This is a genomic window from Kitasatospora sp. NPDC096077 (genome assembly GCF_040303245.1).
Lineage (GTDB): Bacteria > Actinomycetota > Actinomycetes > Streptomycetales > Streptomycetaceae > Kitasatospora.
Genome location: NZ_JBEOSV010000006.1, coordinates 172,572 through 227,282 on the forward strand (window position 1 = coordinate 172,572; position 54,711 = coordinate 227,282).

The following is a 54,711-nucleotide window of genomic DNA, read 5'->3' on the forward strand; positions in this document are numbered from 1 at the left end:
TCTCCTGCTCGGCCAGCGAGACGCGGTCCCAGAACTCGATCAGCATCCGGATGATCCGGATCACCTGGTAGCTGCCGCCGGTGGCCCAGGCGGGCTCGCCCATCCCGTCCGTGACCCAGATCAGCCGGTCCATCTCCCGGGAGGAGGAGGTGTCCGGGTTGACGATGCCGTCCTTGAAGCCCAGCAGGTTGCGCTGGGCGCCGTCCGGGCGGGACGGGTTCTGGAAGCCGTCGATCCGCCAGAGGATCTGCATCCCGCCGCGGGTGTGCCGGGTGATGTCGCGCAGCGCGTGCAGCACGGTGTCCTGCTGCTCGGCGCAGATCTGCAGCGAGAGGTCGCCGTGCAGCTCGCCGGGCTGCAGGTTGTCGTTGGGGAAGGTCTTCATCGGCGTCAGCTTGACCGGCTTGGCCTTCGCGAGGCCGTAGCGGTCGTCGAACAGCGAGGCGCCGACCCCGACCGTGACGGTCAGGTTGTCGGTGGCCACCGTCGGGCCGAGCATGCCGCTGTCCGAGGGCGGCGCGCCGACGCCGAGGTCGGCCGGGGCGCCGCCGGCGGTGAGGAAGCGGACCCGCTCGGTCAGGGTCTTGAACAGGTCCTCCAGGCCCTTGCGGTCCTGGGCGATCACCTGGCAGGAGACGAAGGCCGCGTAGCCCTGCTGGGGGGTGCCGACGCCGGACTGGTGGGCGCCGTGGAACGGGACGGCGCCGGTCTTGGACTGGTGGCTGTCCCCGGCGACGGCCTGACCGGCCCCCAGGGTGAAGCCCCCGCCGGCCAGCACGGCGGCCCCGGCACCCGCGCCGAGCGCGGCCCGCACGAAGCTGCGCCGGGCCGGTCCGGCCGGGCAGCCGCCCTCCGCCGGGGCCGGAACGGCCGCCGCGGCGTGCGGGAACGGGCAGGTGCCTCCGGTGGCTGCGGTGTGGTCGGTCATCAGGCGGCCTTCCGGATCTCAAGCAGGGTGGGGATGAGCGAGAGGTTTTCGAGCAGCTGGCCGGTGGCGCCGTTCAGCTGACGGCGGGAGTCGGCGGTGAGCTTGTCCACCGGGGTCCAGCCCGCGGGCTGGTGGGCGGCGGCGACCAGGTCTCCGACCTGCTTCATGCCGGCGTTCACCCGGACCAGCACCTGCGGGTCGCGGTCGTCGAGCAGCGGCTGCAGGACGGTCAGCAGCTCCTGGGTGCCCGCCAGGTTGGCCTGGGCGGTGGCCAGGTTGGTGCCGCTGCCCATGTCGGTGTCACCGGTCAGCTCGAACTGGAGGGTGTTCTCCAGGATCTCGTGGGCGCGCAGCGGGAGGTCGCCCGGGTCGAAGTCCTGGGTGGGGAAGTCGTGCGCCAGCTTGGCCGCGTTCTGGGCGAGCTCGTCGGCGACCGGCGTCAGCTCGTCCACGGACTGGCCGTGCCAGAGGCCGTACTCCAGGCGCAGGAAGCCGGTGAAGCCCGGGTCCGCGGTCCCGCCCGGGAGGCCGTCGGCGCGTCCGTCGATCTTCTTGTCGAGGTCGGCGAAGGTGCCGTAGGCGGCGCCGAGCGAGGCGTACTGCAGGTGCGCGGTGAGCCAGTCGGCCTTGGCGGTCGCGAGGTCGCCGGAGTGGACGTCGGTCTGCAGCTTCTGGGTCTGGGTCATCAGGGTCGCCAGGCCCTTGTTGACGTAGTCCTTGTAGCTGTCCAGCGGGGCCTTGAGGTCGTCCTCGTTGACCGGCTTGACGGCCTTGACCTCGGCGCCGCCGGTGACGTGCACGGAGGCGGAGGTGACGGACTTCCCGCCGGTGGGCACGCAGCGCCAGGCGTAGTCGCCGGAGCCGATGGTGGCGGTGAGCGCGCGGGTGGTGCCGGGGGCCAGGCCCTCGATCTCGCCGTAGACCGAGCCGGTGCCCGGGTTGACCAGGTAGACCTCGGAGGTCTTGTCGCCGGTGTTGTGCATCTGGAACACCTGCTGGCCCGGCTGCGGGCTGCCGAAGCCCTTGCCGCACTCCTGCTCGGAGACCGCGACGGTGGCGGAGCTGTCCTTCTTGCCGTCGCTGACCGCGATCACGGCGCCGGCCACCACGACCGGGACGGCGATCGCCGCGACCGGCAGCACCCAGCGCGGACGGCCCGGGCGCACCGGCTCGGCCTGCCCCTCGGAGGTCTGCCCCTCGGAGGCCTTCTCGCCGGCCTGCCCTGCGGCGGCCTTCTCCCCCTCCGCCGGCTTGGTGGCGGCCGGAGCGGTCCTGCCGCCGCGCACGCCCTCGATGAAGAGGGTCATCACGATGCCCAGGTAGGCGATGTAGCCGACGACCTGGAGGACCGTCATGGTGACGGTCAGGTTGAGGGTGCCCTGGAGCAGCGTCGCGTACCAGGAGGAGGCGTCCAGGTGCCCGCTCAGGTCGAAGGCGTAGCTGCTGCCGCCGCCGACCAGCCCGGACTCCTGGAGGTCGCGCAGCCCGTAGCCGAGCACGCCCGCGGCGACCACGATCAGCCCGGCGCCGGTGATGGTGAAGAACTTGGTGAGGTTCATCTTCAGGGCCCGGCGGTACAGGCCCCAGCACAGCGCGACGGAGAGCAGCAGGCCGACGGCCGCGCCGATGATCGGCCCGGTGGACTCACCGGCGGTGCGGGCGTTGGTCCACAGGAAGAGCGAGGTCTCCAGGCCCTCCCGGCCGACGGCGAGGAAGCTGGTGAGCACCAGCGCACCCGCGCCCATCGCCAGCGAGGCCTGGACCTTCTCCCTGATGTCGGCGGAGAGGGTGCGCGCGGAGCGGCGCATCCAGAACACCATCACGGTGACGAAGCCGACCGCGATCAGGCTCAGCACCCCGCCGAACGCCTCCTGGGCGTGGCCGGAGAGGTTGGCGGCGGTGAAGGTGAGCACCGCGCCGAAGCTGAGGCTGAGCGCGACGGCCGCCGCGACACCGGTCCAGACCTGTGGCAGTCGGCCCTTCTGGTCCGCCCGGACCAGAGTGGCGACCAGGATCGACACGATCAGGCCGGCTTCCAACCCTTCGCGCAGCCCGATCAGAAAGCTGGGAAACGCCTCATCCCACATACAGCGGGCTCCTCCCCCGGGCCGCCCCGGGTTGTACCTGTCCTCGACGCTCCACCGGCGGTGGCGGCGGAACGGCACGGCGAACGCCCCGGACCCGAGGGTCCAGGGCGCTCCGCTTAGCTTAGGCAAACCTTAGAGCCGCGCCGGTCAACCGCACCCCCGCTTCAGGTAAGGGTTCGGTATGGGAACACCCATGCGATGACCAACTCTGCGCACGCCACCCCCGGAAAGAGACCTGCGTCACCCCCACCACTGCTCGGGCGCCGCCCCGGGATCCGGCTCCGGGGGGACCGTCACCGGTTCGGCGCAGCGCACCAGCAGTTCCCCCTCCTCCGTCTCGGTGACCAGGAGGCCCCGCTCCCGCAGGACCAGCGCGGCCGCCCCGCTCACCGCCGCCCGGGCCGGACCGGACGGCGGCCCGGCCGCCTCCGCGCCCGGGCTCCAGCCGACCACCACGCCCTCGGGGTGACGGTCGATCGACAGCGGCGAGGCGCCCGGCGCGGTGCGGAACCCGGCGTGGGCCAGGGCCTCGGTGACGTCCTCGAAGAGTTCACGGTGATCCACCATTGGCGCAGCGTAGGCCTGGGCCCGTACGGCGCCCGGACGCGGCGCGCGCCGAAACGCTTCAGCTGCACCCGAGCGCAGCATCGCCCCCGCCCCACCCCGACCGGCGGCCAGCCGATCGGGCGTCAGCGACCCCCATCCGGCCCGACACGCACGGCCGGACGGCCCGATGGACGTGCACAGTCGGCCCCCTGCCGACAGCATGACAGAGTAAGCGCTCCATCACCCTGAGCAACGGGTCCAGTGAACCGCCCAGGTCCGCGCGCCGGTCCGCCCGGCGGGCCCGTATCGAGAGGTCCCATGATCACAACACTTCGCCGGCCGGCGTTCCCGCCGGCGGGCCTCCGCCCCGGCACGCCTGGAAAGCCGGGGAGCCCGTCGTGAGAACCGACCAGCAGTCGCAGCCGGGACCGGTGACCAGCACCCGCGCCAAACCGGCCAACCAGGCCGAAGCCCTCGCCGACTGGGCCGACGGCCGGCTCGGCATCTACTCCCTCGCCAAGGCCAACCTGCGCAAGATCTTCCCGGACCACTGGTCCTTCATGCTGGGCGAGATCGCGCTCTACACCTTCGTCATCATCATCCTGACCGGCGTCTGGCTGACCCTCTTCTTCAACCCGAGCATGGGCGAGGTCGTCTACGACGGCCAGTTCGTCCCGCTCAAGGGCATCCGGATGTCCGAGGCCTACGCCTCGACCATCAACATCAGCTTCGAGGTCCGCGGCGGCCTGCTGATGCGCCAGATCCACCACTGGGCGGCCGTGGTCTTCATCGCCTCGATGCTGACCCACATGCTGCGGGTGTTCTTCACCGGCGCGTTCCGCAAGCCCCGCGAGATCAACTGGGTCTTCGGCGCGCTGCTGCTGTTCCTCGGCATGTTCGACGGCTTCATGGGCTACTCGCTGCCGGACGACCTGCTCTCCGGCACCGGCATCCGCTTCATGCAGGGCGCGATCCTGTCCATCCCGATCGTCGGCACGTACCTGCAGTTCTTCATCTTCGGCGGCGAGTTCCCGGGCACCGACATCATCCCGCGGCTGTTCACCGTCCACATCCTGCTGATCCCGGGCATCATGGTGGGCCTGCTCGCGGCGCACCTGATCCTGGTCTTCTACCACAAGCACACCCAGTTCGCCGGGCCCGGCCGCACCAACGACAACGTGGTCGGCATGCCGCTGATGCCGGTCTACATGGGCAAGGCCGGCGGCTTCTTCTTCCTCGTCTTCGGCATCGTCTCGGTCATGTCGGCGATCGCCACCATCAACCCGATCTGGGCGTACGGTCCGTACCGGCCGGACCAGGTGTCCACGGACGCCCAACCCGACTGGTACATGGGCTTCTCCGAGGGCCTGGTCCGGGTGATGCCCGGCTGGGAGATCAGCGTCTGGGGCGGCCACACCCTGAACCTCGGGGTGTTCATCCCGCTGGTGGTCTTCCCGAGCGTGCTGCTGGCCATCTGGTGCTGGCCGTTCCTGGAGGCCTGGGTCACCGGGGACCGCGGCGAGCACCACATCGCCGACCGTCCGCGCAACCACCCGGTCCGCACCGCGTTCGGCGCGGCCTGGATGGGCCTCTACCTGATCCTGCTGGCCGGCGGCGGCAACGACCTGCTGGCGACCCACTTCCACCTGTCGATCAACGCGATCACCTACGCGGTGCGGGCCGGGTTCTTCGCCGTCCCGGTGGTGGTCTTCGTGATCACCAAGCGCTGGTGCCTGGGCCTGCAGCGCCGGGACAAGGAGAAGGTGCTGCACGGCCGGGAGACCGGCGTCATCAACCGGCTGCAGCACGGCGAGTTCGTCGAGGTGCACGCGCCGCTGCCGCAGGGCCGGCTGTACACCCTCACCGCGCACGAGCAGCCCGAGCCGGTCGAGCTGGAGCCCGAGGTGGACGAGAACGGCGTGGCCCGCAGGGCCGGGCTGTGGACCCGCACCCGGGCCAAGCTGTCCCGCGGCTTCTACGGCGAGGGCAGCCAGATCGCCAAGCCCACCGTCGAGGAGCACGAGGAGATCACCAGCGGCCACGGCCACCACTGATCCCCCGGTACGAGGAGGGCCCGCTGCGCCGGCGACGGCACAGCGGGCCCTCCTCGTGCGCGGTCAGCCCCGCAGGGCCGCCGGGACGACGGCGAACAGCGCCGCCGCCACGGTGACGGAGAGGCAGAGCGCCGCCCAGCGGGTGCAGATCCGACGGCATTCGGCGCGGTAGCGGGCGGCCAGCCGGCGGCAGCGCTCGACGGCGCGGTCCACGACCTCCTCGGCGTAGCGCAACCGGTCGGCGGCGTAGGCCTGTTCGAGGCTCTCCCGCTCCGCCTCCGGCAGCCACGGGAACTGCGCGGCGAAGGCCCGGGCGTCCCGGCCGGCCGCCGCGACCTCCGCCTCCCAGGCCAGGAAGCCCTCGATCCGGGCGATCTCCACCCGGGGGTTCACCCGGCCGTTCCGGCGCGGGGTCCGCGCCCGCGGCGGACGCTGTCTGCCACCCATGACCGCTCCTCAGTTCCTGTCGGGCCGTCCCGCCGGAATTCCTGCGGGAACGGGCTCCCGCGGCGCTTCGCTCCGCGAGCACGCAACTACTACCAGCGACGAACCGCAGGTGGGGGGCGGCTCGCCCAGCCCCGGAAGCCCCGGGGAAACTTGCGTGCCACGCACTATTGCGTGGCACGCACCTTTCCTGAAGAGTGGTGCCATGACGAACGGGCAGCCCGGGCTGCGGGAACGGAAGAAGGCCGAGACCCGGGAGGCGCTCAGCTGGGCGGCACTGCGGCTCGCCGTGGAACGGGGCCTGGAGAACGTCCGGGTGGAGGACATCGCGGCCGCGGCCGGGGTGTCCCCGCGCACCTACAACAACTACTTCTCCAGCAAGGCCGAGGCGATCGTCTTCCGACACCGCCACCGGATCCTCCGGGCCGCCGAGGCCCTGCGGGCCCGGCCCGCGGAGGAACCGCTCTGGGAGGCACTGACCCAGTCGCTGGTCGAGCCCTTCGACGGCGCCGACCAGGCACCCGATCCGCACTGGGTCGCCGCCGTACGGCTGCTGCTCCGCGAACCCTCGCTCCAGGCCGAACTGGTGCGGGGCAGCGCGGACACCCGCACCGAGCTCATCGCGGCGGTGGCCGCCCGGACCGGCACCGACCCGGACCGGGACCTCTACCCGCGACTGGTCGCCGCCACCGCGCTCTCCGCACTGCAGGTCGCCAACGAGCACTACCTGGGCGCCGATCCCGTACTGCCCTTCAAGGCGGTGTTCGCCGAGGCACTGCGCCAAGTGGCCGCCGGGCTGCCCGACCCGTCGCGCTGATCCACCAACCGTCTCAGAGGGGGATTTCGAGATGACCAACGACGTCGTCGTCGCCGGCGCCGGCCCGGTCGGCCTGTTCCTGGCCTGCGAACTGGCACTGGCCGGGGTGCGGCCGGTGGTGCTGGACCGACTGCCCGCGCGCTCGGGCGAGCAGAAGGCCAACGGGCTGGTCGGCCAGGTGGTCCGACTGCTCGACCACCGCGGCCTGCACCAGCCGCTCGGCGGCACCCCGGGCGCGCCGCAGCCCATACCCCGCTTCGCGTTCGCCGCCTTCCCGCTGGAACTGCACCGGCTCGACGCCAACCCGCTGCACGCCCTGCCGGTGCCCCAGCACCGGATCGAGGAGGTGCTGGAGGAGCGCGCCCGCGAACTGGGCGTCACCGTACGCCGCGGCCACGAACTCACCGGCTTCACCCAGGACGGGACCGGGGTGACCGTCGACCTCCACGGCCCCGACGGCGCCGAGCGGCTGCGCACCCGCTACCTGGTCGGCGCGGACGGCGGCCGCAGCACCGTCCGCAAGCTCGCCGGGATCGGCTTCCCCGGCGTCACCTCGACCGACCCGGTCTCCCGGGTCGCCCACGTGCTGCCGCCCGAGGGGATCCGCGGCACGGAGAACGGGGCCTACCTGCTGCCCGGCTGCCCCACCCCGTTCCACCCGTACACCCACACCCGCACCGACCACGGCGTCTTCGTCCTCGCGCCGCTCGGCCCGGACACCGTCATGATCGCCACCATGGAGTGGGGCGGACCGCCGGTGGACCCGCAGTCCCCGCTCACCCTGGACGAGCTGCGCGCCAGCATCCACCGGGTCACCGGCGCCGACGTCGAACTCGCCCCGGCCGCCACCCCGGGCCGGTACACCCCGCGACGCACCGTCGGCCACAACACCCGGCTCGCCGAGCGCTACCGCGACGGCCGCGTCCTGCTGGTCGGCGACGCCGCCCACGTGCACTCCGCCACCGGCGGCCCCGGCCTCAACCTCGGCCTCCAGGACGCCGTCAACCTCGGCTGGAAGCTCGCCGCCGAGGTCCGCGGCTGGGCTCCGCCCGGACTGCTGGACAGCTACCAGCAGGAACGCCGCCCGGTCGGCGAGCGGGTGTTCATGCACTCCCAGGCGCAGACCGCCCTGATGTCCCCCGGCCCGGCCGTCACCGCGCTGCGCGCCCTGGTCGGCGAACTGCTCGCCCACGACGACAACCTGGCCCGGATCGGCGCCCTGATGGCGGGCAGCGACGTCCGCCACGACACCGGCTGCCCCCACCCGCTCGCCGGGGGCTTCGCCCCGGAGCTCGACCTCGGCGGCTCCCGGCTGGCCGAACTCGCCCGCACCGGGCGGCCGTTGCTGCTCGACCTGACCGGCGGCGGTCTCGGCCTCGCGGACCTGGCGGAGCCATGGAAGGACCGGATCGACGCGGTCACCGCCGAGCCGGCGGGACCGGCGGGACCGGCCGGAGCGCTGCTGCTGCGCCCGGACGGGTACGTGGCCTGGGCCTGCACCCCCGACCGGGCCGACCGGGAGGGACTGGACCGGGCGCTGCGCACCTGGTTCGGCGAGCCCCTCGGCTGAGCGTCCGCGCCCGGCCGCGGACGCCCGGGAGCCGTGGGGGACAATGGACGGCATGTCCCGACGTCGTTCCGAGCCCCGCCCCGCCGCTCCCCGGCTGCTGCCGTCCTCCCCGTGCCCGTGCGGCCTGCCCGCCGGTTACGGCGACTGCTGCGGCCGACTGCACCGCGGCCAGGCGCAGGCCACCACCGCCGAGTCGCTGATGCGCTCCCGGTTCAGCGCCTTCGCCGCCCAGGACGAGGCCTACCTGCTGCGCACCTGGCACCCGGACACCCGGCCGGCCGAGGTCGACTTCGACCCGGCGCTGCGCTGGACCGCGCTGGAGGTGGTCTCCACCAGCGAGGGCGGCGCCTTCCACGCCGAGGGCACCGTGGCCTTCCGGGCGCACTGGACCGAGGGCGCCGAGCAGGGCGTGCTCAGCGAGCACAGCCGGTTCGTCCGGCACGAGGGCGCCTGGGTGTACCTGGACGCCCTCTCGCTCGGCTGAGCCCCCCCCCCTGAGCTCCCCCGAGCTCCCCGGCTACAGGTAGTCGTCCAGGCGGCCGAGCGAGAAGCCGGCCGCGGTGACGTCGTTGACCACCTTGCGCAGCAGGTCCGGCATGGTGGCCTTCCAGTCGGAGACGCCCCGGAAGTGGGTGAGGATGATGTCGCCCGGGTGCAGCTTCCGGTCGTCGTAGCGCCACTCCATGTGGTCCGGGAAGGCCTCCTCGTTCCACAGCGGCACCGCCTGCACCCCGCAGGAGGCGGCCGCGCGCAGGGTGTCGTCGTTGTACTCGCCGTACGGGGGCCGGAAGAGCCGGGGGCGGACGCCGATCTGCTGCTCCAGCTGGTCCTGCTGGTTGCAGATCTCCTGGCGCTGGGTCTCGTAGTCGAGGACCTTGAGGTTGCGGTGGTTGATCGTGTGGTTGTTGATCTCCACGCCCTGCTTGTGCAGGTCCCGGTAGTAGCCGTAGTTGTCGCGGACGAGGTAGTCGGAGAGGAAGGCGCTGAGCGGGATCCCCAGCTCGGCGGCCATCTTGGAGAACTCCGGGTCCTTCTCGTAGCCGTCGTCGACGGTCAGGAAGACCACCTTGTCCTCGGTCGGCACCCGGAACACCACGGGCGGGCGGCCGTCCTTCAGCTTGACGCCCTGCACCGGGGTGAGGGCGGCCCGGGTGGCCGGGCGGGGCGGGGCTTTCAGCGGCGGGCGGTCCAGGCCCCAGTGCTGCGCGGCCGCCAGGGCGGCGCCGGCCGCGTCGGCCTGGCGGGCCTCCGCTGCGTTGCCGCCCTCCTCCTCCTGGCGGGCCAGCCCGGGGAGCAGCAGCGGAGCGGCCTCGGGTGCCGCGCCGACCTTGCCGGCGGCTCCCGCGGCGGGGGCGGGCTTCGGTTGGGCGGCGGGTCCGGCGCAGCCGGCGAGCACCGCGGTGAGACAGACGGTGGCCAGCAGGCCGGTGCGGGCGCCGCGCCGCTGCTGACTTCCACTCAAACCATGGCTAGTGCGACAAACTGATGGTCCGTTCATAGCTGCTACTGCTCCCCCGCCGGGGACCCCCGTCAATCCCCCCGTCACCCACCCGGGGCAACGGCACGCCGCCCGCCTTGCCGTTCCTTTGCCGAACCCGCCGCGCACGGCCGCCCCCACGGGTCGCGCCCCGGCGCTCGGCCCGAAAACCCTTTGCGGCCACGGCCACCGGAAAAGGATCATGCGCGCATGACCGACCCCTGGACCATCACCACGGCCGACGTGACCTCCGCCGAGGCCTTGGAGCTGCTGCGTGAGTACTACTACGACGTGGCCAACCGCTACTACCGCCTCCACCTGGGCCGGGAGGGCACCCCGGAGGAGTTGGAGTCCGGCCTCGCCGAGTCCCGCAGCGACGACCTGGCCGCCCCCACCGGCCTCTTCCTGCTCGGCCGGTACGAGGGCGCCGCCCAGTCCTGCGCCGGTCTGCGCCGCTACGACGCCACCACCGTCGAACTCACCCGGGTCTTCGTCCGCCCCGGCCTGCGCGGCACCGGCGGCGGCGCCCGACTGCTCGCCGCCGTCGACCTGGCCGCCCGGTCCCTGGGCGCCGAGCGGATCGTCCTCGACACCCGGCTCGACCTGGTCGAGGCCCGTGCCCTCTACCTGCGTCACGGCTACCGGGAGATCCCGGCCTACGGCGACACCGGGCCCTACTCCGAGGTCTGGTACGGCAAGGACCTCACCGAGGTTCCCCAGCAGGCGAGTTGAGGCCCTGGCGACTTGAGGCCCTAGGAAGCCGCCGCCCGGCGCTCGACGGCCTCGGCCAGTTCGGCGGCCGAGGGCGGAGCGGCGCCGGGGCGGGAGACGGTCAGCGCGGCGGCGGTCACGGCCCGGGTGAGGCCCTCGGCGAGCCCGGCGCCGCGGCTCCGGGCGTCCAGCAGGGCGGCCATGAAGGAGTCCCCGGCGCCGACTGTGTCCGCGACCTGGACCGGGACGGCCGCCACCCGCTCCCGACGGCCGTCCGCGGTGAGCGCGAGGGCGCCCGCCGCACCGAGGGTGACGGCGACCGTGCTCGGGCCGAGGGTGAGCCAGCGCTCGGCGACCGCCTCGACGGGCTCGCCCGGGTAGAGCCAGTCCAGGTCCTCGTCGCTCGCCTTGACCAGGTCGCTCAGCGCCACGCAGCGCTCGACCCGGCGGACGGCCGCCGCCCGCTCGCCCATCAGCGCGGGACGCACATTGGGGTCGTAGCTGACCCGAGCCCGCCCGCGCCAGCGCTCCACCAGGGCGAGCACCGCGGCGGCCCCCGGTTCGGTGACCGCGCCGATCGAGCCGAGGTGGATCGCGGCGGGGGCGGCCGACAGGTCGGTCGGCGGCAGGGTCCAGCCGATGTCGAAGGTGTACTCGGCCCGCCCCTGCCCGTCCAACCGCACCAGCGCCGAGGGCGTCCGCGCCACGGCGGCGGCCCGCACCTCCACCCCGGCGGACTCCAGGTGGTCGCGGATCAGCCGTCCGTTGGCGTCCGGCCCCAGCTCGGTGAGCAGCACCGCCGGCCGGCCCAGCCGGGCCAGGCCGTACGCGACGTTGGCCGGACTGCCGCCGGGGTGGACCCGGTCGGGGGCGCCGTCGGTGCGGACGATGTCGGCGACGCACTCGCCGATCACCAGAAGGGGTGCGGCGGGGCTGGTCACGGCGGGCTCCTGGCATCCGGTTCGCGGGCGTCGTCCGGTCAGCCTACGCGGCGGCGCCCGCGAACCGTCAGGGCGCATGAGTACGGCCGCCGGACCTGGCCAGGTTCTCCGACGGCCGTGGCCCCGTCCGTCAGGGGGCGGAGCACTTCGAACGTTAGCCCCGGCCCGGGGGCGCCGCCAGCACCGTGGGCCGTCCGGGGGACGTCCGCGTGTCGGCACGGTCCGAGCCGTTCGCCGGTGGCGGGAGCTGACGGTCCACTAGCATCCGTGCCCGGTGCGTCGCCCACGCACCGCCTCCCGCCCTCCCGGGATTCCGGGTCCCGGCCCCTGGAAGTGGTGATCACCCTTGTCGAGGCCCCGCACCGCCCTCGTCCCGGCGCTCGTGCTCAGCGCGGCGCTGCTGTCCGCCAGTGCTCCGCAGGCCACCGCCTCCGACGGGCTGGGCGATCCGGTCTTCCCCACGCTCGGCAACACCGGGTACCGCGCCCTCGCCTACGACCTGTCCTTCGACTACCGGGCCGACACCCGGACCGTGGACGCCACCGCGGTGATCACCGCCCGGCCCACCCGGAACCTCGCCGAGCTGTCGCTGGACGCGCTCGGGCTGAACGTCCGCTCCGTCCGGGTCGACGGGCGCCCGGCCCGGTTCGCCACCCACGACGAGAAGCTGACCGTCACCCCGGCGCGGCCGCTGCACCGGGGCGCCACCGCGCGGCTGACCGTCGAGTACTCCGCCGACCCGCGCGCCGCGCTGCCGCACACCGGCTGGGTGCCGACCCCGGACGGCTTCGCGGTGGCCGGCCAGCCCGCGAGCGCCCACACCGTCTTCCCCTGCAACGACCACCCGGGCGACAAGGCCCGCTTCACCGTCGCGGTGACCGCGCCGGACGCCCTGCGGGGCGTCGCCAACGGCGAGTTGACGGCGACCGAGCCGCTCGGCGACGGCCGCACCACCCGGCGGTACGTCTCCCGCGAGCCGATGGCCACCGAGCTCGTCCAGGTCTCGGTCGGCGACTACACCGTGCGCGAGCGCCCCGGCCCGCACGGGCTGCCGCTGCGCGACGTCGTCCCGACCGCCCGGGTCGCCGACCTCGCCCCGGCCCTCGACCTCACCGCCGGCCAGATCGAGTGGGCCGAGCGGCACTTGGGGCCGTTCCCGTTCGAGTCCTACGGCATCCTGCCGGCCGACACCGACGACCCGGCGGCCTTCGGGTTCACCGGGCTGGAGACCCAGACCCTCACCCTCTACAAGCCGAACTTCCTGCGCCAGGCCGAGCCGAAGATCGGCTCGCACATGATGCACGAGCTGGTGCACTCCTGGTTCGGCGACAGCGTCACCCCCGCCACCTGGGCCGACCTCTGGCTGAACGAGGGCCACGCGGACTTCTACGGCCTCACCTACCGCTACGAACGCGGCTGGCCGGACGCCTGGGGCGACACCACCCTGGTCGCCCGGATGCGCCGGATCTACGGCCTCGGCGACCAGTGGCGGCACGACTCCGGCCCGGTCGCCTCCCCCACCGCCGCCACCCTGTTCGACGACCAGCGCTACACCGGCGGCGCCCTGGTGCTCTACGCGCTGCGGGAGAAGGTCGGCGCGGCCGCCTTCGACCGGATCGAGCGCACCTTCCTGCGCGAGCACCGGCACGGCAACGCGACCACCCGGGACTACGTGCGCACCGCCTCCGAGGTGTCCGGGCAGGACCTCGGCGGCTTCCTGGACGACTGGCTGTACGGGCGGAGCACCCCGCCGATGCCGGGGCACCCGGACTGGACGGTGACGCCGGTGCCGACCACTCCGCCGACCACTCCGCCGACCACTCCGCCGGCCGCTCCGGCCGCTCCGGTCGACGGGGCGCGGGCGGTGGGGCGCGGGGCGTCGGAGGGCACCGGGACGATCTGAGCGCGTTCGCGCGCTCCGGTCGGTTTTCGGACGGTCTGCCGCCGTTCGCCCACCGGAGCGCGCCACCTCACGCGTCCGGGCGCCCCCGTGCGCCCCTGGCCCTCCGGGAGTGCACGGGCCATGGTGGTCCCCACGGCCCGCCTGCCGCCCGGCCTAGCCCCGGCCGGCACGCGGGCCGTCCAGGCTCTCCCCGGGCCGTCGCGGATCCCCCGGCGGCCCGTAACCCTTGTGGCGCACGGTCGTTGGACCGGCCATGAAGAAGCGCAGCTTTCTCGCCGTCGCCTCGCTCGCCGTGGGTGTGGTGGCCTCGCTCACCGCGCCGAGTGCGCACGCCAGTGCCGTCGGCGGCCAGGACGGGACGCCCGGTCCGCTGACCACCGCGCCGGGCGCGGTGCCCGGGCAGGTCGGGGACGCGGGCGGCGTGGTCGGGCAGGCCACCGGGTACGTCACGGGCTCGGCGGACGGTCTGGCCCCGGTCACACCGGCGTAGCGCCTCGGCAGCGCCCCGGGGTTCGGGGAGGGCTCGCGGTGCCCCTCCCCGAACCCCGGTCGGCTCAGGTGCGGACCAGGTACCAGCCGCCCAAACCGCTGCACCCGGCGGCGTTGAAGTTGCCGAGGCGGTAGCCCGGCGGCACCGCGTACCCCCCGCAGACCAGCGTTCCGGGCCTGGCCACCACCTGGTACCAGGCACCGACGCCCCCGCAGCCGTTGATGTTCCGGCCGGTGTTCACGTAGCCGGTCGGGATCGGCGAACCGCCGCAGGTCCACAGGCCGTCCTTGGCCAGCTGCATGAACCAGGCGTCGATGTTCTGACAGCCCATGCCGTTGTTCAGGTGGCCGGTGATGACGTAGCCGGGCGGGATCGGCGAGGTGCCGCAGGTCCACAGCCCGTCCACGGGCAACCGCATGTACCAGGAGTCGTAGCCGTCACAGGCGGTGGGGCGGTGGCCGGAGAGCACGTAGCCGGCCGGGATCGGCGAGGTGGCGCAGGTCCAGATGCCGTTCTGCACGGGCTGCTGGAACCACATGCCGGCGCCGTTGCAGCCGTTGTTCGTGTGGTTGGTGAGGACGTAGCCCGGGGGCACGTTCGTGTTGCTGCAGACCCAACCGGTCCCGGCCGCGGCGGGTGCGGCGGAGGCGGTGCCGGCGGCGGCGCCGGTGAGGACGGCCGCGATCAGTGCGACCACCCCCAGCGCGGCGACGAGTCGACCCCGGAGGGTCGCCCAGGGCGAACGGTCCGGCAGTCGGTGATCCAGTTCGTTCACTTCACACCATTCCCATCAACAGGTCCTTCGCGTCCGCACGGTGATCGTGTGAACGCCCGGTGGTGGAACTGGTGCGACCTTAGCAATAATTGGAACGATCCAAAGTGCCCAGCATGGGCATGACAGAAGATGGCCGGAAACGCGCGCCGGGCCCGGTCGCGGAAGCGGACCGGGCCCGACTGACGAATCGTCAGGGTGCCTGAGACGGAAGGGACTACGGGGACGGTCAGGGCATCGGGGCGCCGAGGTCCTGGGTCCAGAGGGGGCCGGCCGGGCTGCCGGCCACGCCGACGCCGATGTCCTTGAAGCCGCAGTCGAGCATGTTGGACTGGTGGATGCCGCCGTCCATCCAGCGGGCGAAGACGCCCGCCGCCGTGGTCGGACCCCGGTCGAGGTTCTCGCCCCACTGCGACCAGCGGTAGCCGGCCGCTGTGATCCGGGCGTCGGGGCGCAGGCCGTCGGGGTTGACGTGGTCGAAGAAGCCGCGGGCCGCCATGTCGTCGGCGTGCTTCTGGGCCGTGCCGTGCAGCCGGGGGTCGATCCGTAGCGGGGCACAACCCGCCTTGGCGCGTTCGGCGTTGACCAGGTCCACCAACTGCCGCTCCTGGTTGGGCAGCGGCGCGGCGGCGGTCGACCGGGCGGCGGTGGGCGAGGGCGTCGGGGTCGGGGTCGCGCTGGGGGTCGGCGTCGGAGTGGGCGTGGCGCTGGGGGTGGCCGACGGGGTCGCGGGGGCGGCCGCCGCGGTCTCCAGGGCCGCGGCCGGGACGGTGGGTTCGGGCACCGCGGTGCTCGGCGGCTCGCTCTGCTGGGGCCAGACCAGGGCGAGGGTGGTGACGGCCACCGCGGCGGCCGCGCCGCTCGCCAGGACGGCCTTGCGGGCGGCGGTGCCGGCCCAACCGCCGTGCGCGCCGGAGCCGGTGGCCGCGCCGGTACCCGTGCCCGCACCTGCCCCTGCCCCTGCGCCGCTCCCGGCGGCCGTCGCATGCCCGGCGGTCGCGGCGGTGGCCGCCGTGTGGTGGAGGTGCAGCAGGGTGGGCGAGGCCGCCGGGAGCGGCACCATGGCGAGGCCCGCCAGCAGGCCCTCGGCGGGGAAGAGGTCGCGGCCCAGGCCGTCGCAGTCGGCGCAGCCACGGATGTGCCGGGCGATCCGCTTGCGCCAGACCGAGTTCGGGGTGCCGTCGAACCCGGCGGTGACCTCGACGAGTTGGGGGCAGCGCGGATAGGCGCCGAGGGCGCGGACCACGACCCGGCCGGCCTCCAGCTGCTTCTTCATCCGCTGGACCCGGACGGCGGCGTGCGCCTGGGTCAGGTCGAGGGCCTCGGCGAGCTCGGCGCGGCTGAGCTCGCCGCTCGCCTCCAGCCACCACAGGGCGAGCAGTTCGCGGTCGTCCGGATCCAGCCAGCGGGTCGCCTCGGCGACTTCCCGGCGCTGGCCGGACAGGCCCAGCCGCAGGATGGTCAGATCGGTGAAGTCGGCCCGGGGGTCGGGGACTTCCCAGGTCTCGTCCAGACCGCCGACGGTGGGCTGCTGCTGTCCGGCGGCATGACGGCGACGGACCTGGTTCATGGTGATGGCGACCAGCCAGGACCGGAAGGACTCCGGGTCGCGGAGCCCGTCCAGGCCGTCCAGGGCACGGATCATGGTCTCCTGGGCGACGTCGTCCACATCGGCGTGGCCGCCCAGGGCGCGGCCGGCCACGTTGTAGACGAGCGGCAGCCAGGCGGCGACCAGGGCCTCCTGGGCCTGCCGGTCACCTGCCTGTGCCGCGCGTACCAGGGTCGTCCCGGTCCTGTTCTGCACATCAGCGTTCATGGTCCGCACTCCGTCTTGCCGTCTGTCCGTCCGCCGCTGCCTCCTCGGAGACCTGCGGGGAGTGATCAGATAACAACAATGTGCGCGGAATCGGAAAATCGGACTGCCCGGGGGTCGCATCGCGCCCGCCCGGAGCGACCGGATCAGGCCGGGACAGGCCGGATCACGCCGGATCAGGCCGGGGCGGCGAACACCTGGGTCCACCACGGGCCGTCGGTGCCGGTCCGCACGCCCACCCCGAGCTGCTTGAACGCGCAGTTCAGGATGTTGGCGCGGTGGCCCGGGCTGTTCATCCAGGCGTCCATCACCGCCGCCGGGTCCTTCTGGCCCCGGGCGATGTTCTCGCCCCAGGTGCTCCAGCGGTAGCCGGTGGCCTCGATCCGGTGGTCCGCGTGGTAGCCCTCCGGGCTGGCGTGGTCGAAGTAGTTGCGGTCGGCCATGTCGTCGCTGTGCGACTGGGCCGCGCTGGCCAGTCGGGGCTCGGCGCTGACCGGGCCGCACCCGGCCTTGGCGCGTTCGACGTTGACCAGGTCGACGACCTGCTGCGCGTACCCCGGGGCGGCGCCACCGCCGGCCGGCGCGGCGGCGGGTGCGGCGACGGCCCGCTGGGCGGCCACCGAAGTGCCGTTCGCGGCCGGGCGGGTGGCCGTCGGGCTCGCCTTGGCGGTGGCGGTGGGACGGGCCGTCGCGGTCGCCGTCGGGGTGGGCTGGACCGTCGGCGAGGCCGTGGCGGTCGCGGTGGCCGTCGGGCTCGGGGTGGCCGACGGGTCGGTCGCGGTCGGGCTGCCCGAGGGCGGTTCGGCGCCCGCCGGGCCCGCTCCCCCGGCGCCCGGCACCTGGATGCCGTCGTGCGTCCCGACCTCGGCGGCGATCAGCGAGTCGGCCGCGGCCGCCTGCCCGGCGAGGTCCCGGTCCGCCTGCCCGCCGCCGAACGCCGCGTACCCCGCCCCGGCCAGCGCGGCGATCAGGCCCGTCCCGGCCACGGCGGCGACGACCGCGGTCACCGGCACGAACCCGCCGCGCCCACGCCTCCGACGGCCGTGGCCGCGGTCGGCATGACGCTGGGCGGCCCGCCGCGCGGCCCGGCCACCCGGGCGGCCGTGACCGCCGCTCCCGCCGCCGGTCACCGGGATGATGGTCGTCCTGTCGTCGCTGTTCACGTGGCCACTGCTTTCTGTCCAGGCCGGCTGATCGGGTGCCGACACCTGGGAGACCCTCCGGCGGAGCGTCGATAACAGAAAGTCCGTACGAAGATCCGAACGAGGATCCGGCGGCCCGGTCACGGGTTCACTCGACGCCGTTCCCCGGGGCCATGTCGTAGGTGACGAACATCGTCCGGGTGGCGACCTGGTCGTACTTACTGCGCGCCCGGTGGTTGTCGTCCGCCGTGATCCAGCGCACGGTGTTCCAGCCGCGCTCGGCGGCGATCTCCCGCAGCCGGGCCAGCAGCAGGTCCACCGCCCCGCCGCCGCGCACCCCGGGCGTCACGAACAGGTCGTCCAGGAACCCGCCGACCGCGCCGTGCAGCGGCCGGGAGAACGGCCGGAAGTGCGCCAGCCCGACCGGCGTCCCGTCGGCGTCCCGGACCAGCAGGCCCTCCAGCTCGTGCGCCGGGTCGTTGAGCCAGGACCACACCAGCTCGGCCTTCTCCTCCGGCATCGGCACCCGGTAGAACTCGCAGTACCCGCGGAAGAGTTCACGCCAACGCGGATAGTCGCCGGCCTCCGGGGCGCCGACGGTCCAGGGGTGCACGGCTGCGGTGCTGCTCAACTCGGTCTCCTCGTACGGTCCAACGGGCGGGCCGACCCAGCATGACGGACCGCCGGTGCCCCGCCGATCTCCACCGCGGCCAACACCGCCCGCCCCGCGCTCCATTCCGTCGGTGCCCCGGAAGGGTGAAATATGGCCCCCCGTATGGCCCTTCGCCGTAACCCATCGCCTACGGTGGGTCACCTCGACGGCACGGAACGGAGGTTCCCGGCAGTGGACGAACCGACGACGCGGTACCACAGCTACAGCTGGCAGGACGAGGACGGGGCCCAGCACATCGTCCTCTACCCGGGCGAGCAGGAGGCCGACGAGGAGGGCAAGGCGCGCCTGCGGGCCATGGCCGCCCGGGAGCTCGCGAACGCCCGGGCCGAAGAGGCGGAAGGGGCCGGCGAGGGGGAAGGGGCCGGCCCCGGCACGGCCCGCCGCGGCGCCGGCCGGCGCCGGTCCATCACGATCGACCTCGCCAACCCCCTGCCGCTGCCCGGCCCGCAGCTCGACCCGGAGTGGCTGCGGAGCTGGTGCGCGGAGACCGCCACGGCCCTCGCCGGGTTCACCCGCTCCTTCGCCGCGCGGTACGGCTTCCCGCCGGGCGAGCACACCGTGGCCCCGGCGACCGACCACACCCGGCGGGCCGCGGCGGAACTCGCCGAACTGCTGCCCGTGCCCCCCGACCTGGCGACGCTGCACCGGGTGCTCGACCGGGCGTCCCTGCCCGACGTCGACAACGGCTACTTCCTCCACCCGCCCGGGGCGGTGGCGGGGCACATCCTCGAATTCGGCACCCCCGCCGTCGAGGGCGACCGGCTGGCGCTGGTCTTCGGCAGCGACGGCGGCGGCCGCCTGTTCGCGACCGGCCACACCGGACGGGTCTGGCGGTCGACCACGCCCTCCCACGACGGCGACTACGAGCTCGTCGCCGACACCCTGGAGGACTTCCTGGAAGGTGTCGGCCGACTGATCGCCGACCGGTGAACCCGGCTCCGGGGGGCGGACTCCGGCCCGCCCCCAGGGGGTCAGAGCCGCTCGGGCACCGGGTTGCCGACGGCCTCGATGGCCCGGCGGACCGGGACCTTCACCAGCACGGCGAACCCGATCACGAAGAAGACCAGCAGCGAGATGATCGCCGAACGGTAGCTGCCGGTGATCTCGTAGGCGAGGCCGAAGACCAGCGGGCCCATCCAGCTGGTGCCGCGGTCGCTGACCTTGTAGAGGCTGAAGTACTCGGCCTCCCGGCCCGCCGGGATGAGGTGCGAGAACAGCGAGCGCGACAGCGCCTGGCTGCCGCCGAGCACCAGGCCGATCATGCAGGCCAGGGCGTAGAACCAGGCGGGCTGGTGGGCGGGCATGAAGTAACCCAGCGCCAGCGTGACCACCCAGCCGACCAGCGAGCCCAGGATGGTCCGCTTGGCGCCGTAGCGCTGCGCGATCCGGCCCAGCAGCAGCGCGCCGCCGATCGCCACGATCTGCACGATCAGCACGGCGGCGACCAGGGTGCCCTGCTCCATGCCGAGCTCCTCGCTGCCGTACAGCGAGGCCTGCGAGACCACGGTCTGGATGCCGTCGTTGTAGCAGAGGAAGGCGGCCAGGTAGAGCAGCGTCAGCGGGTGCTTGCGCATGCCCTTGAGCGTGCGGCCCAGCTCGCGCAGGCTGCCCGCGGCGGGCTGGTCGGGCGTGGCCGCGGCCCGCGCCCGGACGGCGCCGGCCCGGGACGGCAGCCGCAGCATCGGGACGATCGTGAACAGCGCCCACCACAGGCCGGCCGAGGCCAGGCAGATCCGCACCGCGGTGCCGGAGGAGAGCCCGAGCGCCTCGTGGCCCTGGAACAGCGCCAGGTTGGCGATCAGCAGCAGCCCGCCGCCCGCGTAGCCGTAGGCCCAGCCCTTGGAGGAGACGGCGTCCCGCTCGTCGGGGGTGGCCAGGCCGGGGAGGTAGGCGTAGGAGAGCGCGACGGACGTCGCATAGGCGATGTTGGCGACCACCAGCAGCGCGCCGCCCAGCAGGTAGTCGTCGCCCTGGAGGAAGAACATCCCCATCGTGGCGAGCGCCCCGAGGTAGGCGAAGCCGCACATCAGCTCCTTGTGCCGCCCGGTGCGGTCGGCGACCGTGCCGGTCAGCAGCATCACCGCGACCGAGATCAGCACGGAGAAGGAGACCGTGTACGGGAAGAACGATCCGGCGCGGATCGACAGGCCGAGCGGGTGCACGTCACCGGAGGCGTCGGCGGCGTTCTTGGCCACGTCGGTCAGGTACGGACCGAGGAAGACCGTCAGGACGGTGGCCGAGAAGGCGGCGTTCGCCCAGTCGTTGATGTACCAGCCGAACTGCATCCGACGCAGTTCACGACCGTCGCCGGCGGCTGCCGTGGGCGACGAGACGTCGTCCGGCAAGTGGTCCGTGGTGCTCATGGGGCCTCTATTCCACCGTGCTGGAGCCGCCGCCGCCGTCCGTCCAGCAGCCGCGCTCGCCGAGGACGTCCCGCAGGACGTCGATGCGATCGGCCATGATGCCATCCACACCCAGGTCGAGGAGAGCCCGGATCCGTGTGGGATCGTCCACAGTCCACACGTGGACCTGCAGGCCGAGCCGGTGCGCGGCCCGAACGAAGGCCCGGTCGACCACCCTGATCCCCCGGTGGCGCTCGGGCACCTGGGCGCAGATCCCGGCGAACGGCGTCCGGGGTTCCGGCAGCAGCCGGCCGGCGAGTGAGCGCAGCCGCAGCCGGGCCACCTCGCGCGGGCCCAGTGAGGTGGCCAGCCGGGGGCCGGCGGCGGCCCGCACGGCGGCGATCCGGCTGTCCGAGAAGCCGCCGACGCAGACCCGGTCCCAGGCGTTCGTCCGGCGGATCGCCTCGACCAGCGGGCCGACGGCGGGCGCCGCCTTCACGTCCACGTTGAAGCGGGCCGCGGGAAACGCCCCGAGCAGGTCCTCCAGCAGCGGCACCGGCTCGGTGCCCCCGATCCGGGCCCGTCGGACGGTCTCCCAGGGCAACTCGGCCACCGCACCGGCGCGGTCGGTCACCCGGTCGAGCCGGGAGTCGTGGAAGGCCACCAGCACACCGTCCGCGGTGGCGTGCACGTCCGTCTCCAGGTAGCGGTACCCGAGCGCCACGGCCGCCTCGAACGCGGCCGTGGAGTTCTCCGGGTGCCCGAGCTCACCGCCCCGGTGCGCGAAGGCCAGCGGCCCCGGGTGGTCGAGGAAGGGGTGCATGTGGTGCTCCGAGCTGCAGGGGAGGGAACGCCGGCGCCGCCCGCTCCGACGGCGCCTCGGACCGCGCGCGTTACAGTATTACGCACCCTGTCAAGCAGTAACGGCGACTGCCGGACGGGCCGCCGAGAATAAGATCCACTTCCCCATCGTTGCGGTTGGACGTCAGGACAGGACGAACGCATGAGGGGGAACATCACATGGTCGGGCTTTCGGACGGACCGATGACCTGGGTGATGGCCGGGGACAGCATCACCCAGGCCGCCTACCACACCCACGGCGCGCGCGGCTGGGTCGAGCACGTCCAGGAGCGGATCTGCTGGCAGTTGGGCCGGCGGACCGACGTGGTGGTGAACACCGGCGTGTGCTCCTGGCGGGCCACCGACGTGCTCGGGGCGTACGACCTCCTCGTCGGACGGTTCGCACCGGACGTGCTGTCGCTGTCGCTCGGCACCAACGACGCACGCGCCGGGCTGGAGGGGCTGGAACGGTTCCGCGACGCCATGCGCGAGATCATCGCCCGGTCCGCGGGCGCGCAGATCGTCCTGCACACACCCCTGGTGGTCAGCCACGCCGGGCGCGCGGCCCGCGCCGAGCTGCCCGCGTACTGCCGGGTGGTCCGCGAACTCGCCGCCGAGACCGGCGCACTGCTCGTCGACCACGAAGCGCACTGGCTGGCCGCGTTCCCCGACGGCGAGGCGATCCCGTGGCTGGACGACCCCGCGCACCCCAACGCCGCCGGTCACCGGCAGTTGGCCGACCACACGCTGCGCACCCTGGGCCTGGGCGAGCTCACCGAGCTGTGAGGCCCCCGGTTCCCGCCGCGGGCCCGTCGGTGCCGCGCAGGTCGTAGAGGTAGGACTTGCCCGCCTTCCAGCTGCGCCAGGGGCCGAGCGTCGGGAACGCCCCCTCGCCGGTGCGGCCGGACAGCGGCCAGCCGTTGGCCGTCCCGTCCACGGTCACGGTGCACCAGCCGCGCTCGGGCAGCCAGCGGCACCACAGGTCGAGGTCCAGGCGCTTGAACATCGGCCTGCCGTTGAACTCGCCGTCCCGGCGGTAGCGGTAGGTCAGGCCGTCCACCCGGCGCACGAACTCGATCGACACCGTCGCTCCCCTCGCCGGATCAACCATCGAAGGACACAGGCTACTTCGCCGGGCGGCGGGCCGATGAGGCCGGCCGCGCGACGGTGTCCGCCGGGCGTCCGGCGAAGTACCGTGTAAGGGAAACGCATTGCGCCGCAACGGCGTTCACAGCTGGGAGCCGTTTCGGCCATTCTCGATCCGGCCGCCGTAGCCCTCCGTGGACGGACCAGTGGCGATTAGGTTGACCGTGACAACGAGAGGCGGCCACCGGACGGCCGGCGCCGCCCTGGCGAGAGGTGCCCGACATGCAGGTGAGCGTCGACCGGGACCGTTGCTGTAGCTCCGGCATGTGCGTGATGAACGCCCCGACGGTCTTCGACCAGGACGACCGGGACAGTTTGGTGACGGCACGTCAGGCAGTGCTGCTGCCCGAGCAGTTCGACGACGTCAGAATCGCCGCCGATCTCTGCCCGGGCCGGGCGATCACCGTCGTCGAGGACGATCCCGCGCAGACCGGGGCCTGACGGGCCCCGCCCGCCGGCCCCGCGGGCCCCGCGGGTCGTCGGGAATCTTCCTGGGCCCCCTGCACCCCACGAGGACACCCGAGACGTGAGGAGACCCCCACCGTGACCACCACACCCACCGCCCCCGCCGTCCCGCTGCTGCCGGCCCCGCACTCCGGCGGCTGCCCGTTCGGCCCGCCGCCCGCGTACACCGGGGCCGCCGCCACCGCATCGATGACCAGGGCCGAGCTGCCCGACGGCGAGCTCTGCTGGCTGGTCACCGGCTACGACGAGGTCCGCACCGTGCTGTCCGACCGCCGGTTCAGCGCCGATGTGCGCCACCCGGCCTTCCCGCTGCTGGTCGCCGGCGCCCGCGAGAAGCTGGTCACCGACAACCCGACCTTCCTGCGGCTCGACGACCCCGAGCACGCCCGCCAGCGCCGCATGGTCACCGGGGAGTTCCTGGTCAAGCGGGTGGAGGCGCTGCGCCCGGAGATCCAGCGGATCGTGGACGAGGCGCTGGACCGGATGACCGCGGACCGGACCACGGCCGACCTGGTCGCCGACTTCGCGCTGCCGGTGCCCTCGCTGGTGATCTGCCTGCTGCTCGGCGTGCCGTACGAGGACCACGACCGCTTCCAGGGCCTGAGCCGCACGATGCTCAGCCAGGAGAGCACCGTGGAGCAGCTCCGGAAGGCCCAGGAGGAGGTCCTGGACTACCTGACCGGTCTGGCGGCCCGCAAGCGCGCCAACCCGGAGGACGACATCCTCAGCCGGCTCGCGGTGCGCGACGACCTGACCCCGGAGGACGTCGCCGGCACCGGCGTCCTGCTGCTGATCGCCGGGCACGAGACGACCGCGAACATGATCTCGCTGTCGACCGCACTGCTGCTGGAGCAGCCGGAGCAGATCGCCAGGCTGGCCGACCCGGCCGCGCTGCCCGGCGCGGTCGAGGAGCTGCTGCGCCTGCTGACCATCGTGCACACCGGGCTGCCCCGGGTGGCGGTGGAGGACGTGGAGCTGGGCGGGGTGACGGTCCGGGCCGGGGAGGGCGTGATCGCGATGCTGTCCACGGCCAACCGGGACGAGGAGGTGTTCGGCGGCACCGACCACCGGGCGACGGACGAGCTGGACCTGGGCCGGGACGCCCGGCGGCACCTGGCCTTCGGCTTCGGTGTGCACCAGTGCCTGGGCCAGCCGCTGGCCCGCGCCGAACTGCAGATCGCACTGGAGACGCTGTTCCGGCGGCTGCCGGGGCTGCGGCTGACCGGGGAGCGCGAGTTCCGCACCGAGTCGTTCATCTACGGGATGCGGTCGCTGCCCGTGACCTGGTGAACCGGGTGGGGCGGTGAACCCGGCTGGCCCCGCCGCCCGGGCCGAGGCAGGCTGGAGGGGTGAGGGACAGACCCGGCCAGGCCGCGCCTGCGGTTCGGGCGTGCCGGGGCCGGCCGAGGAGACGGAGCCCGCGATGACCGACATGAGCGAACGCTCCGGGGTGAGCACCGACCGCGAGGAGGACGTCCGCGCCGCGGATCCGGAGGAGGGCATCACCTCGATGCAGAACCTGCACGCGCAGGACACCTCCCAGGCGGAGGGCGACCCCATGCTGGACGAGCCCGGCGTGGAGTCCTGACCGTCCGGCACACCGCTCCGAGCACACCGATCGGACCGCCCGGCAGAACCGGGCGGTCCCTGTGACCGCAGGTGTCGCTGCCGCGGCGGCGGCTCACCGGCGGGGGAGGATAGGCGCATGACCGAACACGATCAAAGCAACCGGCACGCCCGGCCGCCCACGGACCCGCGCACCTCGTGGGCGACCTGGACCACCCAGTCGATCATCAGCGGCCCCGGCGGGGTCACCACCACCGAGATCGGACCGATCTCCGGCGACCTCACCGTGCACACCACGTGGGTGGACGGCGAGGCGCGGCTGACCGTCCAGTACACCGGCGCACTGGACTGGTACACCGTCTCCGGCAGCCCGGTGAGCGCGACGGACGAGAGCACCGCCCGGGCCATCCACCAGGCGATGGTGAACGGCGTCAAGGCCGGCCGCGGAGCGGTCGCCCCGCCCCCGGCCCTCGGCGGCTGAACCGGCCGGACCGACCGAACCGGCGAAAGCGGCCGAACCGGCGGATCACCGAGTGGATCCCGCGCGGGACCTACTCGGTGATCTCCACCCCGCGCCAGAAGGCCACCCGGCCCCGGATGTGCTCGGCCTCGGGCTTCGGGTCGGCGTAGTACCAGGCGGCGTCCGGATTGCTGTGCCCGTCCACCTGCACGGTGTAGTAGCCGGCGGTGCCCTTCCACCCGCACACCGTGGTGGTGTCGGAGGGCCGCAGGAACTCGGCCCGGACCGACTCGGCCGGGAAGTAGTGGTTGCCCTCGACGACGACGGTGTCCGCGCTCTCGGCGACGACCGTGCCCTGCCAACTCGCTGTGGTCATGCGGCGATTGTGCCCCACCGGCGGCCGCCCGGCGGGCGCTTCCGGGGGAATCCCGGGGCTCAGGGCAGCGGGTGGGCGTGCACCGGCAGGTGCGGGGTCTGGTGGCCGCCGCTGGCGAGCATCCGGACCTCGCCCGCGTCGCTGATCTCGGCCCGGACGATCCCGCTGGCGTCCTCGTACACCGGGTGCCCGCCGGGGCCCTTGGCGCTGGTCCGGGTGACCTCCACCACGTCCTGCGGGGCCTGGGTGCCGGGGGTGCCGGGGAAGGTGAGCGCGTAACGGTCGGCGGGTTTCATGACCGGCTCCTGGTGTCGGCGGCTGTCACTGCGCCGCGGCCCCGACGGCCCGGGCGTGCGAGCCGCGGACCTCCAGCTCCCCGAGCAGCTGGGCGGTGGCCTCGGCCACCGCGTCCACGGCCCGGTCGAAGGCCTCGCGGTTGTGCGCCGCCGGGGCCCGGAACCCGGACACCTTGCGGACGTACTGCAGCGCGGCCGCGCGGAAGTCCTCCTCGTCGGCGTCGGGCGTGACGGGCGGGCGCAGCGTCTTGATGTTGCGGCACATGCCCCCAGTCTCGCGCGCCACGGCCGCCGGGGCGAACCCCTTCCGGCACCCTCCGCCACACCCGCGCTTTTCCGTCACCGGGGGCTGCTCGTCACACGGGGCTCACGAGGGCGTCATCCGGCCGGATTAGGATGCCCGGTGAACGAATCACCCCGCCGCGCGCCGGTCCGGTCGCGGGCATCACCCCGGAGTCACCCCCTTGCCTCTCGCGCTGTTCGCGCTGGCCGTCACCGCTTTCGCCATCGGCACCACCGAGTTCGCCGCCATGGGGCTGCTCCCCCAGGTCGCCGACAGTCTGCACGTCTCCATCCCGCAGGCGGGCTGGCTGATCTCCGCGTACGCGCTGGGGGTGGTGATCGGCGCGCCGCTGCTCACCGCGCTGGCCGCCGGGAAGCCCCGCAAGGCGGTGCTGGTGGCGCTGGCCGCCCTGTTCGCGACCGGCAACCTGCTGTGCGCGGTGGCGCCCGACTTCTGGACGCTGGCCGCCGCCCGGCTGGTCACCGGGCTGCCGCACGGGGCCTTCTTCGGCGCCGGGGCGGTGGCCGCCGCCGAGCTGGTGACGCCGGACCGGCGGGCCCGGGCGGTCGCGGTGATGTTCTCCGGGCTGACCGTCGCCAACATCGTCGGCGTCCCGGCCGCCACCCTGCTCGGCCAGCACCTGGGCTGGCGGGCGACCATGCTGGTGGTGGTGCTGATCGGGGCCGCCGGGACGCTCGCCATCGCCCGGCTGGTGCCGGCCCTGCCCTCCCCCGCCCAGTCCGGGCTCCGGCACGAGCTGCGGGTCTTCCGCAGCGGACAGCTCTGGCTGGCGCTGGCCACCGTGGTGGTCGGCTGCGGCGGCATGTTCGCCTGCTACAGCTACATCGCGCCGCTGCTCACCGAGGTCTCCGGCTACGGGACCGGCTCGGTGACCGGGGTGCTGGCGCTGTTCGGGGTCGGGATGACGATCGGCAACGTGCTCGGCGGCTTCGCCGCGGACCGGGCGCTGCGCCCGACCGTCTGCGTGTCCTTCCTGCTGCTCGCCGCGACGCTTGCGCTGTTCGCGGTGACCGCGCACGCCCGCTGGTCGGCGGCCGTCACGGTGGTGCTGATCGGGCTGTTCGGCTTCGCGATCGTCCCGGCGGTGCAGACCCTGGTGCTGCAGAAGGCGCGCAGCGCGCCCACCCTGGCCTCGGCGACCGTGCAGGGCGCCTTCAACCTGGCCAACGCCCAGGGGGCGTACTTCGGCGGGCTGGCGCTGAGCGCCGGGCTCGGCTGGACCTCGCCGACCCTGGTGGGCGCGGGACTGGCCCTGGCCGGCGCGGTGGTCGCGCTGCTGGCCTGGGCGGCCGACCGACGGCGGCCGGCGACGGTGCCGACCGAACCGGCGGCGGCCGCCGCCCCCGTGACCACGGTCTAACGGTCCAGCGGTCTGACGGTTCAGCTGTCCTGGCCGGCCCGGATGTCCCGGTGGGCGTCGGCGAGCAGTCGGTAGCCCTCGCCGTTGGCCTGGACGCCGGCCCGCTCCTCCTCGGTCAGCTCACGGCGGACCTTGGCCGGGACGCCCGCGACCAGCGAGCCGGGCGGGACGTCCATGCCCTGGGTCACCACCGCGCCCGCCGCGACCAGCGAGCCGGCGCCGATCCGGGCGCCGTTGAGGATCGTGGCGCTCATCCCGACCAGCACGTCGTCCTCGACGGTGCAGCCGTGCAGCACCGCGTTGTGGCCGACCGAGATCCGCTCGCCGACCACCAGCGGGAAGCCGGGGTCGGCGTGCAGGGTGCAGTTGTCCTGGATGTTGCTGCCCGCGCCGACGCTGATCGACTCGGCGTCGCCGCGCAGCACCGCGCCGTACCAGACGCTCGCCCCGGCGCCGACCGTGACGTCCCCGATCACGACGGCGTTGGGCGCGACGAAGGCGCTCGGGTCGACGGCGGGCGTCTTGCCCCCGACGGCGGCGATCAGCGGTTCTGCCATGGCTCGTCCTCCTGGTGGTTGCGCGGCTGCGGCTGCACTGCCGCCGGTCAGCGTAGGGGGCGGGTCAGGGCGTGCTGCGGCCGAGGTCCCGGGTGCCGCACAGGGCGGTGGTGGTCAGCCGGTTCACGGCGGCCTCGGCGCCGGCCCCGTCGGAGACGTCGTAGACGGTGACGGCGGAGGCGAACTGCCGCCTGCCGTCGGCCGAGCCGAGCATCTCGGTGCTGTAGCCGGGGATGCCCCCGGCGTGGCCCCAGAAGGTGCCGCACGGGGTGTCCACGCGCTGGAGGCCGAGGCCGTAGGCGCGGCCGCCGCCGATGTCGGTGGTGCGCTGCATCTCGACGAGTTCGGCCGGGGGTAGCAGCCGGCCGCCGAGCAGGGCGCCGATGAAGGTGGTGAGGTCGGCGGTGGTGGAGATGCCGGCGCCGGCCGAACCGGCCATCGAGGGGTCGAGCAGGGTGACGTCGACCGGGCCGGTGGCGGTCTTGAGGTAGCCGTGGGCGTGCGGGCCGGGGATGAAGGGCGAGTGGTCGGGCATCGAGGTGCCGGTGAGATGGAGCGGGCGGATGATCCGGCGGGTGACCTCCTCCTGCCAGGGGTGGCCGGTGAGCTTCTCGATGATCATCCCGACCAGTTCGTAGTTGGTGTTGGAGTAGCGCCAGTCCCGGCCGGGTGGGAAGGCGGGCGGGTACTTGTTCGCGATGTCGACGAGGTCCCGGAGGGCGTACGGCTGGAACCGGCCGTCGTCCTGCCAGTCCTGGGCGGTGTCGTCGAAGGCCGGGTCCTGGGTGTAGTCGGCGACGCCGCTGGTGTGGTTCATCACCTGCCGGACGGTGATCGCGGCGCTGTTCGGGACGATGCCGGGCAGCAGGCACTCCAGCCGGTCGTCGAGGTCCAGCCGCCGTTCGTCGACCAGTTGGAGCAGGGTGGTGGCGACGAAGGTCTTGGTGATGCTGCCGATCCGGAACCGGCCCTCGGGGTCGGCCGGCCGGCCGGTGGCGAGGTCGGCGACGCCGGTGGCGTTGCGCCAGAGCAGTCGGCCGTCCTCCCGGACGGCGCCGAGGGCGGAGGTGCCGTAGCCGGGGCCGGTGAGTCCGGCCAGGGCGGCGTCGGCGGCCGCCCAGTCGCTCCGGCCCGCGGCGGAGTCCGCCCGGTCGGGGCGGTCGGCGGCGGTGAGGTGGAGGGCGCCGTGGCAGCCGGCGGCCGGTGCCCGGTCGGCGGGTCCGGCGACGGCGGCCGGGGCGAGGGTGGCGAGCAGTCCGGCGGCGGCGGCGAGCGTGACGGCGGCGCGCAGCACCGGGCGGCGCGGCCTTCGGTGCGGGGCGGTCGGTTCGGTGGTCATCCGGGCTCCCTGGGTCGGCCGACCGGAGTTTTCAACTCCGGCTGCGTCCATGCTGGTTGGCATGGTTGCTGACATGGTCGTTGCCACCATGGCAGTCGGCCGGACGGCGGTCGTCAGCCTCGGGAGGGCCGGTACCCCTGAGCGGGGTCCGGGGCCGTACCCCGAGCTTTCTCGGGGTACGGCCGGGCGGCGGTCAGGCCACCGGGGCCTTGGTGCGCAGGACCTCGATGAAGGCGCGCAGCCAGGCCGGGTGGTCGGGCCAGGCGCGGGCCGACACGACCACGCCGTCCACCACCGCCTCGGCGTCGACGAACTCGGCGCCGGCCGCCTTGACGTCGGGGGCGAGCGCGGGGTACGCGGAGGTGCGGCGGCCGTCCAGCACCCCGGCGGCGGCGGTGATCAGCGGGCCGTGGCAGATCTGGGCGACCGGCTTGTCCCCGGCGAAGAAGTGCCGGGCGATCCGCTGCACGTCCGGGTCGTTGCGCAGGTACTCGGGGGCGCGGCCGCCGGGGATGACCAGGGCGACGTAGTCGGCCGGGTCGACGTCGGCGAAGGCGAGGTCGGCGGGCCAGGTGTAACCGGGCTTCTCCGTGTACGTGTCGTAGCCGTCCACGAAGTCGTGCACCACGAACTGCAGGCGCTTCTTGGTCGGGGCCGCGATGTCGACCTGGTAGCCCTCCTCGCGCAGCCGCTGGTAGGGGTAGAACACCTCCAGCGACTCGGCGGCGTCCCCGGTGACGAGCAGGATCTTCGATGTCATCGCCGACATCCCTCCATGTGATCGAGCGTCAGAACCGTTATCGGCCCCGGGCGGTGGCCGTCCTCGGCCGCCGGGCGCGGGCCCGGTCCAAACTCCCGTACCCGGCGTGCCGTTGGCAACAGGGCGCACCAGGCGCACCACGGCGCGTGGTACAGCTCGCGCGCCGGTCGCGAGCCGCGCGCGCCGGTCCCGTCGGAAGGTGCGGGGGTCCGGCGCCCGGCTGCGGCCCCCGCGCGGGCGGGTCCTAGACTCCTGCTGCCCGGCACCCGACGCCTCCGGAGGAGCCCCATGACCGACCGCACCACCTACCTCGTCCTCCCCGGGTACCAGAACTCCGGCCCCGCGCACTGGCAGACCCGGTGGGAGGCCGCCGAGCCGGAGTCCTTCCAGCGGGTCCGGCAGGCGGACTGGGACCACCCCGAGCAGGAGGACTGGGTGGCCCGGGTGGACGCGGCGGTGGCCGCGGCCGCCGCCGAAGGGCCGGTGGTGCTGGTGGCGCACAGCCTGGGCTGCGTCACGGCGGCCCGCTGGGTGGCCGGCGCCCCCGCCGGGCGGACCGCCGCCGTCCGGGGCGCGCTGCTGGTCGCCCCCGCCGACGTCGACACCGCCGAGGTGCCGGAGCTGACCGGCTTCCGGCCGGTGGCGCTGGAGCGGTTCCCGTTCCCGACCGTGGTGGTCTCCTCCACCGACGACCCGTGGGTGACCCCGGACCGGGCCCGCGCGTTCGCCCGGGCGTGGGGCGCCCGGTACGTCGAGCCGGGCGCGTACGGACACCTCAACTCGGACTCCGGGCTGGGCGACTGGCCGGAGGGCCGGAAACTGCTCGCGGAGCTGTGAAGGAGCTGTGAACCGATGACCGGGGGGACGATGGACGGGCGACGGGAGCGCCGGACACCACGGAGCAGGCGCGCCCTGGTCCGACTGCTGGGGGCCTGCGGGGCGGCGGCCGTCCTGCTGTACACCGAGGGCCAGTGGGAGAGCCGCTCGGGCGGGCGGATGCTGGTCGCCGACCTGCTGAACCGGCCCGAGCTGCTGCTCGGCGCGGCGCTGGCCGCGCTGATCGCCGCCGCCTGGCTGGGCGACCGCCGCACCGCCCTGCGGACCGCCACCCGGGCGGTCACGGTGACCGCCGGGGTGGTGTTCCTGATCGGCGTGCTGGCCGCGCACAAGGTGTCGGCGGCGGAGACCCGCAGCCGGGAGGACGCCCCGGCCGGGGCGCAGCGGGCCCTGGTGGTGGTGCACCGCTCGTACGACTCGGGGCCGCAGGCCGGCGAGCACTGGCAGGTGCTGCTGGAGAGCGGCCAGGGCTGGTCGGCCCGGCGCTGGCTGCTCGCGGACGTCGGCGGCGCCCCGGAGGACGCCCGGCTGGTGGAGGCCAGGTGGACCGGGCGGACCCAGATCACCGTGGTCACCGACTCCTACCGGCGGGTGTTCAACCTGGACCAGGACAGCGGGGAGCCGGTCGAGGCGCGGTAGCCGCGCGCCCGCCGGTCGTCGGTGCCTCGGGCGCTGCTGGTCCCTACCGGCCGCTACCGGCCGCTACTGGTCGCCGCCGTCGTCCGGCGGGGTGTACGGGGTCGAGCGGGGGATCAGGCCGCCGATCGCGCCACCGGTCTGGCCCCAGGTCTGGTCGCTGGTCGGGCCGCCGGTCACGCCCTGGCCGCCGTTCTGGCCCCCGGTGGAGCCCCCGTTCTGGCCCCCGGCCTGGCCGCCGTTCTGGCCGCCGTTCTGGCCGCCGGTCGACGGGCCGGTGCCGCGCGGCCGGCCCGTGGCGCCCGGGCTCGGCGCCCCGGTGCAGCCGGCCGGGACCGACGGGTCGGTGGGAGTGCCGCAGCCCGGGTCGCGCCGGACCGGGTCCGGGATGACGACGGTGGTGAACTCCTTGTCCGGCAGGCCGCGGACGGCGTCGCTCATCGCCTGCTGCCAGATCGGCCCCGGGCCGGTCGCCCCGTACACCTCGGCCTGGTACTGGCCGCCGATCCGGATGTTGCGCATCGGGATCTTGGTGCCCGGGCTGCCCAGCCAGACCGAGGCGGACAGGTTGCCGGTGTAGCCGGTGAACCAGGCCGACTTCTTCTCGTCGGTGGTACCGGTCTTGCCCGCGATCTGGCGGCCGTCGTCCAGTTGGAGGTCCCGGGCGGTGCCGCCCTTCTCGGTCACCCCGAGCAGCACGCTGTTGAGCACGTCGGCGGTGTCCTCGGACATCACCTGGTCGCAGTGGACCGGGGCGACCGGGACGTCCTTGCCGTCCACCGTGGTGATCCGGCTGATCGCCACCGGCGCGCAGTAGCTGCCCCGGGCGGCGAAGGTCGCGTACACATCGGCCATGGTCAGCGGGCTGACCTCCTGGGTGCCCAGGCCCAGGGCCGGCACCTCCTGCAGCGGGTCGCCGCTCGCCTTGGCGGTCACGCCCAGCTTGTTGGCCATCTGCTTGACGGCGCAGAGCCCGATCTCCTGCTCCATCTGCACGAAGTAGGTGTTCACCGAGAGGGCCATCGCCTGCTTGAGCGCGTACGGTCCCTTCTCGCTCGGGCTCTCGTTGGGGATCACCCCGTCCTTCTTGCCCTTGCTCAGGTTCTTCCAGGTGCCGTCGCAGGTCTTCATCGTCGGCCAGTCCATCCGGTTCGGCGCGTCGTACTGCTGGGTCGGCGGCAGTCCGGCCTCCAGCGCGGCGGCGGCCACGATCGGCTTGAAGTTGGAGCCGGGCTGGAAGCCGACGCCGCCGCCCATCGCCGCGTCCACGTTGAAGTTGACGACGGTCTGGTTCTTCTCCTTCGCCAGGCCGTACGGACGGGTCTGGGCCATCGCCAGGATCTTGCCGGTGCCGGGCTCGACCATGGTCATCGCGGCCGAGACCGGGTCGCTGACGTACACCTTGGTGGAGACGGCGTTCTGCGCGGCGGCCTGCTTGTCCGGGTCGAGGGTGGTGTAGATGTTCAACCCGCCGGTGTCCCACAGCTTCTTGCGCTCGCCGGCGCTCTTGCCGAAAGCCGGGTCCTGCTTGACCACGTGCCGCACGTAGTCGCAGAAGAAGCCCATCCCGGCCTGGGCCGTGATGCAACCGTTCTGCGGCTCCTGGTAGTTGAGGCCGAGCGGGGTGGCCTTGGCCTCCTTGGCCTGGTCGGCGGTGATGTGCTTGTTCTCCACCATCTTGTCGATGACGGTGTCCCGGCGCTTCTTGGCGGCCACCGGGTGCAGCTTCGGGTCGTACTGGGAGGGGTTCTGCACCAGTCCGGCGAGCATCGCCGCCTCGGGCAGGTCGAGGTCCTTGGCGGACCTGCCGAAGTAGCGCTGGGACGCGGCCTCGATGCCGTACGCCTGGTGGCCGTAGAAGGTGATGTTCAGGTAGTTGGTGAGGATCTGCTCCTTGGGCAGGTCCTCCTCCAGCTTGATGGCGTACCGGAGTTCCTGGATCTTGCGGCCGAGGGTCTTGCGCTGCGCCTCGCGCACCGCCACCGGATCGTCCCCGGCCAGCTCGACGTTGACGTTCTTCACGTACTGCTGGGTGAGGGTGGAGGCGCCCTGGACGGCGGCGCCGCTCTCCGCGTTCTTGGTGATCGCCCGCAGCACGCCCTTGAGGTCGACCGCGCCGTGCTCGTAGAACCGGGAGTCCTCGATGTCGACCTGGGCCTTGCGGATCAGCGGCGACATCTGCTCGGCCGTGATGACGGTCCGGTCGCGCTCGTAGACCTTGGCGATCAGGCCGCCCTTGGCGTCGAAGATCTGCGTCGCCTGGGTCAGCGGCGGGGTCTTGAAGTCGTCGGGGATGCTCTGGAAGCCCTCGGCGCCGTTCTTCGCGCCCAGTCCGACCGCGCCCGCCGCCGGCAGGATCAGGCCCGCCAGCAGGACACCGCCCAGCACGCTGGAGCCGAGGAAGGTGGCCGCATGGCGCAGGAGTCCGAGCGGGGTCTCACGGCGCCTCGGGCGCGGCACCCAGGTGTCGCCCGGGTCCGGGCGAGGTATGCGGCTCTTCGGTGACATAGTTCGAACATTACGGCCGTGAATCCCCACCGTGGGGGGCGGGTTGGCGAACTATTGTCACAAAATCACGACAGGTTCGACTCATTCGAGACGGCCCGACGACGGGGTGCGCGGGGGCGCGGGCCGTTCGTCCACGGCCGGTCACCCCCGCGCACGAGCGCTCGAACCTCAGCTCGCCGGGCAGAACACGTCCTCGGCCGGCCGACGGCCCGTCACCAGGAAGTCCGTCACCGCCGCGTCGCCGCAGGCGTTCCCGTTCGCCCGGTAGGCGTCGTGGCCGCCGGAGTCCACGGTGACCATCCGGGCGCGCCCGCCGAAGGCCTCGCGCAGCTTGAGCGCGCCGCGGTACGGGGTGGCCGGGTCGCGCAGGTTCTGGACCAGCAGGACGTTCGCCGGGCCGCGGTCGGTCACCCGGACCGGCGGCTCGGCGGGCTTGAACGGCCAGAAGGCGCAGGGCATCACGTTCACCGGCATGCCCGCGGTGAGCGGATGGGCCGCGCGGTCGGCGGCGACGACCTTCGCGTAGCCGGCCGGGTCGGTGGGCCAGCTGACGTCGTTGCAGAGGGTGCCGACCGAGACCGCGGTGGTGTTCTGCACCGCCTGCTCGGGCGGCAGCACCGGGGTCGGCAGCGGGCGCCGGCCGAGACCGGCCAGCATCAGCCGGGCCAGGTCGGGGAACCTCGCGTCCGCGTACAGGCTCTCCATCATGGTCTCGCGCAGCACGTTGCCGTTCAGTTCGGCCGGGGCGGCGCCCGGCCAGGGCAGCGGCGAGCGGTCCAGCCGGGCGGCCAGGTCGAGGAAGAGCGGGCGGACCTGCTCGGGGGTGTCCGCGACCCGGTCCGGATTGCCGGGCGCCGCCGCCCACTTGGCGAAGTCCGGGAAGCGGTCCTCGGCGCCCTGGCCGAAGGCGGCCAGCCAGCCTCGGCCGACCCGGGACGGGTCCGGGTCGTCGTTGCTGTCCAGCACGATCCGGTCGGTGCGCCCGGGGAACACGGTGGTGTAGACGGCGCCCGCGTAGGTGCCGTAGGAGGTGGCCCAGACGGAGAGCCGGCGCTCGCCGAGGGCCCGGCGGATCCGGTCGATGTCGCGGGCCTCGTTGGCGGTGGAGATGCTGCGCAGCACCGGGCCGCCGTTGCGGGCGCAGGTGTCGGCGATCCGGCGTTCGACGGCCACGTTCCCGTCGATCGAGCCGTCCGCGGCGGGCCAGGGCCGCAGATCGACCATCGCCAGGTCCGACCTGTCCAGGTCGCAGCTGACCGGGGTGGAGCGGCCGACGCCGCGCGGGTCGAAGCCGACCAAGTCGTAGCGGTCGAGGACGGACTGCGGGAGGCGCGCGGCCGCGCTCGTGGGGAGGCCCAGTCCCGAGTTGCCGGGCCCGCCGGGGACGGTGAGCAGCACGCCGCGGCGCAGGCCGGGCTTCGCGGTGGCGATCCGGGAGACGGCGAGCGTGATCTGCGGGCCGTCCGGGTCGTTGTAGTCCAGGGGGACGGCGAGTTCGGCGCACTGCTGGCGGGGGTCGCTCTGCCCCTGGCAGCTGGACCAGTTGAGGCGCCCCGCGCCGCGGTGGTCCGGTTCGGCGGCGACGGCGGGCAGGACGGTGAGCACGGTGGCGGCCAGGGTGGCGGCGGTGACGGCGGTGATCGCGGTGGGTTTCGGCATGCCCAAGAGTCTGCTGCGGCAGTGGACTTGGGCCCATGCGGGCAGCCGGACGGTCGCCGGTGGGGCAATCCTCCGGCTCCGGGGTGCACTCCGCGCCCGGTCGCGTCGCCGACCCGGATGGCACGCGGCGCGGCGCGCCCACGGTTCGCGCCCTGCGGGGCGACGGCGCACCGGGCGTCGATGATTTCGGGTGCCGCGCAGAGGGACTGAGGAGGCGTGAGGTGGACACAGGGACGCCGGACGACGGGCACGGGCACTCGCACGGGCCCGGAGGCGGGCACTCGCACGGACCTGAGGACGGGCACTCGCACGGACCCGAGGACGGGCACTCGCACGGACCCGAGGACGGGCAGGGCCACGGGGGCGGCGGGGCTCCGGTGGGGCACAGCCACGCCCACGGCCCGGCCGCGCCGGTCTCCGCCCATCTGCGCAAGGTCATCGCGGCCGTGCTGATCCCGTTCGCGGCGGCGGTCGTGGTCGGCCTGGCGGTGCTCTGGCCGGGCGGCGTCCCCAACCACCAGCACACCGGTGTCGGTTTCGACCAGCAGATCCAGCACGGCCGGGTCACCAAGGTCGAGGAACTGCCCTGCGCCGACCTCAACCCCGGTGACCAGGGCACCTGTCGACAGGACACCGTCGAGGTCACCGACGGCCCGGACCGGGGCCGCAGCTTCACCGTGGTCGTCCACCCGTCCGAGCCCCGGCAGTACGCCCTGGGCGAGCGGGTGGTCCTCACCTACGCGCCGGGCGCCCCCGAGGAGCTCCGGTACAGCGTGGTCGACGTGGACCGGAACCTGCCGATGGGCGTGCTGGCCGGGCTGTTCGCCGTCGCCGTGGTGGTGGTCGGACGCTGGCGCGGAGTGGCCGCGCTGGTCGCCCTGGCGATCAGCTTCGCCGTGCTCTCGCTGTTCATCCTGCCCGCCATCCTGCGCGGTTCGGACCCGCTGCTGGTGGCGATCGTCGGCGCCAGCGCGATCATGCTGATCGCCCTCTACCTGTGCCACGGGCTCTCCGCCCGCACCTCGGTGGCGGTGCTGGGCACGCTGGTGTCGCTGGTGCTGATCGGGGTGCTGAGCCTGGTCTTCGCCTCCTGGGCGCACCTGACCGGGAACACCTCGGAGGAGACCGGGCTGGTCCACGACCTCTACCCCGGGATCGAGATCCGCGGCCTGCTGCTGGCCGGGTACGTGATCGGCTCGCTCGGCGTGCTGTTCGACGTCACGGTCACCCAGACCTCGGCGATCTGGGAGCTCCACGAGGCCGACCCGACGATGGGCGCCCGCCGGCTCTACCGGACCGGCATGCGGATCGGCCGCGACCACATCGCCTCGACCGTCAACACCCTGGTGCTCGCCTACGCGGGGGCCGCGCTGCCGCTGCTCCTGCTGTTCTCGATCGCGCACCGGACGGTGGTGTCGGTGGCCACCAGCGAGCTGGTGGCCGAGGAGATCGCCCGCACCCTGGTCGGCAGCATCGGCCTGGTCGCCGCGGTGCCGGTCACCACCGGGCTGGCCGCCCTGATCGCCGCCGCCGACCACCCCCGGACGGCGGCCGTCCGGGCCGGACGGCACCGGCCCGCCTGACCCGTGCACCACGGGCCGACCCCACGTCCTACGGGAGGGTGAGGATCCGCGGGCCGTCCTCGGTGACGGCGACGGTGTGCTCGACGTGGGCGGCGCGGCTGCCGTCGGTGGTGCGCAGGGTCCAGCCGTCCGGGTCGGTGTCGTGGTCGTCGCGGCCGCCGGCGGTCAGCATCGGCTCGATGGCCAGCACCAGGCCCGGGCGCAGCGGGTAGCCCCGGCCCGGGCGGCCCTCGTTGGGCACGTGCGGGTCCTCGTGCATCCGGCGGCCGATGCCGTGGCCGCCGAAGCCGTCGATCATCCCGTAGCGCCGCCCGGCCCGGCCGACCTTGCCGATCGCGTGGGCGATGTCGCCGATCCGGTTGCCGACCACGGCGGCGGCGATCCCGGCCTCCAGGGCCCGCCGGGTGGCGGCGATCAGGGCGGTGTCCTCGGGGCGGGCGGTGCCGACGGTGAAGCTGACCGCGGAGTCGCCGCACCAGCCGTCCAGGACGGCGCCGCAGTCGATGCTCACCAGGTCGCCGTCGCGCAGCCGGTAGGCGCCCGGGATGCCGTGCACCACCGCGTCGTTGACGGAGGCGCAGATCACGCCGGGGAACGGCACGGGCGCGAAGGACGGGCGGTAGCCGAGGAACGGCGAGGTCGCCCCGGCGGCCTTCAGCACGCCGTGCGCCACCTCGTCCAGCTCCAGCAGGCTGACGCCCGCCGCGGCCTCCCGCTGCACGGCCGCCAGTGCGTTGGCGACCACCCGCCCGGCCTCGCGCATCGCGGCGAGAGCGGTGTCCGACTTGAGTTCGACCATGGCGAACCTCCCTTGGATCCAATTCTTATACCGGTATTTGTATCACGGTCGAGGCTCCGTTGCCGCGGCCCGACCGGTCCACCGGGTACGGGGCTCCGTCGCCGCACTACACTCGGGCGCATGGTGAGGACTCCGCTGACCCCGTGGGAGCGCGAGCGTGGGGAGCGCTTCGGGGCGCTGCTGCGCGAGGCGCGTGGTGAGCGCAGCATGGTCGAGGTGGCGGCGGTGGCCGGTGTCTCGGCGGAGACGCTGCGGAAGATCGAGACGGGTCGGGCGCCGACGCCGTCCTTCTTCACCATCGCGGCGCTGGCCTTCGCGCTGGACCTGTCGCTGGACGAGCTGGCGGCCGCCTGTGTGCTGCCCGAGGACGGTGCCGCGCTGTCGGCGTAGCACGGACGGCGACGGCCCGCCGGGCGCGGGTGCGCCGGGCGGGCCGTCGTTCGGTGCGGGGGGGGTGTCAGCCGACCGAGCTGTTGTAGCTCTCGATCGCGGGCTGCAGCTCCTTGGCCGCGTCGGCCAGGGCCTGCTGGGCGGTCTTGCTCCCCGCGATGGTCTGCTCGATCGCGGTCTCCACGCCCTTGCGGGCCTGCGGCATCACGCCGAGCAGGCAGCCGGCGGTGGCCGGGGTGGGCTTGGTGGCCTTCAGCTGGTCGATGGCCGTCTGGAACTGCGGGTACTTGCCCACCCACTCCTTGTCCTTGGGGTCGTCCAGGGACTTCTTGTTGACCGGGAAGTAGCCGGTGCCGGTGTGCCAGACGGCCTGCTGCTCCGGGCCGGTGATGAACTTCTCGAACTCCCAGGCGGCACGCTTCTCGGCGTCCGAGTGGCCGGGGCCGCTGATCCACAGCGAGGCGCCGCCGATCACCGGGCCGCCCTGGTCGGCGGCGGTGACCTTGGGGAAGGCCGCGGTGCCGACGCCGAACTTGGCGGCCTCGGTGTAGCCGCGCAGCACGCCGGTGGACTCCAGGTGCATCGCCACCGTGCCGGACTTGAAGGCGGCCTGGGCGTCGTCGGTGACCCGGCCGGTGTTGGCCGCGTAGCCGCCCTTGACCAGGTCGGCCCACCACTGGACGATCTGCGCGCCCTGGGCGGAGTCGAACACGACCTTGCCCGCCTTGTTGCTGCGGCCGTTGTCGTTGTCGCAGTACATGGTGCCGGACTCGGCGAGCAGCTCCTCGACGAACCAGCCGTAGATGGCGGCGCCGAAGCCGTAGCGAACGGTCTTGCCGTCGGCGTCCTTCTTGGTCAGCTTCTTGGCCATGTCGGCCAGCTCGTTGAGGTCCTTCGGCGGCTGCGCCGGGTCCAGGCCGGCCTCCTTGAACGCGTCGGTGTTCAGGTAGAGCAGCGGCATCGAGGAGTTGAACGGCATCGAGACCAGCTTGCCGTTGGCCGAGTAGTAGTTGCGGATGTTGGGGTCGAGGTCGTCCAGCGAGTAGCCGTCCTTGTCCACGAAGGCCTGGGCGGGGACGGTCTGCTTGGAGTCGATCATGAAGCGGGTGCCGATGTCGTAGACCTGCACCAGGGCGGGGGTGCCCTTCTGCTGCACCGCGGCCTTGTACTTGGTGACCAGCTCGTCGTACTTGCCCTGGAACTGCGCCTTGACCTCGATCTTGCCCTGGTGGGCCGCGTTGAAGTCCTTGACCAGGCCGTTCAGCACATCCGCGTTCTTGCCCGTCATCGAGTGCCAGAACTCGACGGTGGTGACGCCGGAGGCCTGGTCGAGCGCCTGGGCGCCGGGCGCGCCGGCGTCGGAGCCGCCGCCCGAGCCGGAGCCGGAGCCACTGGAGCTGCAGGCGGTCAGGGACAGGCCGGCCACCAGCAGGGCCGCGAGCGCGCGTGCACTCTTCTTCACGGGAGTTCTCTTTCTTTCCGGTTGGGAGTCGGGTGCGTACGACGGGGCCGTCGGGCCCGTACCACGGGTCAGCGGACCGCGCCCGCGGTCAGGCCGCGGACGATGAAGCGCTGGCCGAAGACCACCAGGGCGAGGGTGGGCAGCAGGGAGAGCACCACGCCGGCCAGGATCAGGCCGGGGTCGGCCATCTCGGAGTCGCGCAGCGAGGTGAGGCCGATCTGCAGGGTCTGCATCTCGGCGGTGCGGGTGATGATGAGCGGCCAGAAGTACTGGTTCCAGGCCGACAGGAAGACGTAGATCGACAGCGCGGCCAGGGCCGGCTTGTTCAGCGGGACGACGATCCGCCACAGGAAGCGCCAGTGGCCGGCCCCGTCGATCCGGGCGGCGTCGCGCAGTTCGCCGGGCAGCTGCCGGAAGGCCTGGCGCAGCATGAAGGTGCCGAAGCCGGAGGCGAGGAACGGCAGGACCAGGCCGAAGTAGGTGTTGCCGAGCCCCCAGTCCGACAGCGTCAGGTAGTTGGGGATGATGATGGCCTCCCACGGCACCATCAGCGTGGCCAGGAACAGCCCGAACACCACGGCCCGCGCCTTCAGCGGCAGGAAGACGAAGGCGTACGCGGCCAGGATCGAGGTGACCAGCTGGGCGAGGGTGATGGCGGTGGCCACCAGCGCCGAGTTGGCGTACTGCCGGAACAGCGGGATGGTGTCCACGGCCCCTGCGAAGTTCCGCCCGGTGACCGAGTGCGGCACCAACGCCGGTGGGTAGGAGGAGAGTTCACCGGGGCCCATGAAGGCGCCGGCGATCGCGTAGTACACCGGGAAGGCCACGGTGACCAGGGCGACGAGGAGCAGCAGGTAGACGGCGGCGCGGCCGAGCAGGTCGCGCGGGGAGCGCCCGGCGAGGGCAGTCCGGACGCGTCGGCGGGGCGCGTCGACCTCATTGGCGATCGAACTCATGCGTAGTGCACCTTCCGCTCCAGGACGCCGAACTGGACGGCCGTGCAGGCGAGGACGACCACCAGCAGCACCACGGCCTGGGCGCTCGCCGTACCGAAGTCGCTGGAGTTGTAGGCGAAGGCCTTCTCGTAGACCGAGTAGACCAGGGTCCGGGTGGAGCCGTCCGGCCCGCCCTTGGTGAGGATGTGGATCTGGCCGAAACTCTGCAGGGCGTGGACAGTGGAGACCACGGTCAGGAAGAACAGGTTCGGACCGAGCATCGGGACGGTGATCGAACGGGCCAGCCGCAGGCCGGAGGCGCCGTCGATGCGGGCCGCCTCGACCACCTCGCCCGGGATCGAGCCGATGCCCGCCGAGAGCACCAGCACGTTGTAGCCGAGGTTCATCCAGACCGTGGTCAGGGCCACCGAGACCAGCGCGTACCGGGAGTCCGTCAGCCAGCCGACCGGGCCGAGGCCGATGTTCGACAGCAGGCCGTTGAGCACCCCGCTGGCGGGGTTGAAGAACACCGCGAAGACCACCGAGGCGCTGGCCACCGAGAAGGCGAAGGGCAGCGCGAAGGCGGAGCGCAGCAGCCGTACGCCCCGGATCCGGTTCTCCAGCAGCAGTACCAGCACCAGTGCGCCGAGCACCCCGGGCACCACGGTGAGCAGGGTGAACAGCGCGGTGGTGACCAGCGTCCGGCCGAAGTCGGCGGAGGACAGCAGGTCGGCGTAGTGCTGGATCCCGACGTAGCGGGAGGGCGCGCCGAAGAGGTCGTTGGCGTGCGCGCTCAGGTAGATCGTCCGTCCCAGCGGGTAGCCGATGAACAGGACGAAGACCACCAGGGAGGGCAGCAGGAAGGCCCAGGCGAGGCCGTGCTCACCCCAGCGGCTTCGACGGCCCGGGAGGGGCACGGGGTGTGGTGCGGTCGGCATTGCTGGCACGTCCGCCTTTCGTGTGTCGGTTCCGGGCGAAACCGTTTCTTGCCCGAACGACGGCGTGGGAACCCCTCGGTGATCAACCGGTGTCCGGGGGATTACGCGTTCGCGTCATGTTCGGCCGGTTGTCCGTACAAGCGGGTCCGCCCCCGCTACGTCCTGTCAGCGCGGTGTCGTACGGTGCGCGGGTGAACGACGAGAACGACGAGAACGACACGGATTTCGACCTGCGGGCCGCGATGGCCACGGCCCTGGCCGACCGCGCGGGCGCCTGGGCGCTGGTCCGGGGCTTCGCCGCGTACTGGGGCGAGCCGCTGGGGCCGCGGGACGGCTTCACCGACGCCGAGCTGGACGCGGCGGAGCAGCGGCTCGGGCTGCGGCTGCCGCCGGCCCTGCGGGAGGCGTACCGGCTGTTCGGCCGCCGGGCGGACCTCACCAGCTGCCAGGACGTGCTGCTGACGCCGGACGAACTGCACGTGCTGGACGGCGCGTTGGTGTACCGGGCGGAGAACCAGGGCTGCGCGCACTGGGGCGTGCTGCTGGACGACCTGGCGCTGGACGACCCGCCGACGGTCGGCCGGCCGGACCTCGCGGACAAGTCGCAGGAGCGCTGGGAGCCCTGGGAGGAGCGCTTCTCGACGGCGGCGGCGGTGATGGCGATGAGCGAGAAGCTGCTGGAGGACGACGAGTTGACCGACTTCCTCGAATCGGAGGCCGAACTCCCGGTCACCTTCGGGGAGTTGCCCCGGTTCGGCCGGGACTGCCGCTGGTACGAGGGGCCGGACGTCCTCGTCCAGGCGGTCGGTGACGCCTGGATCGCGGTCCGGGCACGGACTCCGGAGGCGCTCGACGCGCTCCGCGAGGCCGTGCCCGGGGACTGGTTGAACGGCTGAGCCGTGCCGGTCAGGCCGTGATGCCGCCGTCCAGCACCAGGTCGGCGCCGACGGTGTAGCCCGCCTCCGGCGAGGCCAGGTACAGCACCGCGGCGGCGATCTCGGCGACCGCACCGGAACGGCCCACCGGGACCTCGGACTTCATCCGGTCGGTCTTGTCCACGTCGCTCTCGCCGGGGTGGGTCGACATCGGGGTGTCCACCGGGCCGGGGCTGACGGTGTTGATCCGCACCCCCTCGCCGATGTGGTCGCGGGCGGCGGCGCGGGTCAGCGCGGTGACCGCCGCCTTGCTGGCGGCATAGGCGCCGACGCCCTCGATCCGCTTGTGGACGCCCAGGTTGGAGGAGACGTTGACGATGGCGCCGCCGCCGTGGGCCCGCATGTGACCGATCTGCTGCTGCATCGCCAGCAGGGTGCCGGTCACGTTGATCTCGAACACCCGCCGGAAGTCGGCCTCGTCGATCTCGGCGACCGGCCCGGCCGCGCCGAACACCCCGGCGTTGTTGACGGCGACGTCCAGTCCGCCGAAGTGCTCGACGGTCTCCCGGACCAGCCGGGCGGCGTCCTCGCCGTTCGTCACGTCGCCGGTCAGCGCGACCGCCCGGCCGCCGGCCCGCTCGATCAGTGCGACGGTCTCGGCCAGCGGGCCGGCGCCGCGCCCGGCGACCGCGACCCGGGCGCCTTCCTGGGCGAAGGCGAGCGCGATGGCCCGCCCGATGCCGCTGCCGCCGCCGGTGACCAGGACGGACTTGTCGGCGAAACGCGTGCTCATGAGCTGAACTCCTTGATTCGAGTGGTGCGTTCAGGGGTGATGGTGGTCTTGGGGGTTCGGGGCAGGGCGGCGACCGCGACGGCGGTCAGCGCCAGCCCGGCGGCGGCGGCCGCGAAGGCCGCCGCGTAGCCGCCGACGACGGTCGGGCGGGTGGCGGCGAGGGCCATCAGGGCGGCCAGCCCGGCGGTGGGGCCGAGCTCCATCGCGGTGTTGAGGACGCCCGCGGCCAGGCCGGTCCGTTCGGGCGGCACGCCGCCGGTGGCCAGCACGGCCGCCCCGGCGAAGGACGCGGCGGCTCCGGCGGGCAGCAGGAGCAGTCCGGGCAGCAGCCCGGTGGCGTACGGGCTGCCGGGGTCGAGCCCGGCCAGCAGGCCGAGCCCGGCGGCCTCCAGGGCCAGGCCGGCGGCGGTGACCGGCACCGGCCCGTGCCGGGCGATCAGCGGCCCGGCCAGCCGCCCGGCGAGCAGCAGGACGACCGCGTACGGCAGGAAGGCGGCGGAGGTGGCGGCCGCGCTCCAGTCGCGCTGCTGCTGGAGGTAGAGCGAGAGCAGGACGAAGGCCAGTGCGGTGCCCGCGGCGGTCGCCATGACGGTGACCAGTGCGGTGGCCCGCTGCCGGTCGGCGAGGAAGCCGGGCGGCAGCAGCGGGTCGGCGGTGCGGCGTTCGGCGGCGGCGAAGGCGAGCAGCAGGAGCAGTCCGGCGGCCAGCGGGCCGAGCACGCCGGGGCTGCGCCAGCCGTGGTCGGTGGATCCGACCAGGGCGTAACTCGTCGCGCAGACACCGGTGGTGGCGAGGGCGGCGCCGCGCAGGTCGAGGGCCGGGCGACGGCCCTCGCTGGCGGCCTCGGACCCGGGCAGCGCACCGGAGTCGGGCAGCGCGCCGGAGCGGGCCAGTCCGGCCAGGGCGACCAGGACGGGCACCGCGAACAGCCAGCGCCAGGAGACCACCGCGGCGACCGCGCCGGAGACCACGCTGCCGGCCGTCGCGCCGATCACCGAGAGGCCGCCCCAGGTGGCCATCGCCCGCCGGTAGGCGGCGGGTTCGGGGTACAGCCGGCGGACCACCGCGACCGCCGCCGGCGCGGTGAGGGCCGCACCGGCGCCCTGGACGAAGCGGCCGGCCAGCAGGGCGGGGTAGCCGGGCGCGAGGGCGCAGGCGATCGAGGCGGCGGCGAACAGCACCAGCCCCCACCGGAGCATCCGCCGGCCGCCGTGCCGGTCGGTCAACCGGCCGCCGAGCAGCAGCAGGGCGGCGAAGGACAGTCCGTACGCGGCGCTGAGCAGCAGGACCTCGGAGGCGCCGAGCCCCAGCTCCCGGGCGACCAGGGGCAGCGGCACGGTGAGGATCATGATCGCGAAGATCAGCACGGCCTGGACCACGCCCAGCAGCGCGAAGCCCGATCGGGCCCTCGCGGTGACACTCATGGAACTTCCCCCCATACCAAACTTTTAAGACCGTTCGGTCCAGAATAGGGACAGCAGAAGACGCCGAGCAGATCGGACGGAAGTGCCATCCGGCCGGTGCTCCGTACCACGGCGGTCCGTGCCGCCGACGGCCCGCAGCACCGACGGCCCGCACCTGCGGCCCGCCCCGACGGTCAGTCCAGCAGCGCCAGCGCCTGCTCGGCGGCGTCCCGCACCCGGGGTGCGCCGTCGGCGGTCTTGCCCACCACCCGGACGCCCTGCAGCAGCACCACCAGCATCCGGGCCAGCGCCCGCGGCTCCCGCCCCGCGGGCAGCTCGCCCTGCGCCTCGGCGCGCAGCAGGGCGGCGGTCAGCGAAGTCTCCAGGTGGTCGAGGCTGGCCTCCACCCGGCGGGCCGCGCCCGGGTCGTGCGGGGCGAGTTCGACCGCCGTGTTGGTGATGAAACAGCCCCGCCTGCGGTCCTCCTCCCCCGTCTGCGCGTACCGGCGCACCAGGGCGCGCACGGCCGGCAGCACCGGGCCGGGCTGGGACAGGTCGGCCAGCCGGTCCGGGTCCCGCTGCTCGCTGTAGCGCTCCAGCGCGCGCAGGTAGAGCTCGCGCTTGCTGCCGAACGTCGCGTAGATGCTGGCCCGGGCGATGCCGAGCCCCTCGACCAGGTCGGTCATCGAGGTGGCCTCGTAGCCGCGGCGCCAGAACAGCTCAAGGGCCGCCTGGAGCGCCGCGTCCGGGTCGAATTCCTTCGTTCGCGCCATGACCTGAACGCTAGTCCTTTCCAGACCGATCGGTCAAGAAAGAGCGGGAAGTGGTCCAGACCGATGCCTGACGGAGCATTGCCAAGTGGACTAGACCAAGGCTAGCCTTACCGCCCCCGTCCCTCCTCCCCCACAGGAGGCGTACCGGCATGTCCGGACTCATCCCCCCATCCCCCCGGCAGGCCGCCGAGGCCGCCCGTCCGCTCGTGCTCACCGTCTTCCGGATCGTCGTCGGCCTGCTCTTCGCCTGCCACGGCGCCGCCTCGCTGTTCGGCGTCCTCGGCGGCACCAAGGGCGGCAGCATCCCGCTCGGCCAGTGGCCGGGCTGGTGGGCCGCCCTGATCCAACTGGTCGGCGGCGCCCTCGTGCTGCTCGGCATCGGCACCAGGACGGCCGCCCTGCTCTGCTCCGGCTCGATGGCCTACGCCTACTTCACCGTCCACCAGGAGCGCGCCCTGCTGCCGCTGCAGAACGGGGGCGAGCCCTCGGTGATGTTCTGCTGGGCGTTCCTGACCATCGCGGTGCTCGGCTCCGGCCCCTACTCCCTGGACCGGCTGCTCGCCCACTCCCTGGGTCGCCTGTCCACCGCCCGCCGCCCGGCCGCCGAGCCCGCCCCCGCACCCGTGGGACCGGCGGAACCGGCCGGGCCGACCCGGCCCAGCCGGCCGACCGGGCTCAGCCCTCGCTCAGATGCCGCTCGACCGAGGCGACCTTGGCGGTGAGCCCGTCGGTGACCCCGGCCCGGTCGTCGATCTTGATGACCGTGCTCACCCGGTTGCTGTGAGCCTTCACCGCCTCGATCGCCGCCCTGATCACCGGCATCACCTCGTCCCACTCCCCTTCGATGCTGGTGAACATCGCGTCCGTCCGGTTCGGCAGCCCGCTCGCCCGCACCACCCGGACGGCCGCGGCCACCGCCTCCCCCACGTCCTCGCCGATCCCCAGCGGGGTCACCGAAAAAGCTGCGATCACGTCCCTGCACTCCCAACCGCCTGACGGCATCGGTCGCGGCCCGGACCACTCCGGGCCGCGACCAGCCTATTTCGTGCGCCCGGAGCCGCCCTCGGACACCTCGCCCGCCTTCCACATTCTGTTGAATCTCCCCTTGACGCCCCGCCGGGCCCGACCTACCTTGTTTCCACATACAGAAACCGTTCTTCCGTATGGTGGAATTCAGGAGATGAGCCCTCCGACCCACTGCGGGCCGACGCAGGAGAGACCCGATGCCCCGTATGACTGCCGCCCGCGCGGCCGTGGAGATCCTCAAGCTCGAAGGCGTCGACGTCGCCTTCGGCGTTCCGGGCGCCGCCATCAACCCCTTCTACGCCGCCCTCAAGGCCTCCGGCGGGATCAAGCACACCCTGGCCCGGCACGTCGAGGGCGCCTCCCACATGGCCGAGGGCTACACCCGCGCCGCGGCCGGCAACATCGGCGTGTGCATCGGCACCTCGGGCCCGGCCGGCACCGACATGATCACCGGCCTGTACTCGGCGATCGCCGACTCCATCCCGATCCTGTGCATCACCGGCCAGGCCCCGGTCGCCCGCCTCCACAAGGAGGACTTCCAGGCCGTCGACATCGCCTCGATCGCCAAGCCGGTCACCAAGGCCGCCACCACCGTGCTGGAGGCCGCGCAGGTCCCCGGCGTGTTCCAGCAGGCCTTCCACCTGATGCGCTCCGGCCGCCCCGGCCCGGTGCTGATCGACCTGCCGATCGACGTCCAGCTGACCGAGATCGACTTCGACCCGGAGGCCTACCAGCCGCTGCCGGTCTACAAGCCGACCGCCAACCGGATCCAGATCGAGAAGGCCATCGCGCTGCTCCAGGCGTCCGAGCGCCCGCTGATCGTGGCCGGCGGCGGCGTCATCAACGCCGACGCCTCCGAACTCCTGCTGGAGTTCGCCGAGTTGACCGGCGTCCCGGTGATCCCGACGCTGATGGGCTGGGGCATCGTCCCGGACGACCACGCGCTGAACGCCGGCATGGTCGGTCTGCAGACCTCGCACCGCTACGGCAACGAGAACTTCCTCGCCTCCGACTTCGTCCTCGGCATCGGCAACCGCTGGGCCAACCGCCACACCGGCGGCCTGGACGTCTACACCGCGGGCCGCACCTTCGTCCACGTCGACGTCGAGCCCACCCAGATCGGCAAGATCTTCGCCCCCGCCCTCGGCATCGCCTCCGACGCCAAGGCCGCGCTGGAACTGTTCGTCGAGGTCGCCAAGGAGCTCAGGGCGGCCGGCACCCTCAAGGACCGCGGCGCCTGGGCCGCCTCCACCCAGGAGCGCAAGGCGCGGCTGCAGCGGCGCACCCACTTCGACAACGTGCCGCTCAAGCCGCAGCGCGTGTACGAGGAGATGAACAGGGCCTTCGGCCCGGAGACCCGGTACGTCACCACCATCGGCCTCTCCCAGATCGCCGGCGCCCAGATGCTGCACGTCTACAAGCCGCGGCACTGGATCAACTGCGGCCAGGCCGGCCCGCTGGGCTGGACCATCCCGGCCGCACTGGGCGTCGCCACCGCCGACCCCGAGGGCCAGGTCGTCGCGCTCTCCGGCGACTACGACTTCCAGTTCATGGTCGAGGAGCTGGCGGTCGGCGCCCAGCACCGGATCCCGTACGTCCACGTGCTGGTGAACAACTCCTACCTGGGCCTGATCCGCCAGGCGCAGCGCAACTTCGACATCGACTTCCAGGTCAAGCTGGAGTTCGAGAACATCAACGCGCCGGAGCTGGGCGTCTACGGCGTGGACCACGTCAAGGTCGCCGAGGGCCTGGGCTGCAAGGCGATCCGGGTCACCGAGCCGGAGGGACTGCTGCCGGCCTTCGAGGAGGCCAAGAAGCTGGCCGCCGAGTTCCGGGTGCCGGTCGTGGTCGAGGCGATCCTCGAACGGGTCACCAACATCTCGATGGCCGCCGCCGACATCGACAAGGTCAACGAGTGGGAGGAGATCGCCACCCTCCCCGAGCACGCGCCCACCGCCGTCAAGCCGCTGGCGCTCTGACCCGCCCCGGCGCCGTGCGCGCGCCGGCCCGCCCCGGCGGGGGCGTACGAGCCGCTCCGTACTCCCCGCCGGACGGAACACCGGCAGCCCCGGAACGGTTTCAGCCGTCCGGGGCCGCTACCGTGTGCCCGGGGCGACGGCCCCGCCGTGACCGGGGGCGACACCCCGCCGCCGACCTGCCGAAAGGACCACCACCGTGAGCCTGTACGACATCCCGCTGCACACCCTGTCCGGTGCGCCCGCCACCCTGGCCGACCACAAGGGCAAGGCCCTGCTGATCGTCAACGTCGCCTCCAAGTGCGGCCTGACCCCGCAGTACACCGGCCTGGAGAACCTCCAGAAGCGGTACGCCGAGCGCGGGTTCACCGTGCTGGGCTTCCCGTGCAACCAGTTCGCCGGGCAGGAGCCGGGCAGCGCCGAGGAGATCGAGAGCTTCTGCTCGACCACCTACGGGGTGACCTTCCCGCTGTTCGAGAAGATCGACGTCAACGGCGAGGACCGGCACCCGCTGTACCGGCAGCTGACCGAGGTCGCCGACGCCGAGGGCCAGGCCGGGGACGTCAGCTGGAACTTCGAGAAGTTCCTGATCTCCCCGGACGGCACCGTGGCCGCCCGGATCCGGCCGCGGACCGAGCCCGAGTCGGCCGAGCTGATCGCCGCGATCGAGGCCGTGCTGCCGGCCTGACCCGCCCCGCCCGACTGCTCCGGCGGCGGCGGCCGACCGCCGCCGCCGTCGCCGTAGTCGCCGCCGCCGTCGTCAGAGCAATAGCCGTGTCCCCGGGGGGAGTTCACCTGCCCGGGCGGCGTCCCGCAGATGCGCCAGCAGGGTGCCGTGCAGCGCCTCGGCGGCGCGGGTCGGCGGCACCTCGCGGCCGTGCGCGACCGCGATGGTGCGCCCCAGCCCCGGCCCGGCGAACGGGGTGACCGACAGCCCCGAGCGCGCCGCCACCATCCCCGGCACCACCGCCGGGCCGAGCCCGGCCCGGACGAAGCCCAGCACCGCGTCCATCTCGCCGCCCTCGACGGCGAATTCGGGCTCGAAGCCGGCCGCCCGGCAGGCCGCCAGGGCCGCCTCCCGGACGTCGTAGCCCTCCCGGAACATCACCAGCGGCCGTCCGCGCAGCTCGGCCACCCGCACCGCGCGCCGGGCGGGCCCGGCCGCCGAGACCAACACCAGCTCCTCGTGCAGCAGTTCGGTGACGGCGAGGGCCGGCGCGGCCTCCCCGCTGGGCGGGGTGATGATCAGCGCGAGGTCCAGCTCGCCCGCCGCCAGCCAGCCGACCAGATCGCGCGACCCGCCCTCGCGCACCCCCAGCGTGACGCCCGGGTAGCGGTCCCGGAACACCCGCAGCACGTCCGGCACCAGGCTGGTGCACAGGCTCGGCGGCGCGCCCAGCCGGACCCGGCCGCGGCGCAGCTGCACGGTCTCCTGGACGGCGAGGCGGGCGCTCTCGGTGTCCGCGAGGATCCGTCGGGCCAGCGGCAGCAGGGCGTCCCCGGCGTCGGTGAGGGCGATGTTGCCCCGGGCGCGGTGGAACAGTTCGGCCCCCAACTCCCGTTCCAGCGAACGGATCTGCTGGGAGAGCGAGGGCTGGGCGACATGCGCGGCCTCGGCGGCCCGGGTGAAGTGCCGGGTCTCGGCGACGGCCAGGAAGTAGCGGAGTTGCTGGAGCTGCACGCACCCAGGCTACGCCGCGACGATAGGCCCTGCCTATCGTCACCAGCCGCAGCATGTCTTGGACGCACCCTGGTGGCCCTCCCTACCGTTGCTGCCATGACAACCGCGACTCGGACGGGCCGGCATCCGTCCACCCTGGCGACCCTGTGGCGGTCGACCGTCGGCAAGAAGGCGGTCATGGCCGTCTCCGGGCTGGCGATGCTGCTGTACCTGGTCGCGCACATGCTGGGGAACCTCAAGGTCTTCTTCGGCCCCGACGACATCAACGGCTACGCGGCCTGGCTGCGCACCATCGGCCAGCCGTTCCTGGGCCACGAGTGGTTCCTCTGGATCGCCCGGGTCGGCCTGGTCCTCGCCGTCGTCCTGCACGGCGTGTCCGCGTACCAGCTCAGCCGCCGCGACCTCGCCGCCCGCCCGAGCAAGTACGTGCACCGGCGCCGCCGGGCCAGCTACGCGACCCGGACCATGCGCTGGGGCGGGGTGATCCTGGCGCTGTTCATCGTCTGGCACATCCTCGACCTCACCACGCTCACCGTGAACCCGGTCGCCGAGCACGGCCACGTCTACCAGAACGTCGTGGGCACCTTCGGCCGCTGGTACAGCGACGTGTTCTACATCCTCGCGGTGGTGGCCCTCGGCTTCCACATCCGGCACGGCTTCTGGAGTGCCGCCCAGACCCTCGGTGCCAACAACGCCCGCCGCGACAAGGCGCTGAAGCTGACGGCCAACGGTCTGGCCCTGCTGCTGACCGTGGGCTTCCTGTCCGTCCCCGTGGCCGTCATGTTCGGAGTCGTGAAGTGAGCTACCTCGATTACGCCCTCGGCGAGCCGATCGCCGACACCAAGGCCCCCACCGGGCCGATCGAACAGCGCTGGGACCAGCGGCGGTTCGACGCCAAGCTGGTCAACCCGGCGAACCGGCGCAAGCACACCGTGATCGTGGTCGGCACCGGCCTGGCCGGCGGCGCGGCCGGCGCCACCCTCGCCGAACAGGGCTACCACGTGGTCCAGTTCTGCTTCCAGGACTCCCCGCGGCGGGCCCACTCGATCGCCGCCCAGGGCGGCATCAACGCGGCCAAGAACTACCGCAACGACGGCGACTCGATCCGCCGGCTGTTCTACGACACCGTCAAGGGCGGCGACTTCCGCGCCCGCGAGTCCAATGTGCACCGGCTCGCCCAGGTGTCGGTGGAGATCATCGACCAGTGCGTGGCCCAGGGCGTGCCCTTCGCCCGCGAGTACGGCGGCCTGCTGGACACCCGCTCCTTCGGCGGCGTCCAGGTCTCCCGCACCTTCTACGCCCGCGGCCAGACCGGCCAGCAGCTGCTGCTCGGCGCCTACCAGGCGCTGTCCCGGCAGATCGCGGCCGGGAACGTGGAGATGCACCCGCGCACCGAGATGCTGGACCTGCTGGTCGTCGACGGCCGGGCCCGCGGCATCGTCGCCCGGGACCTCGTCACCGGCGAGATCAGCTCGTACACGGCGGACGCCGTGGTGCTGGCCACCGGCGGCTACGGCAACGTCTTCTACCTCTCCACCAACGCCAAGAACTCCAACACCACCGCGATCTGGCGGGCCCACCGGCGCGGCGCCTACTTCGCCAACCCGTGCTTCACCCAGATCCACCCCACCTGCATCCCGCGCTCCGGCGACCACCAGTCCAAGCTCACCCTGATGAGCGAGTCGCTGCGCAACGACGGCCGGATCTGGGTGCCCAAGGCGGCCGGCGACACCCGCCCGCCCGGGCAGATCCCGGAGGAGGAGCGGGACTACTACCTGGAGCGGATCTACCCCTCCTTCGGCAATCTCGTCCCGCGCGACATCGCCTCCCGGGCCGCCAAGAACGTCTGCGACGAGGGCCGCGGCGTCGGCCCCGGCGGGCAGGGCGTCTACCTGGACTTCGCCGACGCGATCCGCCGGATGGGCCGGGACGCCGTCGAGGCCAGGTACGGCAACCTCTTCGAGATGTACGAGCGGATCACCGCCGAGGACCCGTACCGGGTGCCGATGCGGATCTACCCCGCGATCCACTACACGATGGGCGGGCTCTGGGTCGACTACGACCTGCAGACCAGCGTCCCCGGCCTGTTCGCGATCGGCGAGGCCAACTTCTCCGACCACGGCGCCAACCGCCTCGGCGCCAGCGCGCTGATGCAGGGCCTGGCCGACGGCTACTTCGTGCTGCCGCCCACGATCAACGACTACCTGGCCCGCAACCCGGTGAGCGCCGTGCCCGCCGACCACCCGGTGCTCACCGAGGTCGAGGCGGAGGTCGCGGACCGGCTCAACCTGATCCTCTCCGTCGACGGCGACCGCACCCCGGACTCCTTCCACCGCGAGCTCGGCGAACTCCTCTGGGACGAGTGCGGGATGGCCCGCGACGCGGCCGGCCTCACCCGTGCGCTGGAGCGGATCCCGCAGCTGCGCGAGGAGTTCTGGCGCCGGATCAAGGTGCCCGGCACCGGCCGGGAGCTCAACCAGTCGCTGGAGAAGGCCAACCGGCTGGTCGACTACTTCGAGCTGGCCGAGCTGATGTGCCTGGACGCGCTGCACCGCGCCGAGTCCTGCGGCGGCCACTTCCGCACCGAGAGCCAGACCCCCGACGGCGAGGCCGCCCGGCGCGACGAGGACTTCTCCTACGCCGCCGCCTGGGAGTTCACCGCCACCGGCGAGCCGCCCGTCCTCCACCGCGAGGACCTCGCGTTCGAACACGTCCACCCCACCCAGCGGAGCTACGCATGAACCTCACCCTGCGCATCTGGCGCCAGGCGGGCCCGGACGCACCCGGCTCGATGACCACCTACCAGGTCGGCGGCATCAGCCCGGACATGTCCTTCCTGGAGATGCTCGACACCCTCAACGAGGAGCTGATCACCCGCGGCGACCAGCCGGTGGCCTTCGACCACGACTGCCGCGAGGGCATCTGCGGCGCCTGCGGCATGGTCATCAACGGCCAGGCGCACGGCCCCGAGCGCACCACCACCTGCCAGCTGCACATGCGGCACTTCGAGGACGGCGACACCATCGACGTCGAGCCGTGGCGGGCGGCGGCCTTCCCGGTGGTCAAGGACCTGGTGGTGGACCGCTCGGCCTTCGACCGGATCATCGGCTCCGGCGGCTACATCACCGCCCCCACCGGCAGCGCCCCCGAGGCGCACGCCACGCCCGTCCCCAAGGAGGCCGCCGACACCGCCTTCGAGCACGCCGAGTGCATCGGCTGCGGCGCGTGCGTGGCCGCCTGCCCCAACGGCTCGGCGATGCTGTTCACCTCCGCCAAGGTGGTGCACCTCAACGTGCTGCCGCAGGGCGCGCCGGAACGTTCCGCCCGGGTGCGGAACATGGTCGAGACGATGGACGCCGAGGGCTTCGGCGGCTGCACCAACACCGGCGAGTGCGCCACCGCCTGCCCCAAGGGCATCCCGCTGCCCAGCATCGCGGCGATGAACCGGGAGTTCCTGCGGGCCGCCCGCGGCTGAACCTCCCCCACGGCGTGTCCGACACGCCCTCCGACCGGTCGGCCCCTCGCTCTGGTGCTCAGGCGAGGGGCCGACCCCGTCCTCCGGGGCGTGCGGCGCCGATTCGCGCTCCCCGTACGGGTGGTGGATCGTCCGGAGCGGTGCTTGTTGACGGAGAATCGCGCTACGGTGGTGCTCCGCTACGGAAGGACGGCATATGCCCGAGGTTCAGTCCTGCTCCGGCTGCGGCGGGTCCGGGGGGACCCAGAAGACCGAGGCAACGGTCGAACTGGACGAGGAAGGAAGCATGGTGCCCAGCGTTCACACCTTCTGGTCGCCCTGCGGTCGGTGCCACGGATCCGGGACGGTGATCGTCGGATGAGGTTGGTCTTCGAGTGCGTCGAGTGCGGTGGGCACTACCTGCCGCCGGAGGGCATGGTCTATCCGGACGGGCCGGCCTCGCCGGTCTGGTGCTCCCCCTGTCAGGCCTCCAAGCACACGGCGGGCCTCGCGGAGGACCCGCTGCTCGCCCGGGTCGCGCTGGCCGCCGCCCGGGCCGCGCTGGCCCGGCGCGCCACCGAGGCGGCGGAGCCGGTGGCCGCCGGACGGGGCGACGTCCGCCCGTCCCGCCCGCCGCTGTCCCGCCGGGCCCGCTCGGGGCCGGGCGGGGTGCGCGGCAAGCTCGGCTGATCTCCTGACCGACCGTCAAGTACGGTCGTCGGCGGGCGACTTGCCTTCCGCTGCCGCAGATCGGCGGCCACCGCTCAGCGGGCGGTTTCCAGGAGGAACCGCTCCACCAGGTCG

General features: G+C 73.3%; 56 protein-coding genes and 1 pseudogene (2 of these 57 running past the window's edge). 26 read left to right on the forward strand and 31 right to left on the reverse strand.

What is annotated here, in order from left to right:
• From efeB to ABTZ03_RS08860, 3 genes are all read right to left on the reverse strand, one after another.
• A protein-coding gene (gene efeB / locus ABTZ03_RS08850) for an iron uptake transporter deferrochelatase/peroxidase subunit (protein ID WP_350512183.1) crosses the window boundary here: on the reverse strand, positions 1-928 show its 5' portion. The gene continues 401 nt to the left of window position 1, outside the view; 928 of the gene's 1,329 nt are visible here — the first part of the coding sequence; the start codon lies at positions 926-928; the stop codon falls past the left edge of the window.
• Positions 928-3,015 (reverse strand): iron uptake transporter permease EfeU, encoded by a 2,088-nt coding sequence (gene efeU / locus ABTZ03_RS08855; protein WP_350512184.1) that lies wholly within the window; start codon positions 3,013-3,015, stop codon positions 928-930. The genes efeB and efeU overlap by 1 nt, the downstream gene beginning before the upstream one ends.
• A 240-nt stretch (positions 3,016-3,255) precedes the next feature.
• Positions 3,256-3,582 carry a hypothetical protein gene (locus ABTZ03_RS08860; RefSeq protein WP_350512185.1) on the reverse strand — a complete coding sequence of 109 codons (327 nt, stop codon included), beginning with the start codon at positions 3,580-3,582 and terminating at the stop codon, positions 3,256-3,258.
• A 410-nt stretch (positions 3,583-3,992) separates the two neighbouring features.
• Here ABTZ03_RS08860 and qcrB point away from each other — a divergent pair, with 410 nt between their 5' ends.
• The gene (gene qcrB, locus ABTZ03_RS08865; RefSeq protein ID WP_350512260.1) at positions 3,993-5,615 is read left to right on the forward strand and encodes a cytochrome bc1 complex cytochrome b subunit; all 1,623 of its coding nucleotides are present in this window, start codon (positions 3,993-3,995) and stop codon (positions 5,613-5,615) included.
• Positions 5,616-5,678: 63 nt separating this feature from the next.
• Here qcrB and ABTZ03_RS08870 read toward each other — a convergent pair whose 3' ends face one another.
• The gene (locus ABTZ03_RS08870; RefSeq protein ID WP_350512186.1) at positions 5,679-6,062 is read right to left on the reverse strand and encodes a hypothetical protein; all 384 of its coding nucleotides are present in this window, start codon (positions 6,060-6,062) and stop codon (positions 5,679-5,681) included.
• 202 nt (positions 6,063-6,264) lie between these two features.
• Between ABTZ03_RS08870 and ABTZ03_RS08875 the strand changes: the two genes are divergently transcribed.
• From ABTZ03_RS08875 to ABTZ03_RS08885, 3 genes are read left to right on the forward strand one after another with little or no spacing between them, the layout of a single operon-like run.
• Positions 6,265-6,876, forward strand: a complete 612-nt coding sequence (locus ABTZ03_RS08875; protein ID WP_350512187.1) for an acyl-CoA-like ligand-binding transcription factor — start codon at positions 6,265-6,267, stop codon at positions 6,874-6,876.
• Positions 6,877-6,907: 31 nt separating this feature from the next.
• Entirely contained in the window at positions 6,908-8,446 is a 1,539-nt protein-coding gene (locus ABTZ03_RS08880; RefSeq protein WP_350512188.1) for an FAD-dependent monooxygenase, read from the forward strand.
• Positions 8,447-8,498: 52 nt separating this feature from the next.
• Entirely contained in the window at positions 8,499-8,930 is a 432-nt protein-coding gene (locus ABTZ03_RS08885) for a YchJ family protein (RefSeq protein ID WP_350512189.1), read from the forward strand.
• A gap of 33 nt (positions 8,931-8,963) precedes the next feature.
• Here the strand turns inward: ABTZ03_RS08885 and ABTZ03_RS08890 are convergent, their stop codons facing one another.
• The gene (locus ABTZ03_RS08890) at positions 8,964-9,908 is read right to left on the reverse strand and encodes a polysaccharide deacetylase family protein (protein WP_350512190.1); all 945 of its coding nucleotides are present in this window, start codon (positions 9,906-9,908) and stop codon (positions 8,964-8,966) included.
• 225 nt (positions 9,909-10,133) lie between these two features.
• Between ABTZ03_RS08890 and ABTZ03_RS08895 the strand changes: the two genes are divergently transcribed.
• Positions 10,134-10,655, forward strand: coding sequence for a GNAT family N-acetyltransferase (locus ABTZ03_RS08895; protein WP_350512191.1), 522 nt, complete (start codon positions 10,134-10,136; stop codon positions 10,653-10,655).
• A 20-nt stretch (positions 10,656-10,675) separates the two neighbouring features.
• Here ABTZ03_RS08895 and ABTZ03_RS08900 read toward each other — a convergent pair whose 3' ends face one another.
• Positions 10,676-11,575 carry a carbohydrate kinase family protein gene (locus ABTZ03_RS08900; RefSeq protein ID WP_350512192.1) on the reverse strand — a complete coding sequence of 300 codons (900 nt, stop codon included), beginning with the start codon at positions 11,573-11,575 and terminating at the stop codon, positions 10,676-10,678.
• A 346-nt stretch (positions 11,576-11,921) separates the two neighbouring features.
• On the opposite strand from ABTZ03_RS08900, the gene ABTZ03_RS08905 reads away from it, so the two are divergent.
• Together ABTZ03_RS08905 and ABTZ03_RS08910 are read left to right on the forward strand one after the other, a co-directional pair.
• Positions 11,922-13,478, forward strand: a complete 1,557-nt coding sequence (locus ABTZ03_RS08905; protein WP_350512193.1) for a M1 family metallopeptidase — start codon at positions 11,922-11,924, stop codon at positions 13,476-13,478.
• A 253-nt stretch (positions 13,479-13,731) separates the two neighbouring features.
• Positions 13,732-13,968 (forward strand): hypothetical protein, encoded by a 237-nt coding sequence (locus tag ABTZ03_RS08910; RefSeq protein ID WP_350512194.1) that lies wholly within the window; start codon positions 13,732-13,734, stop codon positions 13,966-13,968.
• 64 nt (positions 13,969-14,032) lie between these two features.
• On the opposite strand, the gene ABTZ03_RS08915 is transcribed toward ABTZ03_RS08910, so the two are convergent.
• From ABTZ03_RS08915 to ABTZ03_RS08930, 4 genes are all read right to left on the reverse strand, one after another.
• Entirely contained in the window at positions 14,033-14,743 is a 711-nt protein-coding gene (locus tag ABTZ03_RS08915) for a hypothetical protein (protein WP_350512195.1), read from the reverse strand.
• A 226-nt stretch (positions 14,744-14,969) separates the two neighbouring features.
• On the reverse strand, positions 14,970-16,556 hold the full coding sequence (locus ABTZ03_RS08920; RefSeq protein WP_350512196.1) for a sigma-70 family RNA polymerase sigma factor: 1,587 nt from the start codon (positions 16,554-16,556) through the stop codon (positions 14,970-14,972).
• A gap of 173 nt (positions 16,557-16,729) precedes the next feature.
• The gene (locus ABTZ03_RS08925; RefSeq protein ID WP_350512197.1) at positions 16,730-17,716 is read right to left on the reverse strand and encodes a CAP domain-containing protein; all 987 of its coding nucleotides are present in this window, start codon (positions 17,714-17,716) and stop codon (positions 16,730-16,732) included.
• 127 nt (positions 17,717-17,843) lie between these two features.
• A complete protein-coding gene (locus tag ABTZ03_RS08930) occupies positions 17,844-18,326 on the reverse strand; it encodes a GNAT family N-acetyltransferase (RefSeq protein WP_350512198.1) in 483 nt (160 codons plus the stop codon).
• Positions 18,327-18,539: 213 nt separating this feature from the next.
• Between ABTZ03_RS08930 and ABTZ03_RS08935 the strand changes: the two genes are divergently transcribed.
• The gene (locus ABTZ03_RS08935; protein WP_350512199.1) at positions 18,540-19,298 is read left to right on the forward strand and encodes an SMI1/KNR4 family protein; all 759 of its coding nucleotides are present in this window, start codon (positions 18,540-18,542) and stop codon (positions 19,296-19,298) included.
• 41 nt (positions 19,299-19,339) lie between these two features.
• On the opposite strand, the gene ABTZ03_RS08940 is transcribed toward ABTZ03_RS08935, so the two are convergent.
• Positions 19,340-20,731 carry an MFS transporter gene (locus ABTZ03_RS08940; RefSeq protein WP_502894415.1) on the reverse strand — a complete coding sequence of 464 codons (1,392 nt, stop codon included), beginning with the start codon at positions 20,729-20,731 and terminating at the stop codon, positions 19,340-19,342.
• Positions 20,732-20,738: 7 nt separating this feature from the next.
• Entirely contained in the window at positions 20,739-21,533 is a 795-nt protein-coding gene (locus tag ABTZ03_RS08945) for a glycerophosphodiester phosphodiesterase family protein (RefSeq protein WP_350512200.1), read from the reverse strand.
• Positions 21,534-21,730: 197 nt separating this feature from the next.
• On the opposite strand from ABTZ03_RS08945, the gene ABTZ03_RS08950 reads away from it, so the two are divergent.
• Entirely contained in the window at positions 21,731-22,336 is a 606-nt protein-coding gene (locus tag ABTZ03_RS08950; protein WP_350512201.1) for an SGNH/GDSL hydrolase family protein, read from the forward strand.
• On the opposite strand, the gene ABTZ03_RS08955 is transcribed toward ABTZ03_RS08950, so the two are convergent.
• Positions 22,323-22,634, reverse strand: coding sequence for a hypothetical protein (locus tag ABTZ03_RS08955; protein WP_350512202.1), 312 nt, complete (start codon positions 22,632-22,634; stop codon positions 22,323-22,325). The genes ABTZ03_RS08950 and ABTZ03_RS08955 overlap by 14 nt on opposite strands.
• Before the next feature lie 284 nt (positions 22,635-22,918).
• Between ABTZ03_RS08955 and ABTZ03_RS08960 the strand changes: the two genes are divergently transcribed.
• The 4 genes from ABTZ03_RS08960 (at position 22,919) to ABTZ03_RS08975 (ending at position 25,208) form a co-directional block, all read left to right on the forward strand.
• Entirely contained in the window at positions 22,919-23,137 is a 219-nt protein-coding gene (locus tag ABTZ03_RS08960) for a ferredoxin (protein ID WP_350512262.1), read from the forward strand.
• A gap of 102 nt (positions 23,138-23,239) precedes the next feature.
• Positions 23,240-24,451 (forward strand): cytochrome P450, encoded by a 1,212-nt coding sequence (locus ABTZ03_RS08965; RefSeq protein WP_350512203.1) that lies wholly within the window; start codon positions 23,240-23,242, stop codon positions 24,449-24,451.
• 133 nt (positions 24,452-24,584) lie between these two features.
• Positions 24,585-24,749 carry a hypothetical protein gene (locus tag ABTZ03_RS08970; RefSeq protein WP_350512204.1) on the forward strand — a complete coding sequence of 55 codons (165 nt, stop codon included), beginning with the start codon at positions 24,585-24,587 and terminating at the stop codon, positions 24,747-24,749.
• Between the two features lie 117 nt (positions 24,750-24,866).
• Positions 24,867-25,208, forward strand: coding sequence for a hypothetical protein (locus ABTZ03_RS08975; protein ID WP_350512205.1), 342 nt, complete (start codon positions 24,867-24,869; stop codon positions 25,206-25,208).
• 70 nt (positions 25,209-25,278) lie between these two features.
• On the opposite strand, the gene ABTZ03_RS08980 is transcribed toward ABTZ03_RS08975, so the two are convergent.
• The 3 genes from ABTZ03_RS08980 to ABTZ03_RS08990 are packed head-to-tail and all read right to left on the reverse strand — an operon-like array spanning position 25,279 to position 26,124.
• A complete protein-coding gene (locus ABTZ03_RS08980; RefSeq protein ID WP_350512206.1) occupies positions 25,279-25,563 on the reverse strand; it encodes a DUF427 domain-containing protein in 285 nt (94 codons plus the stop codon).
• Positions 25,564-25,622: 59 nt separating this feature from the next.
• On the reverse strand, positions 25,623-25,859 hold the full coding sequence (locus ABTZ03_RS08985) for a DUF6296 family protein (RefSeq protein ID WP_350512207.1): 237 nt from the start codon (positions 25,857-25,859) through the stop codon (positions 25,623-25,625).
• A gap of 25 nt (positions 25,860-25,884) precedes the next feature.
• Entirely contained in the window at positions 25,885-26,124 is a 240-nt protein-coding gene (locus ABTZ03_RS08990) for a DUF2277 domain-containing protein (RefSeq protein ID WP_350512208.1), read from the reverse strand.
• 199 nt (positions 26,125-26,323) lie between these two features.
• Here ABTZ03_RS08990 and ABTZ03_RS08995 point away from each other — a divergent pair, with 199 nt between their 5' ends.
• Positions 26,324-27,523 (forward strand): MFS transporter, encoded by a 1,200-nt coding sequence (locus ABTZ03_RS08995; protein WP_350512209.1) that lies wholly within the window; start codon positions 26,324-26,326, stop codon positions 27,521-27,523.
• Positions 27,524-27,543: 20 nt separating this feature from the next.
• Here the strand turns inward: ABTZ03_RS08995 and ABTZ03_RS09000 are convergent, their stop codons facing one another.
• From ABTZ03_RS09000 to ABTZ03_RS09010, 3 genes are all read right to left on the reverse strand, one after another.
• Complete coding sequence (locus tag ABTZ03_RS09000; protein WP_350512210.1) at positions 27,544-28,080, reverse strand: gamma carbonic anhydrase family protein; 537 nt, start codon at positions 28,078-28,080, stop codon at positions 27,544-27,546.
• Between the two features lie 64 nt (positions 28,081-28,144).
• Positions 28,145-29,419: a serine hydrolase domain-containing protein gene (locus ABTZ03_RS09005; RefSeq protein ID WP_350512211.1), complete on the reverse strand. Its 1,275-nt coding sequence runs from the start codon at positions 29,417-29,419 to the stop codon at positions 28,145-28,147.
• Positions 29,420-29,612: 193 nt separating this feature from the next.
• Complete coding sequence (locus ABTZ03_RS09010) at positions 29,613-30,179, reverse strand: DJ-1/PfpI family protein (RefSeq protein WP_350512212.1); 567 nt, start codon at positions 30,177-30,179, stop codon at positions 29,613-29,615.
• A 288-nt stretch (positions 30,180-30,467) separates the two neighbouring features.
• Between ABTZ03_RS09010 and ABTZ03_RS09015 the strand changes: the two genes are divergently transcribed.
• A complete protein-coding gene (locus ABTZ03_RS09015) occupies positions 30,468-31,016 on the forward strand; it encodes an RBBP9/YdeN family alpha/beta hydrolase (protein WP_350512213.1) in 549 nt (182 codons plus the stop codon).
• Between the two features lie 15 nt (positions 31,017-31,031).
• The gene (locus tag ABTZ03_RS09020) at positions 31,032-31,655 is read left to right on the forward strand and encodes a hypothetical protein (RefSeq protein ID WP_350512214.1); all 624 of its coding nucleotides are present in this window, start codon (positions 31,032-31,034) and stop codon (positions 31,653-31,655) included.
• A 63-nt stretch (positions 31,656-31,718) separates the two neighbouring features.
• Here the strand turns inward: ABTZ03_RS09020 and ABTZ03_RS09025 are convergent, their stop codons facing one another.
• Positions 31,719-34,160 carry a transglycosylase domain-containing protein gene (locus tag ABTZ03_RS09025; protein ID WP_350512215.1) on the reverse strand — a complete coding sequence of 814 codons (2,442 nt, stop codon included), beginning with the start codon at positions 34,158-34,160 and terminating at the stop codon, positions 31,719-31,721.
• 168 nt (positions 34,161-34,328) lie between these two features.
• Positions 34,329-35,819, reverse strand: coding sequence for an alpha/beta hydrolase (locus ABTZ03_RS09030; RefSeq protein ID WP_350512216.1), 1,491 nt, complete (start codon positions 35,817-35,819; stop codon positions 34,329-34,331).
• A 221-nt stretch (positions 35,820-36,040) separates the two neighbouring features.
• Between ABTZ03_RS09030 and ABTZ03_RS09035 the strand changes: the two genes are divergently transcribed.
• Positions 36,041-37,402, forward strand: coding sequence for a YibE/F family protein (locus ABTZ03_RS09035; RefSeq protein ID WP_350512217.1), 1,362 nt, complete (start codon positions 36,041-36,043; stop codon positions 37,400-37,402).
• 28 nt (positions 37,403-37,430) lie between these two features.
• On the opposite strand, the gene map is transcribed toward ABTZ03_RS09035, so the two are convergent.
• Positions 37,431-38,201 carry a type I methionyl aminopeptidase gene (map, locus tag ABTZ03_RS09040; RefSeq protein WP_350512218.1) on the reverse strand — a complete coding sequence of 257 codons (771 nt, stop codon included), beginning with the start codon at positions 38,199-38,201 and terminating at the stop codon, positions 37,431-37,433.
• A 120-nt stretch (positions 38,202-38,321) separates the two neighbouring features.
• Here map and ABTZ03_RS09045 point away from each other — a divergent pair, with 120 nt between their 5' ends.
• Positions 38,322-38,591 (forward strand): helix-turn-helix domain-containing protein, encoded by a 270-nt coding sequence (locus tag ABTZ03_RS09045; RefSeq protein WP_350512219.1) that lies wholly within the window; start codon positions 38,322-38,324, stop codon positions 38,589-38,591.
• Between the two features lie 67 nt (positions 38,592-38,658).
• On the opposite strand, the gene ABTZ03_RS09050 is transcribed toward ABTZ03_RS09045, so the two are convergent.
• From ABTZ03_RS09050 to ABTZ03_RS09060, 3 genes are all read right to left on the reverse strand, one after another.
• Positions 38,659-40,053: an ABC transporter substrate-binding protein gene (locus ABTZ03_RS09050; RefSeq protein ID WP_350512220.1), complete on the reverse strand. Its 1,395-nt coding sequence runs from the start codon at positions 40,051-40,053 to the stop codon at positions 38,659-38,661.
• A 68-nt stretch (positions 40,054-40,121) separates the two neighbouring features.
• Positions 40,122-41,009, reverse strand: coding sequence for a carbohydrate ABC transporter permease (locus tag ABTZ03_RS09055; protein ID WP_350512221.1), 888 nt, complete (start codon positions 41,007-41,009; stop codon positions 40,122-40,124).
• Positions 41,006-41,926 (reverse strand): carbohydrate ABC transporter permease, encoded by a 921-nt coding sequence (locus ABTZ03_RS09060; RefSeq protein ID WP_350512222.1) that lies wholly within the window; start codon positions 41,924-41,926, stop codon positions 41,006-41,008. Before ABTZ03_RS09060 ends, ABTZ03_RS09055 begins: the two co-directional genes overlap by 4 nt.
• A 191-nt stretch (positions 41,927-42,117) precedes the next feature.
• Between ABTZ03_RS09060 and ABTZ03_RS09065 the strand changes: the two genes are divergently transcribed.
• On the forward strand, positions 42,118-42,822 hold the full coding sequence (locus ABTZ03_RS09065; protein WP_350512223.1) for an SMI1/KNR4 family protein: 705 nt from the start codon (positions 42,118-42,120) through the stop codon (positions 42,820-42,822).
• Positions 42,823-42,832: 10 nt separating this feature from the next.
• Here the strand turns inward: ABTZ03_RS09065 and ABTZ03_RS09070 are convergent, their stop codons facing one another.
• The 3 genes from ABTZ03_RS09070 to ABTZ03_RS09080 form a co-directional block, all read right to left on the reverse strand.
• Positions 42,833-43,594 (reverse strand): SDR family NAD(P)-dependent oxidoreductase, encoded by a 762-nt coding sequence (locus ABTZ03_RS09070; RefSeq protein WP_350512224.1) that lies wholly within the window; start codon positions 43,592-43,594, stop codon positions 42,833-42,835.
• Entirely contained in the window at positions 43,591-45,018 is a 1,428-nt protein-coding gene (locus tag ABTZ03_RS09075; protein WP_350512225.1) for an MFS transporter, read from the reverse strand. The genes ABTZ03_RS09070 and ABTZ03_RS09075 overlap by 4 nt, the downstream gene beginning before the upstream one ends.
• 173 nt (positions 45,019-45,191) lie before the next feature.
• Positions 45,192-45,770, reverse strand: a complete 579-nt coding sequence (locus tag ABTZ03_RS09080; protein WP_350512226.1) for a TetR/AcrR family transcriptional regulator — start codon at positions 45,768-45,770, stop codon at positions 45,192-45,194.
• A 149-nt stretch (positions 45,771-45,919) separates the two neighbouring features.
• On the opposite strand from ABTZ03_RS09080, the pseudogene ABTZ03_RS09085 reads away from it, so the two are divergent.
• Positions 45,920-46,381: pseudogene (locus ABTZ03_RS09085) on the forward strand (DoxX family protein); the annotation flags it as partial.
• Positions 46,382-46,445: 64 nt separating this feature from the next.
• Here the strand turns inward: ABTZ03_RS09085 and ABTZ03_RS09090 are convergent.
• Positions 46,446-46,742 (reverse strand): MTH1187 family thiamine-binding protein, encoded by a 297-nt coding sequence (locus tag ABTZ03_RS09090; RefSeq protein WP_350512227.1) that lies wholly within the window; start codon positions 46,740-46,742, stop codon positions 46,446-46,448.
• Positions 46,743-46,993: 251 nt separating this feature from the next.
• Here ABTZ03_RS09090 and gcl point away from each other — a divergent pair, with 251 nt between their 5' ends.
• Together gcl and ABTZ03_RS09100 are read left to right on the forward strand one after the other, a co-directional pair.
• Entirely contained in the window at positions 46,994-48,775 is a 1,782-nt protein-coding gene (gene gcl / locus ABTZ03_RS09095; protein ID WP_350512228.1) for a glyoxylate carboligase, read from the forward strand.
• Positions 48,776-48,971: 196 nt separating this feature from the next.
• Positions 48,972-49,460, forward strand: a complete 489-nt coding sequence (locus tag ABTZ03_RS09100) for a glutathione peroxidase (protein ID WP_350512229.1) — start codon at positions 48,972-48,974, stop codon at positions 49,458-49,460.
• Between the two features lie 72 nt (positions 49,461-49,532).
• Here the strand turns inward: ABTZ03_RS09100 and ABTZ03_RS09105 are convergent, their stop codons facing one another.
• Positions 49,533-50,453 carry a LysR family transcriptional regulator gene (locus ABTZ03_RS09105; protein ID WP_350512230.1) on the reverse strand — a complete coding sequence of 307 codons (921 nt, stop codon included), beginning with the start codon at positions 50,451-50,453 and terminating at the stop codon, positions 49,533-49,535.
• Positions 50,454-50,549: 96 nt separating this feature from the next.
• Here ABTZ03_RS09105 and ABTZ03_RS09110 point away from each other — a divergent pair, with 96 nt between their 5' ends.
• From ABTZ03_RS09110 to ABTZ03_RS09125, 4 genes are all read left to right on the forward strand, one after another.
• Complete coding sequence (locus ABTZ03_RS09110) at positions 50,550-51,254, forward strand: succinate dehydrogenase cytochrome b subunit (RefSeq protein ID WP_350512231.1); 705 nt, start codon at positions 50,550-50,552, stop codon at positions 51,252-51,254.
• Positions 51,251-53,194 (forward strand): fumarate reductase/succinate dehydrogenase flavoprotein subunit, encoded by a 1,944-nt coding sequence (locus tag ABTZ03_RS09115; protein WP_350512232.1) that lies wholly within the window; start codon positions 51,251-51,253, stop codon positions 53,192-53,194. Before ABTZ03_RS09110 ends, ABTZ03_RS09115 begins: the two co-directional genes overlap by 4 nt.
• Entirely contained in the window at positions 53,191-53,928 is a 738-nt protein-coding gene (locus ABTZ03_RS09120) for a succinate dehydrogenase/fumarate reductase iron-sulfur subunit (protein ID WP_350512233.1), read from the forward strand. Before ABTZ03_RS09115 ends, ABTZ03_RS09120 begins: the two co-directional genes overlap by 4 nt.
• 357 nt (positions 53,929-54,285) lie before the next feature.
• Positions 54,286-54,597, forward strand: coding sequence for a hypothetical protein (locus ABTZ03_RS09125; protein WP_350512234.1), 312 nt, complete (start codon positions 54,286-54,288; stop codon positions 54,595-54,597).
• Positions 54,598-54,671: 74 nt separating this feature from the next.
• Here the strand turns inward: ABTZ03_RS09125 and ABTZ03_RS09130 are convergent, their stop codons facing one another.
• A protein-coding gene (locus ABTZ03_RS09130) for an alpha/beta fold hydrolase (RefSeq protein WP_350512235.1) crosses the window boundary here: on the reverse strand, positions 54,672-54,711 show its end. Its footprint extends 881 nt past the window's final position; the window shows 40 of its 921 coding nt (coding positions 882-921); the start codon falls outside the window, past its right edge — the gene reads right to left on this strand; its stop codon occupies positions 54,672-54,674.

Coding starts and splice junctions, on each gene's coding strand:
- efeU (WP_350512184.1), bottom strand. CDS start 3,015: ATGTGGGATGAGGCGTTTCCCAGCTTTCTGATCGGGCTGCGCGAAGGG.
- ABTZ03_RS08860 (WP_350512185.1), bottom strand. CDS start 3,582: ATGGTGGATCACCGTGAACTCTTCGAGGACGTCACCGAGGCCCTGGCC.
- ABTZ03_RS08870 (WP_350512186.1), bottom strand. CDS start 6,062: ATGGGTGGCAGACAGCGTCCGCCGCGGGCGCGGACCCCGCGCCGGAAC.
- ABTZ03_RS08875 (WP_350512187.1), top strand. CDS start 6,265: ATGACGAACGGGCAGCCCGGGCTGCGGGAACGGAAGAAGGCCGAGACC.
- ABTZ03_RS08880 (WP_350512188.1), top strand. CDS start 6,908: ATGACCAACGACGTCGTCGTCGCCGGCGCCGGCCCGGTCGGCCTGTTC.
- ABTZ03_RS08885 (WP_350512189.1), top strand. CDS start 8,499: ATGTCCCGACGTCGTTCCGAGCCCCGCCCCGCCGCTCCCCGGCTGCTG.
- ABTZ03_RS08895 (WP_350512191.1), top strand. CDS start 10,134: ATGACCGACCCCTGGACCATCACCACGGCCGACGTGACCTCCGCCGAG.
- ABTZ03_RS08910 (WP_350512194.1), top strand. CDS start 13,732: ATGAAGAAGCGCAGCTTTCTCGCCGTCGCCTCGCTCGCCGTGGGTGTG.
- ABTZ03_RS08920 (WP_350512196.1), bottom strand. CDS start 16,556: ATGAACGCTGATGTGCAGAACAGGACCGGGACGACCCTGGTACGCGCG.
- ABTZ03_RS08940 (WP_502894415.1), bottom strand. CDS start 20,731: ATGAGCACCACGGACCACTTGCCGGACGACGTCTCGTCGCCCACGGCA.
- ABTZ03_RS08945 (WP_350512200.1), bottom strand. CDS start 21,533: ATGCACCCCTTCCTCGACCACCCGGGGCCGCTGGCCTTCGCGCACCGG.
- ABTZ03_RS08950 (WP_350512201.1), top strand. CDS start 21,731: ATGGTCGGGCTTTCGGACGGACCGATGACCTGGGTGATGGCCGGGGAC.
- ABTZ03_RS08960 (WP_350512262.1), top strand. CDS start 22,919: ATGCAGGTGAGCGTCGACCGGGACCGTTGCTGTAGCTCCGGCATGTGC.
- ABTZ03_RS08970 (WP_350512204.1), top strand. CDS start 24,585: ATGACCGACATGAGCGAACGCTCCGGGGTGAGCACCGACCGCGAGGAG.
- ABTZ03_RS08975 (WP_350512205.1), top strand. CDS start 24,867: ATGACCGAACACGATCAAAGCAACCGGCACGCCCGGCCGCCCACGGAC.
- ABTZ03_RS08980 (WP_350512206.1), bottom strand. CDS start 25,563: ATGACCACAGCGAGTTGGCAGGGCACGGTCGTCGCCGAGAGCGCGGAC.
- ABTZ03_RS08985 (WP_350512207.1), bottom strand. CDS start 25,859: ATGAAACCCGCCGACCGTTACGCGCTCACCTTCCCCGGCACCCCCGGC.
- ABTZ03_RS08990 (WP_350512208.1), bottom strand. CDS start 26,124: ATGTGCCGCAACATCAAGACGCTGCGCCCGCCCGTCACGCCCGACGCC.
- ABTZ03_RS09000 (WP_350512210.1), bottom strand. CDS start 28,080: ATGGCAGAACCGCTGATCGCCGCCGTCGGGGGCAAGACGCCCGCCGTC.
- ABTZ03_RS09005 (WP_350512211.1), bottom strand. CDS start 29,419: ATGACCACCGAACCGACCGCCCCGCACCGAAGGCCGCGCCGCCCGGTG.
- ABTZ03_RS09010 (WP_350512212.1), bottom strand. CDS start 30,179: ATGACATCGAAGATCCTGCTCGTCACCGGGGACGCCGCCGAGTCGCTG.
- ABTZ03_RS09015 (WP_350512213.1), top strand. CDS start 30,468: ATGACCGACCGCACCACCTACCTCGTCCTCCCCGGGTACCAGAACTCC.
- ABTZ03_RS09020 (WP_350512214.1), top strand. CDS start 31,032: ATGACCGGGGGGACGATGGACGGGCGACGGGAGCGCCGGACACCACGG.
- ABTZ03_RS09025 (WP_350512215.1), bottom strand. CDS start 34,160: ATGTCACCGAAGAGCCGCATACCTCGCCCGGACCCGGGCGACACCTGG.
- ABTZ03_RS09030 (WP_350512216.1), bottom strand. CDS start 35,819: ATGCCGAAACCCACCGCGATCACCGCCGTCACCGCCGCCACCCTGGCC.
- map (WP_350512218.1), bottom strand. CDS start 38,201: ATGGTCGAACTCAAGTCGGACACCGCTCTCGCCGCGATGCGCGAGGCC.
- ABTZ03_RS09045 (WP_350512219.1), top strand. CDS start 38,322: ATGGTGAGGACTCCGCTGACCCCGTGGGAGCGCGAGCGTGGGGAGCGC.
- ABTZ03_RS09055 (WP_350512221.1), bottom strand. CDS start 41,009: ATGAGTTCGATCGCCAATGAGGTCGACGCGCCCCGCCGACGCGTCCGG.
- ABTZ03_RS09060 (WP_350512222.1), bottom strand. CDS start 41,926: ATGCCGACCGCACCACACCCCGTGCCCCTCCCGGGCCGTCGAAGCCGC.
- ABTZ03_RS09070 (WP_350512224.1), bottom strand. CDS start 43,594: ATGAGCACGCGTTTCGCCGACAAGTCCGTCCTGGTCACCGGCGGCGGC.
- ABTZ03_RS09075 (WP_350512225.1), bottom strand. CDS start 45,018: ATGAGTGTCACCGCGAGGGCCCGATCGGGCTTCGCGCTGCTGGGCGTG.
- ABTZ03_RS09080 (WP_350512226.1), bottom strand. CDS start 45,770: ATGGCGCGAACGAAGGAATTCGACCCGGACGCGGCGCTCCAGGCGGCC.
- gcl (WP_350512228.1), top strand. CDS start 46,994: ATGCCCCGTATGACTGCCGCCCGCGCGGCCGTGGAGATCCTCAAGCTC.
- ABTZ03_RS09110 (WP_350512231.1), top strand. CDS start 50,550: ATGACAACCGCGACTCGGACGGGCCGGCATCCGTCCACCCTGGCGACC.
- ABTZ03_RS09120 (WP_350512233.1), top strand. CDS start 53,191: ATGAACCTCACCCTGCGCATCTGGCGCCAGGCGGGCCCGGACGCACCC.
- ABTZ03_RS09125 (WP_350512234.1), top strand. CDS start 54,286: ATGAGGTTGGTCTTCGAGTGCGTCGAGTGCGGTGGGCACTACCTGCCG.